Origin of the sequence: Paenibacillus sp. HJGM_3 (assembly GCF_045062745.1) — a bacterium.
GTDB lineage: Bacteria > Bacillota > Bacilli > Paenibacillales > NBRC-103111 > Paenibacillus_AA.
This window is the reverse complement of the sequence record NZ_JBJGED010000015.1, coordinates 1-57,671: the sequence shown is the minus strand read 5'-3', so window position 1 is coordinate 57,671 and position 57,671 is coordinate 1. Positions and strand designations below refer to the sequence as shown.

The following is a 57,671-nucleotide window of genomic DNA, read 5'->3' as shown; positions in this document are numbered from 1 at the left end:
GGTGATACGTCTGGCCGTCGTAGCTCAAGTCGTAGAACGAGCCGCTGACCCCGAGGAAAATGAAAAACACGACGGTTGAGGCCAGCAGACTGATGCCGAAGTAGAGCGCGTGACGCTCCGAAAAGTACACTTTGGTCCCGAACCACAAAATCGCAACGGTCGCGGCCAGCGCCAGAAACAGATTTGCCGCGGTAATCTCAATGTGAACCAAAAACAACAGCGAGGTGACGGCGAAGGTCGCCGCGGTGAATACAAGCAGGAAAATCCCTGTTAGCAAGCTTAATTGCGGTATGCGTTCTCTCATCTCTCTATCTCTCCTAACTCCTCAAAAGGATATGAACCATGACGCGATCCAGCCGAGCACCGTTCCCACGCCCAGTCCTCCGACGATTTCGAATTTCGTATGCCCCTGCTTCTCCCGCAGGAGCGACGCTTCGTCATCGGGATGCCGTCTGGACAGCACGTTGATCCATTGCGCATGCGTGCCAACCGCTCTCCGGACGCCTGTCGCATCGATGACGGTGATCATGAGCAAGGCCACGCCCAGTCCGAACAAAGGGCTGTCCCAACCGACCGTGAACCCGATACCCATCGTGATGGAGGAGACGACCGACGTGTGCGTGCTGGGAAAGCCGCCGTTGCCGATGTGCTCACGCGCCTTTGCGCCATATTTCAGCGCGTTGACGGCGAACTTCAGGCAGCCGGAGACGACCCAGGCCAGGAGGGGTAGGATGGCGAACATGTAGCTGTGAATCTCGTTCATACCGGTATTCCCCTATCCATATCTAAGTTTTATGAACCAATTGTCCGGGGTCCCCGCAAAGTACTAGGAATAATCTGCGAAGCCCTGCGTCACTTTGTGGGGTATTTATGCCCGCGCTACTATCACGACGCCTAGCATAATGACGCCGATGCCCAGCCAATGAACGGCGGACAGCGGTTCCCGGAACAAGTAATAGCCGGCTAGCGCCACGCCGACGTAGCCGAGGCTGACCATCGGGTAGGCGACGCTGATCGGCATTTGCTTCAGGGCGAGCAGCCAGAACAAAGAGCTGCACGCGTAAGCGGTGAGTCCGGCCAGCACCGGCCAGGAACTGAGCGACCGGGCGAAGGACGGGCCTTCCGTCCAGAGCGGCTTCGGCTCCACGAGCCCCCACTTCATCAGCAATTGTCCGACCACCCCCAGAAGGACGGAGGCGAACAGCCATAAGAATTTCATCCAACCACCTCCTATCCGGCTATAGCCACTCGCGGTTTATTCCAGATAAATCAAGATCAGCGCTACCGAAAAAGCGTACAGCATAACCGTAACAAGCAGATGCCGGTCTTCGAACAGCACCTTTTCCGGCTTCCCGCCCTTGTCCTCCATATGAATCAGGTACAAATACCGGAACACGCCGTAAATGACGAACGCCAGCGTCCACATGAGGTGGACGGTATGGCCGGACGTGAACGTGAACAAGGCGTAGCTCATGATCGTCGCCGTCGTCACGATGCTGTTCAATTGATTCAGCAGATCGATCGAGTAAGACTCAAGCACTTTCCGGTGCGAGCCGCTGTCGTGCTGCAGCGCGTACACCTCGTGCCGGCGTTTGCTGATAGCGAGGAAGATCGAGAGTAGCAGCGTACAGATCAAGAACCAAGGCGTCAGCGCAACACCTATGACGAGACCCCCGCCGATGGCGCGCAGGACGAAGCCGGAAGCAACGATAAGCACGTCCACGATGACGACATGCTTCAGTTTGAACGAATACGCTACGTTGAGCACGAAGTAGACGGTCAGCAGCAGCCCGAAGACGGGACTGAGCACGTAAGCCGTCGCCAGGGATCCCGTCAGCAGCACGGCCCCCAGCATGAGCGCGCCCTGAGCGGGGATCGCTCCTGATGCCATCGGACGGTGCCGCTTCTCCGGATGCTGCCGGTCCGCCTCGCGGTCTACGAAGTCGTTCAGAATGTACACGCAGCTCGAGACGAAGCAGAACAGAAGGAAGCCAACGACGGAATGCATCAGCATGTCCATGGTCGCCTTCTGAATGGAGAAAATCAGGGCCGCGAATACGAGCAAATTTTTGGTCCACTGCCGGGGACGAAGCTGGACGACGTACATTTGAAGCGTGTAGGGAAGCGAGCCGGCTTTTTTTCCCTTCGCTCCTACGTTCGTATTCGGCAAATTCATCCTATCAACCATCCTTTGTGTTCATGTCATCAATAGTATAAGGCTAGAGATGCTAGATGTACTTAATAAAGAACACCATGCTTCATTATATGCAAAGTATTGTTCTATATAAAGTTATATTTTGGGGTGAATACGGGATTATTTAAGAGAATAACGTGGGATTTTGTTCTTTTTAAAGAATTTTGTCGAGATTTTGCCGTTTTTCAATTGGGGTGTTCTGAGGTATACTTTAATCTAGTTCTTTAATGAGAACATGTCTGAGTATCGCCGGCCAGGGCGGACCATATCTACCAGCACGAACGGGAATAGAAAGAAGAGATAGGAGAACCCGGAGATAGAGAGAGACAAGGAGGGAATACCATATGAATGACAGCAGTACGGAGTTACTCGTTCTGGCCTACATCTTAATTGTGTTTATCGCCGTCATCTTTCTCGGCCTATTCGGGCTGAGGGCGCATTCGATCTGGTTCGAGCGCCAAACCCGAGCTTATTTGACCAAACATCAAGATTACTTCGACTATGTAAAATCACATTTACATGAAGACATACCGCTTCAAAAACCGGTCGGCACGCTGTCACGAACCGAGCTGAAGGTGATTCAGACCAAGCTGTTCCAGTGGATGGACAAAATTGTCGGCGCGGAGCGCGACAAGCTGGCGCAGCTATGCCGCGATCTCGGCCTCGTAGAGATGAATCTCAAGCGGCTGAGAAGCGAGATTCACTGGATTCGCCTCGATGCGGCGAACAACCTGGGCGTCCTGCAAGCGGGGACCGCGGTTCCGCTCTTGCAGCAGCTGCTGGATGAGGAGCGATACGGCTCCCCGGCGTTCGTAATCGCCCGCGCCATCTCGCAGAGCGCAGAGCGCCTTGAGCAGCTCGACGCGATGGTGCGCAGCCTGGCGAAGCACCGCAAGCAGTCGCACCGGCTCGTGTCGGAAGTGCTGGCGCTATCCCGCCTGGACTATACGCCGCTCCTGCTCGAATACTTGCAGGAGCCGGACGACGAGCTGCAGCGCATTGCCCTGACCGGCTTGCACAACCGCTCGATTCCCGGCGCGCTCCAGCTTCTCACGCCGTTCCTGGCGTCGGAGGATGCGGAGCTGCGTCTATTGTCGGTCCAGACGCTGGTCCGGCAGGGGAGCGGACAGACCTCCGATCGGCTCGCCGAATGGATGGGGCATGAGGACGCGAACATTCGGGCCGAGGTCGCGGAGGCGCTAGGCCGGATCGAGACCGAGCATGCGATCGCGCTGCTGAAGGAAGGACTGTCCGACCCGGACTGGCGCGTGAGGATGAATTGCGCCCGCAGCCTGGTCCGCTTGCAGGACAGCGGCTTCGAAGCATTGTGCGAGACGGCGGCGGGCTCGGAGCAAACGGAAGAGGCTAGTCTCGCGTACGAGGTGATTCAGGAGGAGCTCATGCACGGCTCTCTCTATATGGACGATTTCGAGCAGGCGCTGCAGCACAACCGCAGGCTGCAGATTTACCGGCAATTTTTCGAAGGACGTCCCGGCTGGGCACCGTCGATGAACGGGCTTCTCGCATCGAAGGAGGATTCAGCATGAAATCGCTCCTGCTCAGCTATGCGTTATTCGCCTTGTATTCGGTCATCGCCGTCTACGCCTTTTATTTGATCCTCATGCTGCTCTCCCACAAACGGATCATTCGCATCCTCAAGGGAGCGAGATACGCCAGGTACCATGAACTGTCCGGTTCCGAGCAAGTGCCTCCGGTGTCCATCCTCGTCCCGTCTTATAATGAAGAGCTGACGATTATCGAGAGCGTCCGGTCGCTCCTGAACCTCGGCTATCCGTCCTATGAAGTGATCGTCATCAACGACGGCTCGAAGGATGCGACGCTTCAGGTGCTTATCGACGCCTTCCGGCTCGCGCCGACGACGAACTATTCCGAACAGGCGGGACTGGAGGCGATGCCGATCCGGGGGGTGTATCACAATCCGCGCTATCCTTCGCTCTATGTCGTGGACAAGGAGAACGGCGGGAAAGCAGACGCTTTGAACGTGGGGATCAACGTGTCTCACTATCCGCTCGTCGCCACGATCGACGCGGATTCGCTGCTGGAGAAGGACGCCCTCATCCGGCTCGCTTCCGTCTATATGGAGAATCCGGAGGAGACGATCGCGATCGGCGGCAACGTCCGGGTGGCGAACGGCTGCAAGATCGAGAACGGCTGCGTCACCGAAGTGAGCTTGCCGAACAAGCTGCTGCCGATGTTCCAGAACATCGAGTACTTGAAGTCGTTTCTGGCCGGACGTATCGGCTGGAGCGCGATGAACGGGCTCATCATCGTGTCGGGCGCGTTCGGCTTGTTCCGCAAAGATTATTTGATCAAGGTCGACGGATACCGGGACGGCTTCCCGGGCGAAGACATGAATATCATCATCAAGCTGCACAAGCATATGCTCGACCACGGCTTGCCGTACCGGATCGCTTATTGTCCGGATGCGGTGTGCTGGACGCAGGCGCCTGAATCGCTGCGCATCCTGCAGAGCCAGCGCAAACGGTGGTCGCGCGGCAACATCAAGAACATTTTCAAATACAGCAGCATGATGTTCGTTCCGAAATACCGGGCGGTAGGGTTGTTGTCGATGCCGTACACGCTGATCTTCGAGACGCTGGGCCCTTACTTGCGGCTTACGGGCTACATGGCCCTCCTCGGGTACATCGCGCTCAATATGGCGGACTACAAGATGATGCTGCTCATAATCGGGGTTAGCCTGCTCATCGAGATCGTATTCAGCTGCGGGGCGCTGCTCATCGAGGAGATCGCGTTCCGGCGGTACCCGAAGTTCAAGGATTTGGTCAAAATGATTTTTTACTCCCTCCTCATGACGCTGGGTTATAACCAGATCAACGTATATTGGAAAATACTCGGCCATCTCGATTACATTCGCAATGATGACTCATGGGGCGTCATGGTGCGCACCAGCTGGCAGGACGAGCCTGTAAGTACGGGACGCCAGCCGGTCATGCAGAACCAACCTGCCAACAACTAATCCAGGCCGACTGTACATTCGCTGCAGTCGCCGACGATGAGGTGAGAGACTATGAGCAGTTCTTTGCTGGAAGAAGCCGTTGATACCCATTCACTCTTTGCCCTATTGAATCAAACGCTCGTGCAGTCGAACGAGACCGCCTGCGGCGTCATCCTGGCGAGCAGTCCGCTCGGCCCGGTCGGGCTCAGCCGGCTGCGGGAACGGGTGGCGCGGAGCGAGCCGGAGCTGGCGGTGCACTTCGCGGGCGACCCGAGCCGCGGGACATTCGCGATGCTCTTCCCCGACCTCGTCTTGAGCGACACGCACTACGCCGCTTTGTCGGTCAAGCAGCTGATGCTGGAGGAAGGGATTGCCGTGGGTCAGCTGGTGATCGCCAGTTTCCCGGAGTGCGGCATTCCGAAGGAATCGGACCTGCAGGCGATGCACGCTCTGATGGAGCGGGAGTCGGACGGGGAGTCGTCCATCCTGATCTACAACCCGCCGGAGGTGAAGCGGAAGCCGGCTACCATTCTGATCGTCGACGAAGACGAGACGGGCGGGGAGCTGCTCGACACGCTGCTGCGCCGGAGAGGCTATGAGGTGTTCACCGCGCACAACGGGCTGGACGGGTTGCGGATGTTCCAGACGCTGTCGCCGGACTTGGTGATCACGGAGCTGTCGCTGCCCGTCTACGACGGATACGACCTGATTCGCCGCATCCGGCAGCGGCAAGCGAAGCAGCCGGCCCAGCCGGAGTGCAGCATTATGGTGCTGTCGGAGAAGCGGGTCGAGCGCGACATCAGCGCCTGCTTCGAGCTAGGCGTGTCGGATTATATCAAGAAGCCGTATTCCCCGATGGAAGTCGAAGCCCGCATCCGCCGGCTCTTGTCTTAAAGGAGGTGATGACCGTTGAGTGCGACGAATGCGACAGCCGATTTGGATGGCCTCTGCCTGGAGCTTCAACGTTTTATCGCCAAAGCGCAAACGAATCCGTACGAACGGGCTCAGCCCTTGGAAACGTACATGGGAGAGCTAAGCCGCATCCTGCGCAACCATCTCGAAATCGGAGATTCGGCCATGAGCTATGGCCCGCGCGAATAGCAGCGACATCTGTGCGGCAGTAAGGAGTCGAACGTCACTATGAAGAGAAATATCAAGCTACGCTTAAGCTTAATCCTAATAGCCATCCTGCTGATCGGCTGCATGGGCTGGTATTATTACGGGCCGCTCCAAGCCGAAAGTGCGGAGGTGGAGAGTACCGTGCTGGACAACGGCAGCCATGTCAAGTTTCGGACCCAGGGGGATCGGATCGAACTGTATCAGGGCGGGGAGTGGAAGCCTTTCTTCGCGAACGGAGTGAATGTCGGGGCGACCGTTCCCGGTCATGATCCGGGGGAACTGGTGATCGACAAGCCGACGTTCCTGAAATGGTTCGACGAGATTCATCAGCTGGGCGCCAATGTGATCCGGGTGTATACGATTCACGAGCCGGTCTTCTACGAGGCGCTCGTCGAATTCAATGAGCAGCACCGGGATTCGCCGCTATATTTCATCCAAGGGGTCTGGTCGCCCGAGGAGCAGCTCATCAAAACCCACGATGCCCAAAGCCCGCTCGTGATCAAAGCGTTCAAAAAAGAAATCATCTATGCGGTAGGGGCGGTGTACGGAGACGCGAACATTCCGGGCAAAACCGGAAAGGCGGACGGCCGCTATCGCACGAATGCGGGGCCTTATCTCATGGGGTGGAGCGTAGGGACCGAGTGGGACCCTTCCATCGTAGACGCGTCGGACAAGGCCTATCCTCATATGGAGCCTTATGTAGGGACCCACTTCAAAGCGAAGGCGGGCGCCACGGCGTTCGAGAACATGCTGGCGGAGATGCTGGATACGCTCGCATCGTTCGAGAAAGAGCGCGGCTGGCAGCACCCGATCGCGTTCACGAACTGGGTGTCGACCGATCCGCTCGCCCATCCCGGTGAAATCGACCGAGCCGAGGATCTCGTCAGCGTCGATCCGATGCACATCGAACCGGCCGACTGGCAAGGCGGATACTTCGCCTCGTACCATGCTTATCCTTATTACCCGGAATTCCTGCGCAGCGATCCGTCGCTTCAGAACGTGAAGAACGACCGGGGCGAGATCGACACATACAAGGCGTACTTGCGTCAGCTGAAGGCCCATCATGCGGGAATGCCCATTATGGTGACGGAGTACGGGGTGCCCTCCTCGCTCGGCATCGGGCATCTGTCCAATCTGGGGCGCGATCAGGGCGGCCACACCGAGGAGGAGCAAGGGCGAATCAACGCCGACCTGATGAAGACGATTCACCAGGAGCAGTACGCCGGAGCGATCTTGTTCATGTGGCAGGACGAGTGGTTCAAGCGGACGTGGAACACGCAGGACTTCGAGATCCCGGTCGATCGGCGCAAGTATTGGCTGAATGTGCTGACGAACGAGAAGCTGTTCGGGATTACCGGGATGTATTCGAGCAAGGACGGACCGCTCCTCATCGACGGCCGCCTGGACGACTGGATGCAGCTCGAGGACAAGAAGAAATACGATCCCGGCGTCCCCGGATGGACGAACATGTGGGTAACACATGACGAAGCGTACGTCTATATCGCGGGGGAGTTGGATCACGACTTCAACCCCGAGCAGGAGCTCCTTCAGATCGGGACGAGCACGCTCGAAGGCGGCAACCGGCATGCGGATGCCTTGGGCAACCGCACGCTGAGCGAGGGGCTCGAGACGCTGATCACGCTCGGCCGCGAGCCGGAGAGCGAGGTGCGCATCGCCTCGAATTATGATTTCACCACCCGCCTCTGGGGGGTGATCAACGGGATGGCCCCCGTGAAGGAGGCCGAGATGCAGGACGATTCCGGCGTGTTCTCGCCGTGGAAGCTCATTGTCGACATGGAATTCAGTCCGCCGTGGGCTAAGTACTACCGGCCGTACCGCGACATCCCGGCCGGTCTGCTGCCTCGGGGCACGTCCGACCCGGCGTCCCCGGACTACAACTCGCTCGCCATGTGGCAAGCGAAGGGGAACGTCGTCGAGATGCGCATCCCTTGGATGCTGCTCGGCTTCGCCGACCCGAGTTCGCTGAACGTAGTCAGCTACGGGGTGAAGAACGGCAAGCTGCTCACCGAGAAGGTGAAGGGCATCCGCTTCGTTCCGTGGATCGTGGACCGGAGCACGCAAGAGATTCGGGGCCTCGGAGACGGTAGCAACGTCGTCGACGTCTCGGAGCAGCCGCTCTACAAGTGGAAGGCGTGGAATGAAGTGAAGTATCAGGAACGGCTGAAGAAGAGCTACGCGATTATGCAGCAGGCGTTCCGGGAATTGAAGTAGGGGGTAGTGGCGGGGGATGATAGAGTGGACTGGATTGGCTAGCCAGCGTAGAATCGACTGATCGAACCAAGGTGAGCCTAGATCTCGCCGATTGACTGGCTTGCGAGCCCCCGATTTAGCCAATCGTTGCACCAACTAGCCTCCCATTCGTCCGATCCGACACGCTAATCCGGGATGGGAGAGGGAAAACCTCCCTCTCTTCGATCCGATTATCGATAATCGGGCTTACTAAAGGGAAAACCTCCCTCTTCTTAGACTCAAACCGCTCATTTTGGGCGATTTCGGTCAAGAAAGAGGGAGGTTTTCCCTCTTCGGTACGGTTTTTTAGCAAAATGCTACGAAAGAGAGGGAGGTTTTCCTCCTCACATCAAACGACGCAGCGGCTTCAACCTGTCATTCTATGTTTCAGCCTGCCGACCGCTTCCATGCTCACAGCCCAGTTTATGTTTTCCGGCCCATGATGTCATACCGTAAACCGATCGGCCCAACTCTGCCCCAAAAGTCAATACTACGACGCGGTGCCGATCCCGCCCAAGATTTTAGCCCACGGTCCGGCTCCCGACCAAGATTGGATACTTTGCCCACGGTTCCGATCCCGCCCAAGATTGGATACTTTTCCAACGTGCCGATCCCGCCCAAGATTGGATACTTTGCCCACGGTGCCGATCCCGCCCAAGATTGGATACTTTGCCTATGGTCCCGCTCCCGCCCAAGATTGGATACTTTGCCTATGGTCCCGCTCCCGCCCAAGATTGGATACTTTGCCCACGGTCCCGCTCCCGCCCAAGATTGGATACTTTGCCTACGGTCCCGCTCCTGCCCAAGATTGGATGCTTTGCCCACGGTGCCGATCTCGCTCCAAGATTTGATTCATTGCCTACCGATTGCACCCGTACCCCTCATACTGCACCCACCTCCCGTCCTACTCGACACGATATCCACGTCACGTCCAGTTCCGCACCCCTTCTCAATCTTGCATCCGAACCCGAGCTCAGCCCCATTCGCGCACCGAAGGTCCGAGTTGTCACCCTTTTTGTCATGGCTGTCATGATCTTCGCGAATCGATACTTCTACGCGCCCATTTGTGATAGGCTGGAAGGTGTCACAATCGGCAGCCGCTCCGGCTGCATGAAGGAGCTTTCGCCCTCGATGAGAACGAGCCGCCTCTCGCTATCGCTATGGATCCTCACCTGCGCCGCGGTGCTGGGCATGTTCCTGCCGGCGCTGCTGGTGGAACGCCCGAATTTCGCGGACAAAACCCGGGAGCCGTTCACGGTTTTCGTCAAACATTGGCATGTCGCCTATGGACCGCAGCAACCCGCGGCAGAGGACTGGGTGCCGTTCGATCAGACGGCCAAGGCCGGGCTATCGGGCTATCGCGGATCCGTCTGGCTGCAGCGCCCGATCCCGCCGCTCGAATGGCGGAATCCGTACTTGTTCCTGTCCGGCATGAGCCGGTTCGAAGTGTTCCGGGACGGGGAGCGGCTGTATACATTCAACATGGATGGCAAGCTGCGCCGCTTCGGAGTTTTTCCAACCTTGCACCCCATCGCGATCGATCCCGGGGACGAAGGGAAAACGCTGCTCATTCACGCGGAATGGGAGGGCTATCCGTTTATCGGCAACGACCTGGTGCTCGCCGGAGAGCCCGATCAAATTTTATACGCGCTGCTTCAAGGCGAGATGGGTTATTTGCTCTATTCGACTTTATATATAACCGCGGGGCTCGTCGGGTTGGGGCTGCGGATCCGGCGCAAGGAGCCGCTGTACGGATGGTTTGGGCTGATGGGCTTGTCGATCGGGCTGAACTTGCTGTTCTCGTGCCGGTCGCTGCAATGGTTTGCCGAGATCCAGAGCCTGTATTATTGGAAAGATTTGCTGACGCCGCTCGCCATTTATGGATTTATAGGCTTTTATGGGTCCGCACTGGGCGCCGCTCACGAACGGCTGGTTCGAAGGGCCCGGGCGTCGGTCTTGCTCTATACGCTCGGAGCCGCCTGTACGGCGCTAGCGAGCCCTTATGTATATTGGAAGCTCACGACGCTGGGAGTCGTGATGGTCGTTGCCGCCGGCGGAATCGTCGTAACATATGCGCTCTTCCGGTACCCGCAGCGGGAAGAACGCCGCGAGGAGCGACGATGGCTCGTGCGGGGCTACTGGATCCTTATAGTCAGCTCGACGGCCGGGATGACGGCGCTCCTCTTTCCCATTACCCTCAACCGCCTGATGAATACGCACATGTACGCCTACCGGATCATCGAAGGGCTGCAGCCGAACGGGTTGCTGCTCTTCATGATTTGTATGGCCCTGGCCGTCGTGAACCGCGTGCGGCGCGTGCATCTCGAGTCCGAGCGCAACGCCCGCGAGCTGCTGGCGAAGCACCAAGAGCTGGAGCAGTTTCACCGGGATCTGGAGCGACTGGTCGAGACGCGCACCGGAGAGCTGAAGCAGGCGAACCGGATTTTGTCGGTGACGCTGCGCGAGAAGGCGGAATCGCTGGCGGAGATCTCGGTGCTGGAGGAGCGGAATCGGATCGCGTACGAAATGCACGATGTCGTCGGCCATACGCTGACGGCGGCCATCGTCCAGCTGGAGGCGACGAAGAAGCTCGCGGCCCGGGAGGGCGGAGTCCCCGTCGACAAGCTGGACCTGCTAAACGGGCTCGTCCGCAAGGCGCTGGACGATATCCGCAAAGCCGTAAGGCTGCTGAAGTCGGAGGAGCCGGCGCTCTCGCTGGAAGCGTCCATGCGGGAGCTGATCCAATATACGGAAGATACGATGGAAATTCAAGTGGACACGATGATCGAGGTTCCGTCGGGACTCGGCAAGCTGATGGAACAGGTGCTGTATCATGCTTTGCAGGAGGGTTTGACGAACGGCATTCGCCATGGCCGGTGCAGCCGGTTCCGCTTCACGTTGCGGACAGCCGGGGAGACGCTGCAGTTCCGGCTGGTCAGCGACGGAGAGCCGTACGGCTCCGCCGAGCCCGGCTTCGGGCTTACATCTATGATGGAGCGGGTAGAGCTCTTGGGGGGCGAAGTATCCATCCGGTCCTCCGCGGCCGAGGACGGTACGCCGTACGGCTGCGAATTGGCGATTGAGATCCCGTTGTCAACTTATGATCATGTCGGAATGGCTGCTGGAAAATAGAAGCTCATGAAACTGGAAAAAAGGAATAGGCAGTTTTTCCTATCGTTCTTTCGACATATTGTGCAAATCGGGGAAATTGGATTATATTTTCATAGGAAATATAATCCAACAAGGGTGACACCTCGAGAAAGGAACATCAAAGAAACATCATGAGCAAAAAAGCTGCTTTATTTCTTGCCGGTCTCTTAGTCTTTTTAGTCTTCTCCACTATAACCGCAGCAGGAGGGGAACCGGGAATGACCCAGACTGAGCCGCAGCTCCACAACACCGCTTACCTTAACTCCTACTGGTTCGACGGAACCGAACCGCTGACCGATGACGACATGCGAGCCCGGGTACAGGAACTGAAGCAGTACGGGATCGAATATCAGCTGGCCGATATCGGCATTTTACGCTCTACCAAAGATTCTCTGAACGGAACGCTGCCGGAGGAAGGGTACCGGCATCTGGCGAGATGGATGCGCATCACGCGAGAAACCGACCCGAATCAAAAAATAATCCCAATCGTGAATGACGGTAACCGTTATTCATGGAAGAACGGCCGTCGCGTGTCGAACCCGAACTTCGGGAACAGCCGTTACAACACCAATCTGCGCGCAGTAGCGGACAAGCTCGTGAATAAGGGGCTCCCCGATGCGAACGGAACGCTCTACAAAGCGGATGGCATTCAGCTCGATATCGAAGGGTTTCTGCCGAATGACCGGGTGCTCGCGGCAACGGCTTCGTATGTCCGGACCGTTTTGCCCGCCTCGGCGATTTACTCCATCGCGACGCCGACCGACCCGGCCGTGTGGTCCGACGCGTACATCACCGAGATGGCCGGCATTTTCAATATGCTGAACCCGATGATGTACGACCAGATGGGCTGGGGGTCGCCGGTCGATTCGGCGCAGGCTTATCAGCAGTTATGGAAGGCTACCGTTGTCCGGTATGCGCACGCCATCGCGAACAGCAGCGGCCCCGAGACGAAGCTGAACCCGACGATGCCCGCCTACGAACGTAAAGTCGCGGACGACGGAACGGTTTATCATGACCCGTCGATCGAGAATGTGGCGAATGCCGCGCAAGGGCTGGAGCTGGCCCGCCAGCAGCTTGCGCTAGATCGCGCGACCAATCCTAAGATCAATCCGAATGGGGTGCATGGGTCCGGTATTTTCTGGTGGAGCGCCTTCATCCGGCCGCAGCCCGATCCTAGGACGGGGTACGACGGAACGTCGGACCGACAAGCCTGGATGGAACTTTGGGTCCGGCCTTAACAATTTCTAAATATTAGGTGACCCCCTTATTTCCGATGGGCTACGCGAATCGTATAACAGCCGCTATTGATTTTTCATGAGTTGGAGCAGACAAGCCCCTTTGCCGCTGAAAAAAAGATAACGGAGGTGCCCCTTGCAATGAAAGCAAGAAACCCGGCGTCAACGCCGGAGCTGGATGTCGAATGGATCGATTTGATCGCTACGGCTCAAAGCATGGGGATTCCCTTGGAAGAGGTCCGGCTCTTCATTCAAGAAACCGGGAATTCCGAATCCCAAGACCATGACGATTGCTTCGCGTAGCCCATTGCCGTTTGTCAAGATAGCGCAACACCCCGAAGATTCCTTTCTCCGCCCGCTGGAGAAAGGAATTCTTTTTGGTTTTTCATTGAAAAATACACAATGTTTGATAAAATGCTTGTAGACCTTAAATATACATAACAGCGGTCGTCTAGGGGGAAATAAGTATGATAGGGCAACGGGTCAAACAACTGCGCATCGAGAAAGGATGGTCCTTGAACGAGCTTGCCGAACGGGCCGGTGTAGCCAAGTCGTATCTGAGCAGCATCGAGCGGGATATTCAGTCGAATCCGTCCATTCACTTTCTTGAGAAAATTTCGGCCGTGCTCGACGTCCCGATTCAGACGTTTTTTCAGCCTCAGCCGCGGATGGAGGAGCCGGAGCTCGACCCGGACTGGACGAAGCTCGTGCGCGAAGCGATGGAATCCGGCGTGACGAAGGAGCAATTCCTCGAGTTTCTGGAGTTTAACAAGTGGCGTACGAAGCAAGTCAAGAATAAGGATTCGTAAACGACAATCGCGAGCCGATGATGTGCGGCCGCCTTGTCGTTTTTTTAGCCGAAAAGGAAGAGAGACGCAAGGAGACAAGCCGTCCGTTTCGTGCTTAAATGGAGGTAGGAGAGGAGGGACGAGGATGAACAACGGCAGAGAGCGGCATGTTCCTCGATGGGCGATTATGGCTGTCGTAACCGCTATGACGGTGGCGGCTGCAGGCTGCGGCATAACCGGATCGAACAAGAGCAGGCAGCAGGCGGAGCAAGAAGCGAAGACGTCAGCGGGCATCATGGACGTCAGCTTCGTGAATTACGTCTGGGACGACACGCCGCCCGCGGAAGGGCTGGGCCTGAAGATGATCCAGGATCGGTTCAAAATCATTGTGAAGCCGCAATTCGTCCCGCAAGCGGATTATATCAGCAAGTTATCGGTGATGATGGCGTCCGGCAGCATCCCGGATGTAGTAGGCGTGAAGGATCTCGATTCCAACTTTTTCAACTGGGCGAAGCAGGGCGCGTTCCTGCCCTTGAACGAGTATTACAATAAATATCCGACCTTGAAGCAAGTCCCGGCGTACATCCGCGACCAATTCCAGGTGAACGGCAATTATTACGCCATCCCGCGCTATTACCCGACGCAATATTTGTTCGTCATCGTGCTGCGCAAGGATTGGCTCGATCGGTTGAACCTGCCCGTCCCGCGCAGCTATGATGAGCTGAAGAAAGTCGCAATCGCTTTCACAAAGCAGGATCCCGACGGCAACGGCAAGGCGGACACATATGGGCTTGCGCTGTCCCAGAGCTTGTCCCCCGATTATAGCGCGGGCACCTATTGGGATCCGAACGCGTGGTACCACCGCGATGCACAGGGACGGCTCATCCCCGGCCTTATCGGGCCGGGACGCAAGCAAGTGATCCAGATGCTCGCGGACTTGTATAAGGAAGGAGCGGTTACGAAGGAGTTTGCCGTTCTGAACTGGATACAGGGAAATAAAGAATTTTACTCAGGTCGTGCAGGCATCTTCATCGGGACGCCGAGAGGCATGTCCGAGGTGTATATGGACGGGCTGCTGAAGACGAATCCGGAGGCGAAGTTCGTCTCGATCGAGCCGTTCGCGGCGCCTGACGGGTCGCAAGGCTTCACTACACAGGCGGGCTTCCTCGGCTTCACGGCGCTGTCCTCCAAGCTCGCGAGCGAGCCGGACAAAGTAGCGCGTATTATGGACGCCATCGACTTCGGCCGCACGTTCATTCCGCCTGCCGACCGGAAGCCGGACAACCCCGATTACGATTGGCGCAACGGCAAGCTGGGTGTCGGGTACACATTCAGTGAAGGGGCGGCGGTGCAATCGAAGGTCGAGGAGGGCAAAATTCCGTCACTCTACCTGTTCGACAACTTCATGTGGGCCCCGGGCGATGAAGCGAACCAGTATTCGGCGTATTATAAAATTCCGGCGCTTAAGCAGCTGACCGGCGAGATGGAGAAGATGTTCGTCAAGTACAAGGACAAAACTTACATCAACCCCCGGAACGGCATAGACTCGCCAACGGACTCGGTTCGGGGGACGGAGCTGACGAAGATGCTGATCGTGGAGCAGACGAAAATGATCACCGGGCAGCGGCCCGTCTCGGATTGGGACCAGATGGTGAAGGAGTGGCTGGATCGCGGAGGCGAGGCGATCGTTCGGGAAGTGAATCAGGGGATCGAGGAGAAAAAGAAGTAGTGCACAGAGAACGACCCGACCGGCCGCGCCGGTTGGGTCGTTTTCATGTTCTTGAGGTCAATTGCAGCCACAAAATCACATAGTTTTTCCGAAACGACCATACCATTCCGAAGGGCGTAGGTCTATGATGGGGGTATCACGAAGTCCATGGAGCTTGGCTAAGAAGAACGTTTGGTTCGCAAACGGTTAGGAGGTCGTTATGAAATTTGCCTTGACTCAAGTCCCGATCACGCCCGATTATCCCGTCTTCCTGGCCGGCTACGGAGGCCGAAGCGCCAAACGCGAAGGCGTCGTCGACGACATTTATGCGAAAGCGGCCCTGCTGCAGGCGACAGAAGGAGACACGCTGCTCCTTCTGACGATAGACGCTCTGGGCGGGGACCGCAGCTTCATGGCCGGCATTCGTGCTGCCCTGAAGGACGCCTTCGGGCTGAAGCCCGAGCAAGTGCTCGTGAATTTCTCGCACACACACTACTCGGTCTACATGACCGGCGAGCAGCCGACCGGGCGGCGGGGCGGGTACAGCCTCGGGCAAGACCGCTGGCCGGAGCAGGACAGCGATGTCGACTACACGGAAGACATCCGGTTCTTTCGTGTTGTGAGGGAGAAGATCGTTCAGCTCGTCCGGTCTTGCTACGACCGGCTCGAAGAGGGCTCGCTCCGCATCGGACAGGGCGTGACCCAGGTCGGCATCAACCGCCGGCTCCGCACACCGGAAGGCACCTCAATGCGGCCGAATCCGGACGGACCGGTCGACCGGGACTTGTTCGTGCTGCAGCTGACCGACCGGTCCGGCTCGCTCCGGGGCATCCTGTTCAGCTGTGCCAGCCACCCGACGAGCTTGGCGGCGAACCGCATCTCGGCCGAATTCGTCGGCGCGGCCTGCACCGAGCTGCAAGCGCGGTACCCCGGGAGCCTCGCGCTGTTCCTGCAGGGCTGCGCGGGCGACATCAAGCCGACCGCAACAATGGACGCGGACGGCGCCAAATTCAAGACGCTGCCCGTAGAAGCGATGCGGGAAGCCGGGGCGAAGCTGGCCGATGAAGTGGCGGCCGTGCTGGACGCCAAACGGCCGATGGCGGAAGCGGGCCCCCGCTGGCAGGCCGCGCGGGCGGACGTAAGGCTGTTCACCGAGCCATGGGGGGCGGCGGAGCTCGAGGCGCTTATCGCGGACGAGGGGTTGACCGAGTATAGGCGGAGAGCGGCGAGACGCACGTTGAAAGCGCTTCAGGAGGGACGCGTCAAAGCGTTCGTTCCTCAGGAGATCCAGGTGTGGAGCTTCGGACCGGCTGCGGCGGTCGTAGCGCTCGAAGGGGAAGTGCCGGCGGAATACGCGCTGCAGGTCAAAGCGCTGTTCGGCTCCACGCCCGTCATCGCTTTGGGATACAGCAACGGCGTCTCGACATACATCCCGACGCGCCAGATCTTGAAGGACGGCGGCTACGAGGCCGAGGCGTTCATCCTGCACGGCATTCGCGGTCCGCTCGTACCGGAGAACGAAGCGCTAATCGTAGGCACGGTCGCCCTGCTCAAGAACGAGCTCGGGATATAACCAAAAAATAACCCGAGTCTGATGAAGGAGTGGAGTTTCGCGTATGACAATCGAAGATGAGGCGACAAAGCTAGAGGGACTCGATTACCGGACCGGTCAGCCGATTGAGGTCACCCTGGAGGAAGGCCGCATCGCTAGCGTGATGGCGAAGCCGCCCGCCCGCTCGGACGGGGAGCCGGCGCTGTCTTACATCGCGCCGGGGCTCGTCGATTTGCAAGTGAACGGCTTCATGGGGCACGACATCAACTCGTTCCCGCTGGCCGCGGAGACGGTGCAGATGGTCGTCCGCAAGCTATGGCGGGAAGGCGTCACGACGTTCCTGCCGACCGTGACGACGAATTCCGACGAGCGGATCGAGGAGGCGATGTCCGTCATCGCGCAAGCCTGCGAGAGCGATGCGGACTGTGCCGCCGGGGTGGCGGGCATCCACCTCGAGGGGCCGTTCATCTCGCCCGAGGACGGCCCGCGCGGGGCGCACCTCGCGCAGTATGTGCGACCGCCGGACTGGGAGCGGTTCTGCCGCTGGCAGGAGGCGGCGCGAGGCCGCATCCGCATCGTGACGCTCTCCCCGGAATGGCCGGGGAGCGCCGGCTTCATCCGCCGCTGCGTGGAGAGCGGCGTCATCGTCTCCATCGGCCACACGGCCGCCGCCCCGGAGCAGATCCGGGAGGCGGTGGAGGCGGGGGCGTCGATGTCGACGCATTGGGGCAACGGCGCGCACCTCCTGCTGCCGCGTCACCCGAACTACCTATGGGAGCAGCTCGCGCAAGACGAGCTGTACATCGGGCTGATCGCCGACGGCTTCCACCTGCCGGAGGCGGTGCTCAAGACGGCGATCCGCGTGAAGGGCGAGCGGGCGATGCTCGTGAGCGACGCCGTGCACTTGGGCGGGCTGCCCGCGGGCACATACATGTCGCACAAGCGCGTGCAGGTCGTGAAAACCGAGGAAGGCCGGCTCCACCTCGCCGACAATCCGAAGCTGCTGGCCGGCTCCGTCCAGGCGCTGCCTTGGGGCGTCGCCCATCTCGTCGCGAGCGGCATCTGCCCGCTGCCGCAAGCATGGGAGATGGCGTCGCTCGGCCCGGCCCGGCGGTTGAGCTTGGCCGTGCAGCAAGGGCTCGAGGCGGGGGCGCCCGCCGATCTCGTCCTGTTCGACTTCGACGAGAACCGGCGCATTCAAGTACGGAGCTGCTGGAAGGGCGGCAAGGAGAAGTTCGCGTAAAGTCCGTTCATTCTTTTCATAGATAATAATTTGACTCATTCAAGGAGCGTGGAGAAAAGTGGAAAAGAAGCTGGCGATTCATGGAGGCACCCCGGTTCGCAAAGAGTTAGTGCCCGGGATGCTCCGGGGAGCATTGGTCGTAGGAGCGGAGGAAGAAGCGCGGGTCTCGCAAGTGATGCGGGCCGCGTCGATGAACCGGTACTACGGGCCGGACAATCAGGCGGCGGTCAGCACGTTCGAGGACCGGATGGCGGAGGCGTTCCGCATCCCGTTCGTGCTCGGCTTGACATCGGGGACAGCGGCGCTCGTCGTCGCCCTGAAGGCGCTCGGCATCGGCTACGGCGACAAAGTCATCGTGCCCGCCAATACGTTCACGGCGACGCCGGGAGCGGTCATCTGCTGCAACGCCGTACCGGTCTATGTCGACATGGACGAGACGCTGAATCTCGACCCGGCTGACCTGGAGCGGGTGATGGACGATGAAGTGAAGGCGATCATCGTGGTGCACATCAACGGCCAATCGTGCGACATGGACCGCATTATGCCGTTCGCGCGCAAGTACAACTTGCCGGTCATCGAGGATGTGGCTCAATCGTTCGGCGCTTCATACAAAGGGCAGTTCTGCGGCACGTTCGGGGAGATCGGGGCGTTCAGCTTCCAGATGCAGAAAATCGTCACGTCCGGCGAAGGCGGCGCCATCGCGACCCGGGACTTCCGCTTGTTCGAGCGGGCGGTCCGCTATCACGATCAAGGCAGCTTCCGCGACAAAGGCCGGTACGTCACCGAAGGCAGCGGACTGTCCGTGGGCGAGGCGTTCGTCGGCCAAAATTTCCGGATGACCGAGATGGCCGGAGCGGTCATGCTGGAGCAGTGGGAGAAGCGGGACGCGATCATCTCCCATATGCGGAAGTACCACCGCCGCATCAAGTCGGCGCTGGCGGCGGAGCTGCCGGGCATCAAGTTCCGCGGGACCGTCGACGAGCAAGGGGATCTGGGCTGCATTCTGGCGTTCCTTCACGACGATGCCGCCAACGCGAAGCAATTCGTCGACGCGATGATGGCGGAGAACGTGTTCACATACTTCATGTACGGCGCGAAGCCGATCTACATGACTCCGTTCCTGCTGAACAAGCAGACGGCCGAGAAGAACAATTTCCCGTTCGACTACCCGTTCAAGAATCCGGTCGAATATGCTCCGGGCATGTGTCCGAACGCGGAGAGGATTTTGCCTAGAATGACGCTCATGCCGATCAGTCCGCTGATGACGGATACGGAAGCCGACGAGGTGATCGAAGCGGTCATCAAGGTGTACCGAGGGCTCGGTCTGCTGGAGAAAGCGACGGCACGAGCGTAAGCAGCATCCAGCATCCAAGCATCCAAGCATCCGGCATCCAGAAGCATATTAGCATCGAAGCATCCATGTACCCATCATCTTAGAAGCCAGAAATGGAGAGATTAGCGATGAGCGAGCTCAAAATCGGATTAGTAGGACTCGACACGTCCCATGCGAAAGTGTTTACCCGGATCATAAACGACCCGAGCTACGAGCACCACATGCCGCGGGCCGGCCGCGTCGTCCTCGGCTACCCCGGCGGATCCCCCGACTTCCCCGCGAGCATCAACCGCGTGGAGGGCTATACCCGCGAGCTGAGCGAGTCGTACGGGGTCCGCATCGCGGAGACGCCCGAGCAGGTCGCCGAGGAGGCCGACCTGATCCTGCTCACGGCCGTGGACGGACGCGTACACCGCAGCTTGTTCGAGCGGATCGTCGGCTATCGCAAGCCGGTGTTCGTCGACAAGCCGTTCGCACTGACGAGTGAAGATGCTCGGGCGATCGTGCGGCTGGGCGAACAACATGGCGTGCCGATCATGACCTCGTCGGTGCGGAGGTTCGCGCCCGAATTGACGGCCGCCGTGGAAGACCGCTCGAACGGGGCGGTCATCGGAGCCGAGTGCTTCGGCCCGATCGAGTTCCTGCCGTCCAACCCGGGATGGTTTTGGTACGGCATTCACACGGTTGAGGTGCTGTACGCCATCATGGGGCCGGGTTGCGTGTCGGTCACGACGACGGCCGCAGGAGCGCCCGAGTCGGAGCATGAGCTGGTCACCGGCGTGTGGGCGGACGGCCGGATCGGCATCGCCCGCGGCAACCGCATCCCGAACGTCAGCCACGGGGCGTTCGTGCACCGGGAGAAGGGTACGGCTTATGTGAACACCGCTTCGGACGGTGCGCAGAAGTATACGCTCTTGCTCGCCGAGGTGATCGAGATGGTCCGCACGGGCCGCCCGGCGGTCGAGCCGAGCGTGTCGGTGGAGCTCATCCGGTTCCTCGAAGCGGCGAACGAGAGCCGTTTGACCGGCAAGACCGTTGCTCTGTAAACCTAACGAAAAGGATGGAACTGCCGCATGACCACGGAGGCCCATGATTCATCCGCCCGCAAAGCTGCCGTCCGCCTCGTCCCGCTGGAGGAGGCGCACGGCGAAGCGCTATGCGCGCTGTGGAACCGGGAGCTCGGCACGGCGTTCCCGCTGTCGCTCCGGCTGCTGCGCCAGAACAGCTTCGGCGCCTTCCCTTGCCTGCCCGCCGCCTCCTGGGTGGCGGAGGACGCCGCGACGAACGCCCCGGTCGGCTTCGTCATCGGCAAGCTGGCGGCGCCCGGCACCGGGCACGTCAGCCTGCTGCTCGTAGCCGGCGCGCACCGCCGGCAAGGCATCGGCCGCGCGCTGCTCGCGCGGTGCGAGCAAGGGCTGCGCAGCGCGGGGGCGCGTGCGCTCGAGGCGGGCCGGGAGCCGGGGCATTACATGCCCGGCGTCCCGGGCGACGCGTACGCGCTCAAGCACCTGCTGGAGCGCTGCGGGTACGGGCTCGGCGAGACGGCGTACGACCTCGCCGCCGATTTCGCCGCGGCGCCGCCGACAGCACGGCCCGACCATGCCGGGCTCACATGCAGCACGCTCGAGCCGGCGACGGAGGCGGACGCCTTCGTAGCCTTCCTGCGCCGGCATTTCGCCGGCCGCTGGGCGGACTCGGCGGAGGCGTGCCTGCACGCCGGGAGCGACGGCCGGGAGTTCGTGCTGCTCCGGCTGCGGGGCGAGCTGATCGGCTTTTGCCGCGTGAACGACGAACATTCCCCGCGGCTCGCCGCGAACGTCTACTGGAACGGCGTCTTCCCGCCCGGCACGTCCGGCGGCATCGGGCCGCTCGGCATTGCGGAGGCTCACCGCGGGCAAGGATACGGCCTGGCGGCGGTTCAGGCGGGGGTTCATGTACTTAGAGCGAGAGGTTACCGGACCATCGTCATCGATTGGACCACACATCTAGATTTTTACGCCAAGCTGGGCTTTCGGCCGTGGAGGAGCTACGACGCCTACCGGAAGCCCTGACGGGCGGACCAGAACAGGAGTGCAAGGCAAGTGACTTTGTGGTTGTTTACGTTCGGCATTATTCTGTTATCGGCCCTGGTGCAGTCCAGCACCGGATTCGGCTTCGCCATCGTCGCCATTCCGCTCCTGCTGCTGCTGCACGACGGCCACTACGCGGTGACGCTCAGCATCGTGCTCTCGCTGTTCTCCGGACTCACCACGCTGCCGCGGGTGTACAAGGAGGCGGATTTGGGCGTACTCGGCAAGCTGATCCGGGGCAGTCTGCTCGGGCTGCCATTGGGTGGGCTTGTATTTTTGCTCGTTGACGTGGGCCTGCTGAAGCTGCTCGTCAGCATGGCGATTCTGCTGTTCACCATCCCCCTGCTCTTTAAGATCCGGCTGCCGCTCGGACAAGGCGGCGCGATCGGCATCATTTCGGGCCTCCTGACGTCGAGCGTAGGGATGCCGGGGCCGCCGCTCGTCCTGTTTCTTAACTCCCGGCAGATGGAGAAGGGCGCGTTCCGGGGGACGTCGATCGCTTACTTTTGCACCGTATACCCGATTACGCTGGCGATCCATCTGATCACCGGACGGGTGCCGCTCAGCCTGCTGCTGATGGCGCTCGCCATGATTCCCGCCATCCTGATCGGACAGGCGATGGGCTCGTGGATCCATAACCGGATTTCCCCGGCCTGGTTTCGAAGACTGACATTTGTGCTGTTAATCGGGACGGCTTTGAACGCGCTGAAAGACGCTTTTTGAACCATGGTTCAAGAAAAGGTGAACGGTAGTTCATGAAAACGCTTAATCATAGTCGAGAAAAGCCATAGAAGTGCAAATAAAGCCATATACGCTATGCAACGATTTTCGGTACAGTAGAAGCATCACGAAGAGAAGGAAGGGGATCTCACTTGAACCGCAAGAAAGGAATAGTCGTTGCAGTAGCTACTACCGTCAGTATGGCCGCTATCTTGACCGCCTGCGGAGGAGGCGACGAGAAACAGAATGCCGCTCCCAGCGCAACGCCATCGAAAGATCCGGCGAAGTTCACGATATTGAACAACGACGGAGGCGAAGCTTACGCCAAGCAAGCCACGAAGGACGATCCGATCTACAAGGAAATGTCCCGGTTGTTCAGCGAATCGGTTGGCGCGCCGACCGAGATCAACTATGAGTTCATTCCGGCAACCGGTTACTCCGAGGCCTTGGTTACCCGCTTCGCGTCCAAGGACGTGCCGGAAGTCATTGCGACCTCTTCCATCACGGACAAAGGCCACCCGACGGCTGTCGAGAACGGCATCTTCCTGGATCTGACCGCTCTGATCGACAAGTACGGGCCGAACCTCAAGAAGAAAATTCCGGACTATGTCTGGAACAATCCGAAGGTCAGCAAGGACGGCAAAATTTACGGGATTCCGAAATTGCTCGAACCGATCGAGACGCGCGGGTTCATCGTCCGCAAGGACTGGCTCGACAAGCTGGGCATGAAACAGCCGGAGACGCTGGACGAGTACTTGGCGTTCTTCGAAGCGGTCAAGACGAAGGACCCTAACGGCAATGGTCAAAATGATGAATACGGTTTCGTAGCGCGTTCCGACTTCGGCAACAGCCAAGTGTTCTTCGCGGCGTTCGACTTGTACACTGGAACGGTGCAAGGCCCGGGTGCCACGGCGTGGCAGTTCGTGAACAACCAGTTCATCCCGGACATCATCAACCCGCGCATGAAGGATGCGATCGCGTTCTACAAGCTGATGTATGACAAAGGCTACATGAACAAGGACTGGGTGACGGCCAAAGCGACCGACATGACCGCGCTCATCCAGAATGACCGCGTAGCGTTCTGGAACGTAGACATCCGTCAGCTGGGCCAATACGCTCCTAGCACGTTCGCGAGCAAGAAAGGCATCATCGACGTGCTGCCGGGCTTCAAGAACGCGAAGGGCGAGTACAGCATGGGCTTCAAAGGGCTGCCGATCGCGAAGGTGCACGCCGTCATCTCGGGTACGAAAAATCCGGAGCGCTTCGTCCAATTCATGGACTGGACATATTCGGACGATCAGAAGAAGAAGGACTTCTTCGCCTTCGGCATCCAGGGCCGCAACTTCACGGGTGAAGGCGCGAACGCGGTCTGGGACGGCAACTCCGATATGAACAAGAAGGAGAAGACGTTCATCCAGACGATGATCAACCCGGCCGGCGACTCCCGGATGGACGATCGTGTGGTGCAAAAGGGCGGAGTCATCGATCCGGCCGTACTGAAGAAAGCGATCGAATACACGAAGTCGATGAAGGTCGACCCGGGCATCAACATGCCGGTACCGTCCACAATGGCCACTACGCCTGAGCTTGGCGCAGGGACGGGCACGCTGTTCATGGACGCTTTCACGCGGATGGTGACGGGCAAGGAAGACATTAACACCGGTTGGGACAAATATGTGGCCGACTGGAAGAAGCGCGGCGGCGAGCAAGCGATCAAGGAAGCCACCGACTGGTATAACAAGAACAACAAGAAGTAGCATAATCTCCCCTCAAAGTGACGCGGGGCCTCTGAAGATCATCCAGAGCTTAGTCCCTTTGCGGGGGCCCCGGGAATGAATAGTTCTGGTCTTTCTAGAAAAAAAGGGGAGCTCGCACGCTCCCTTTTTCTTGTTAATTCGATTAACAATTTGTTGCAAAGGTGGTATTTATGGTAAAACGATGGATTTCGAATCCCCGGATTGCCCTGCTCATTATCGCGCTGCCCGGCCTGCTGCATTTCCTTACATTTAAGTACATTCCGCTCCTGGGCAACGTGATCGTATTCCAGAACTACGACATGTTCAAGGGGATTTGGGGCAGCAAGTGGGTTGGCTTCGATCACTTCGTTACCCTTTTTACGTATTATGATTTTCTTCGAATTTTGAAAAATACGCTGATCTTGAGCTTTTACCGGCTCATCTTCGGCTTCCCGGCGCCGCTCATCCTGGCGATTCTGCTGAATGAAATTCGCCATATGTTTTTTAAGCGGTCCATACAGACGTTCCTGTACTTCCCGCATTTCCTGTCCTGGGTTATCGTAGGCGGCATCTTCATCCGCTTGATCGATGTGAACGGCATTATCAACGACTTGATCTCCATGCTGGGGTTGGAGCGCATCTCGTTCCTGACGGAGTCGAGGTACTTCCGGAGCATTATCGTCTGGGCGGCGATCTGGAAGGAAGTCGGCTGGGGCATGATCATCTACTTGGCCGCGATCGCCGGCATCAACCCGAACTTGTATGAAGCGGCTGTCGTCGACGGGGCGAACCGCTGGAAACAAATGTGGCATATAACGATGCCGGCGCTGCTGCCTGCCATCGTAGTGCTGATGCTGCTCCATATCAGCAACCTGCTGGACACCGGCGTGGAAGAAGTGCTCATGTTCCTGAACCCGCTCGTGCGCGATGTCGGCGAAGTGCTCGATACTTACGTCTACCGGGTCGGTCTCTTGGAAGCCCGCTTCAGCTACACTACGGCGATCGGTTTCTTCAAGTCGGTTGTGGGCTTGCTGCTAGTGATGGGCGTCAACACGCTTGCCAGAAAAACTACCGGGGAAAGCATTTACTAGGGAGGAGGTACGCCAATGCCGGTTTATCGCTCGGAACGATTGTTTCAATTTCTGAACGCCCTGTTCTTCGTCGTCGTCGGATTCTTGATGCTGGCGCCGATGCTCCATGTGCTCGCCGTCTCTCTCAGCAGCACGGAGTTCGTGGATGCGGGTCAAGTGTATTTATGGCCGAAAGGGTTGACGTTCTTCATCTATGAGCATATTTTCGGGCAAAAGACATTGTGGAGGGCGCTTGGGGTCAGCGTGTACATCACGGTGCTGGGGACGCTGATCTATCTGGCGTTCACGTCGACGCTCGCGTATGCGCTGTCCCGGCCTTACATGCCGAAGCGCGCCTTGATCATGAAGGGGATCGTGATCACCTTTATTTTCAGCGTGCCGCTCATCCCGCACTTCCTGATCGTGCATTACTTGGGGATGACGAACACGTTGTGGGCGCTTATGATTCCGGGCGCGATCGGGGCGTTCGGGGTCATTCTGATGAAGACGTTTTTCCAGGGGATCTCCTCGGAAATTTTCGATGCCGGGTATATCGACGGCTGCAGCGAGTTCGGGATTTTCTTGCGGATCGCCGCGCCGCTGTCGCTGCCGTCGTTCGCCACGATGGGCTTGTTCCACGCGGTCGGCCAATGGAACGCTTATTTCGGAGCCTTGATCTTCATTCGCTCCAAGGAGTTGTTCCCGATCCAGATCGTCCTTCGGGGCATGATTGTCAATGAGAACTCGCCGGACTTCAAGCTGCTGACCGATATGCACATTACGCCGGAGACGCTGAAGTCGGGGATCGTGATTTTCGCCACACTGCCAATTATCATTGTGTATCCGTTCCTGCAAAAATATTTCGTGAAGGGTGCGCAATTGGGGTCGCTCAAGGAATAGCTTTAGTGACGGCCGATCCTATATTTCTTTCCAATCCTGTAGTGCGGCTCCAGCCGCGGTTGAAATCGTGTTCCTTCCTTCTCCTTAGTGCTACATCTGAGGGAACACGATTTCAAAGGCGGCACGTGGTACTTTCCGCTCGCCCTACAGGATTTCCATTTCATTTAGGAACGGCCAAAAACTAAAACCACTCTTTCGCTGGGAAAGGGGTAGAAAAAGATGGAAGCGGTTCAGGGAAGCAAAAGAGTTAAAGAGCCCTTATATCCCGTTTACTTGGTGCATGAGGCGGGGGCTGGGAGGCCGATCGAGCGGTCGGGGACGTTTTTGGTGGCGGACGTGCAGTTTCGGGGAAAAAAGGCGAAGCTGGAGCCGTCGAATCACTCGATCCATTTTGAGGCGTATACGCGGGAGGACCGGTTGTTCGTCAAGGTGGAGTACGAGGCGATCGTAAGCAAGGGCGGGGATCATGGCACGGTTCTGCTGTTCTTCGACCGGGGCAGCACGCGCCGGAAGCGGCACAACATGTTCGTGCTGCATCTGAAGCCCGACGGGACGTTGCTGTATGAGGAGCAAAACTATGAGCAAGAGTTCCTCCCGCTGCCGGAAGGGCTGATCTATGAGGCTTCGCAGCGGGACGGGATGCAGCAGGCGACGTTCTCGATTCCGCTCGAGTTTTTGCGGATCCGTTCGCTGGACGATCGGGTTATTGGGTTCAATGTGACACGGATTCTGAAAGATCCGAAGGACGACCCGAACAACAACCTGAGCGGGGACTTCATCTCCTGGTCCGGCATCAAGGGCGATCGGCCGTCCGGCGGGATCGGCAACGGCGACCTGCTATTGACGCGGGACTTAAGTGACGAGGAGATCGCCGACTGGACGAAGCGGGTGCAAGCCTATAGCAGTACGCACTATGCCCAATGGGAACGGCGGTATATTCCGGACCGCATCCATGAGCTCATGGCGGAGAAGAAGCGGGGATTCACCGGCCGGCTGAGCCGGGAGGATGTGCAGCGCGCGCGCCGCAATGCCGAGACGACCGTTTGGGGCGCCCGGATGAAGGCGGAGATCGTCGGCATCGCCGACTACTGGGCGGCGAAGAGCGACGAGGAGCTGTTCGATTTCGTGCCGGTCGGCAACCCCCGGGCTCTGTCGGTCGGACAGTTCTTCGGCAATCCGCTGCACGGCGGCAAACGGACGGCGTTCGAAGTATGCCTGGAGCGGCCGTATGAATTTTACAGCATCCATACGAAATCTTGGTGGCATGTCGGCATGACGCTGACGCACCCCGAGACGGGCGAGCCGGTCGTGCTGGAGGACGACGGCGGGGGCTTCGTCGCCCCGGACGGCTTCCCGGTCCCCGGCGCGCGCTACATGTTCATCGCCTCGTACCGGCTGTTCCTCATCTCCATGCTGCTCGGTACCCCGTACTGCAGCGTGATGGAGGACGTCTCGGTCTGTCCGGAGACGACAGGCAGCCGGTATGCCGGGGCGATCCCGAATCTGGCATTCGCCTATCACCTTACGGGCGATCCGGCCTATGCGCGCAAAGCGCTCATCCTGCTCGGCCGATTAGGCGAGCTGATTCCGTACATGAACGGCAACTACGGCTCGGGCTACTACGATACGGTGCAGATCGCCGAGCCGACGACGACCGAGTGCCACTGGTTGTCCAATTATTTCGATTCGTTCGATCTGCTGTACGACTCGATCGGTGAGTTGGGCGATGCGGTGGCGGCTGTGTTCGCATCGAAGCCGGATGCGGAAGGCCGCCCGCGACGCGCGTCGTTCGATCTGAAGGCCGCCGTGCACGATATGATTCCATTCGTGCTGTACAGCTGCGAGATCGAACGGACGCGCAACGCGGATTGGTCGCTGCGCTACATCTACCTCGAGCTCCTGATCGCGAGCTTCATGCAGAGCGGCCGGCTTATGCACGAAGTGCTGAATGTGGGCGACTACTGTTTGAAGGCGAAGGTGCGGAACAACTTTTTCCGCGACGGGCGCTACATCTACGACTCGCTCGGCTACATCGTCCAGATCTGCGATCAAGTTACGATGATGGCCAACAACAACTACGGGTTCCGCGACGGCACCTACTTCCCGGACGGCATCGACATGTTCGAGAACGCCGAGTTCGGGATCAGCCAGGTCATCCGGTTGTACTCTAGGCTGTACTGCGGCAACCTGACGCCGATGTTCGGCGATACGCTGGCGGATAACCGGGAGCCGCTGTCCGCGGACCGGACCCGGGGCAAGTTCAAATACAGCCCGGCGTTCGAGATCAGCTTCGCGCGCATGCCATCGCTGCGGGATGTGCTGGGACCGGTGCTCGCGGAGTACGACGCCGAGGAGCTGGCCGCTTACCGCGTGAACAGCATGTGGCTGACGAACGTGAAGCATTCGCTTCTGCTGCTCGCTTCCGCCTCGAACTGGGAGGACTATCAGCCCTACAAGGCGGGAAGCCGAGGCATCCAGCCTTCCTTCCTCGTCGAGGACTCGGAGACGAGCGTGCTCCGGGCCGGGACAAACGCCCATAACTGCAAGCATGTCGTCATGTACGGGCAGCCGTCGGCCGGACACAAGCATGGGGATAAGCTCGGCTTGTGGATCGCAGGCTACGGCTACCATCTGTTCTCCCCTATCGGCAGCTATCCGTTCACATGGCTGAGTCCGAAGTTCGACGCCTGGGAGATTCATTCCGCCGCGTGCACCGTCGTCGTCGTCGACGGCCGCAATCAGGCGCCGTCCTACAGCCGCCAGCGATGCCACTATGAGGGCCGTCTGCTGCAAGTGACGGGCATGGAGAACACGATCGCCTACCCGGGCACGCATTACGAGCGATGGGCTTGGCTCGTGAAGGCGCCTGACGGGGCGGATGCCTATGTGGTCGACTTGAATTATGTGGAGAACGGGTCGACGTTCGATTACCACACGATGGGCATGGACATCTCGTTCGACGATGTCGTGTTCGAGGGGACCGCGGCGGAGGCGGACGGGGCTTGGCAGCCGCTGAGCGGGACGCTGGCCGGACCCGGCGTCGAGCTGTACAGCGAGCCGGGCCACGGATGGATGCAGGCGCTGCGGCAGCTAACGACGGACCAGCCGGTCGGCTGGACGTACCGGTACGCGGGCGCGGCGCTCAAGGTACATACGGCGCCGGAGCCGGGCGAGCGGCGCGAGATCGTGTGCGCGCTCGGAGAGCGCGGCGGCGAGGAGATGCGCCGGTCGCGCTGGGAGCCGATGGTCATCTGGCGCGACCGGGCGAGCGTGGAGAGCGGCTCGGGTGATACGAGTGCGGAGAGCGCCGCGGCGGAGGCGAGCGCGGCCGGCACGACCGTGACCGACGCGACGGCGGCGAACCGCGCAGGCGCGACCGGAGCGGCTTCGGCCGCCTCCGGCACGGAGCTGGTCGCCGGGCTGGCGGCGCTGCAAGTGCCGGACCGCGGCGACACGGCCGCCGCGCCAACCGGTGCCGACACGCACCGTGCGGTGTTCGCCGCCGTGCTGGAGCCGTACGAGCACCGCGCGTTCCTGAGCTCGGTGCGCCGGCTCACGCTGCTGTCGGCGTCGCCCGAGGCGCCGGCCGCAGGGACGGCATCCCGACCGTACAAGCCGGTCGGCATGGAGATCGTGCACGCGGACGGCGTGCATCGCGATATCGTCATCGCCGGCTATGCCGTCGGCGTCATGTATCGATTCGCCGATGCAGACGGCGTCATCTACGAGACCGATGCGCGCGCGCTCTTGCTGCGCTATCGGGAGGGGAGTCTGATCGAAGTCGAAGCGATCGGCTACACGCTCATCAGCGACGGCATGCACCGCTTCGAAGCGGCCGCCCCGGCTTATACCGGGCAGGTCGTCGCGGTGGACTTGGACGAACGCCGCATCGAGGTCGAACTCGAGGATGACGGTCAGCCGCTATCGGCCGAGGAACTGGCCGGCCACGTAGCGCTGATCGACTCGCCGGATTACGACAAGCCGTCCACGTATTACGTACATGAGCCGCAGCTGGAGGGTCGCCGGCTCACGTTCCAATCCGGGATGTCGCTCATCCGGCTCGACGCCGACTGGAAGCAGCCGTTCAAGCGAATGGGGCTTGGCCGGAAGTCGAGAGTGACGCACGGCGGCCGCGAGGTGCTGGCCGACGTCAAGACCGGAGACACATTCCGGCTCTGGAACCGAATTACAACTTCCTTATAGGAGGACTGAACACAATGAAGGTATCGTGCCATTTGATCACATGGGGCGACGATTTCGTCCACGGGATGGAAGAAGCGGCTACATTGGGGTATAAGGCGTGCGAGACGTTCACGCGGCTCGCGCTGCAATACGAGAACCGGATCGAGGAGTTCAAGGAGATTTTCGCCCGCAACGGGTTCGTGCTGTCCGCGCTGTACGGAGGCGGCCGGTTCACCGAGAAGGCGAACCGCCAGGAGCTGCTGGACTATAATACCCAGGTGGCGAGGTTCGTCGCCGCCTGCGGCAGCGATCGTATAGTCTTCGGCCCTCGCGGACCGCGCACGGAGGGCGGGACGACGCTTGAGGAGCTGAAGATCGCGGCGGAGACGATGAACGAAGCCGGCAAGCGCTGCCTCGAGCTGGGCGTGAAGGCGTGCGTCCACCCTCATCTGCGTACGGAAATTCAGGACGAGAACGAGGTCGACGCGATTATGGAGCTGACCGATCCGCGTTACGTGTTCTTCTGCCCGGACACCGCCCATCTGTATCGTGCCGGCATGGACCCGGCGGTTATAATGCGCCGTTACAAGGACCGGATCGCCTACCTGCACCTGAAGGACGTGTTCCCGGAGCAGCCCGACTTGTCCCAATTCCCGATCTTGTCGGGGGACGAGCAAATGCCGATCTTCTGTGAGCTGGGGCTCGGTCCGGTAAACTTCCAGGAGGTCGTCCAAGTGCTGAAGGACATTCAGTATGACGGCTGGCTGACCGTGGAGATCGACCGCTCGCTTAGCACGCCGCTTAACAGCCTGAGAATTTGCCGGGACTTTATTCAAGATCAGCTGGGTCTGTCCCTGGCGCTGAAGTAGGAGGACCGTCATGAAGGTGTATCAAGTGGGCATTATTGGCTGCGGCAACATTAGTGGCAATTATCTGAAGAACATTCCCCGGTTCGACAACGTGAAGGTCGCGGCCGTAGCGGATCTCGAGCTCGAGCGCGCACAGGCGAAGGCGTCGCAGTTCGGGGTGCCGACGGCTTGCACCGTGGACGAGCTGCTCGCCGATCCGGACATCGACATCGTCGTCAACCTGACGATTCCGAAGGCACACGCGGCGGTCAGCCTGGCCGCGCTCCGCGCGGGCAAGCACGTGCACCTCGAGAAACCGCTCGCGGTGACGCTGGAGGAGGCGCGCGAGGTGCTCGAGCTGTCGGCCGCTACCGGCCTGCGGGTCGGCTGCGCGCCGGACACGTTCATGGGCGGCGGGATCCAGACGTGCCTCGCGCTGATCGAGTCCGGCGCGATCGGACGGCCTGTCGCCGCCACCGGCTTCATGATGGGCGCCGGCCCGGAGCGCTGGCACCCGGACCCGGCCTTCTACTTCCAAGAAGGCGGCGGTCCGCTGTTCGATATGGGGCCGTACTACTTGACGGCGTTCGTGCAGCTGCTTGGCCCGATCCGCCGCATTACCGGCTCGGCCTCGATCAGCTTCGCCGAACGCACGGTGACGAGCGCGCCGAAGTTCGGCTCCGTCATTCCGGTCGAGACGCCGACGCACATCTCGAGCGTGCTCGACTTCGAGAGCGGCGCCGTGGCGACGCTGATCACGAGCTTCGACATCAAGGGCGGCACCGACTTGCCGCGCATCGAGATCTACGGCAGCGAAGGTACGCTGCGCGTACCGGACCCGAACACGTACGGCGGGCCGGTGCTGCTGCGCAAGGCGGGCTCCACCGAATGGAACGAGGTGCCGCTGACGCACAGCTGGTCGGACAACAGCCGCGGCATCGCGGTGTCCGACCTGGCGCGGGCGGTCGAAGCCGGCACTCCGCACCGGGCGAACGGCCAGCTCGCCTATCACGTGCTGGAGGCGATGCACGGCACACTTCAGGCGTCGCGCGACGGCCGCCACTACGAGATGTCGAGCCGCTGCGAACGTCCGGCCCCATTGCCTGTCGCGTCCGAGATCGTGTGACCAACTTCATGCTCATCGATTCGGACACGGTGTGACCGGCCAGCCGTCCATCGCATCCGAAACCGTTCGACCGAACCGCCCATCCAGCCGGATGGGCGGTTTCTCTGTATGCAACGGGATTTCCCAGATATCATCATAGTCGATATGGGGATCCGGCTCGGTGGTTGAGTATAAGCCGAAATATCGGGTTACTTGCCGGGATCCGAGGCGGTAGGCAGGTTTAAGCCGAAAAAATCGGGTTACTGATTGGGATCCGAGGCGGTCGACGGGTTTAAGCCGAAAAATCGGGTTACTGGCCGGGATCCGAGGAGGTAGGCGGGTTTAAGCCGAAAAAATCGGGTTACTGGTTGGGATCCGAGGCGGTCGACGGTAGGGAATTCCTCCCTTTCTATTCGGCGATACTGCCCGAAAGTTCGATAGGAGGGGGAAAACATCCCCCCTTTTTCCTTGAAAATTGCCTAACTCCAGCTCAATGGTCGGAATGAGAGGGAGCTTTTCCCCTACATCCGGGCAAAACGGCAAAAAACCGTTGAAAGAGGGGGAGGTTTTCCCTTTCCCGCCGTCCGGTTATAATGGGGACATGCGCTCGTGAGCTTATAAACTCGCACTAGGAGGGAACTGATCATGTCTACGATAGTATGCCTGCAAGCGTTGACTGAGTCCGAGGCGGCCCGTATTCAGGCGGTGGCGCCGCAATGGACCGTGGTGCACGGGAAGGAGCCCGAGAAGTGGCTGCCCCACTTGCCGAACGCGGAGATCGTCCTGGGCTGGCGCCGGACGGCCGAGGAAGCGTGCCTGCAGCCGGGCACTCCGCTCCGCTGGGTGCAGACGTGGGGGGCCGGAGTGGACTATGTCGACTTTCAGAAGCTCGCCCAGTATAAAGTGATGCTCACGAACGCCAGCGGGGTGCACGCCTACCCGATCTCCGAGACGATTCTCGGCATGATGCTCGGCTTCGCCCGCAAGCTGCATCTGACCGTGCGCAACCAGCAACGGGCGAAGTGGGAGAGCGTTGGGCTGCTGGGCGAAATTCACGGGCAGACCGTCGGCATCATCGGTGTCGGCGCGATCGGGGAAGAGACGGCCCGGCTGTGCCAGGCGTTCGGCATGCACGTGCTCGGCGTCCGCCGGTCGGGCGAGCCCTCGCCGTACGTGAACGAGATGTTCGGGGAAGCGGGGCTGACGCACGTCCTGTCGCGTAGCGACTTCGTGATCAACACGCTCCCCCTCACGCCCGCAACGCGGCATATCTTCGGCCGCGAGCAGTTCGAGGCGATGCGCCCGACCGCCCACTACATCAATATCGGCCGCGGTGGCACGACGGACACGGAGGCGCTCGTCGAAGCGCTCCTGACCGGCATCATCGCCGGGGCGGGGCTCGATGTATACGAGAAGGAGCCGCTGCCGGAGTCGAGCCCGCTCTGGGAGCTCGAGAATGTCATCCTGACGCCGCATAACGCGGGCTCCACCGTCCATTACCAGGAGCGGGCGATGGACATTTTCCTGCGCAATCTGCAGGACTACGTGGCCGGCCGCGAGCCTTCCGTGAACAGGGTGGACCTGGATCTGCAATACTGATCGAAGGAAGGGGGCGTCCGCTTTCCTTTCCCCCGGCGATCGACTACAATAAGCAATAAGCAAGCAGCGAAACGGACTAGCGGTATCTTAGAGGTGACACGTGAAGAGAATAGCTTTTTTCGATTCGGGCCTGGGCGGCATCACGGTATTGAAGGAAGCGATGACGCAGCTGCCGCACGAACAATTCCTATATTACGCCGACACCAAGCATGTGCCCTACGGGTCCAAGCCAAAGGAGGACGTGAAGCGGTTCATTCTGGATGCGGCAGCCGACATCATGCGGCACGACATCAAGGCGCTCGTCGTGGCGTGCAACACGGCAACGAGCATTGCGATCGCCGAGCTGAGGGTCCGGTACGCGATCCCGATCGTCGGCATGGAGCCGGCGGTCAAGCCCGCCGTAGAGATGAACCGGCCGCTCGGCCGCAGGGTGCTGGTGCTCGCGACAGCCCTCACGCTGCGCGAATCCAAGTACCACGAGCTCGTGAACCGCGTGGACGATCTGAGCATCGTGGACTCGCTGCCGCTGCCGGAGCTCGTGCCGTATTGCGAAGCGCTTCAGTTCGACGAGGCGGTGCTCGCGGATTACTTCCGGCGGCAGTTCGAGCCTTATGACTTGAACGAGTACGGGACGCTCGTACTGGGATGCACGCACTATCCGTTCTACCGGCAGCTGCTGGCGAAGCTCGTCCCGCCCCACATCTCGATCATCGACGGCAGCCGGGGGACGGTCCGAAGATTGCGCGAATTGTTGAGCGCCCACTCCCTACTCAACGATACCGGTTCAGGAGATGCCGGCGTGCAATGGATGTGTTCCGGCCGCGATGGGGAATACATAAGGAAGATGCAGCAGGCGCTCGAGCTATACGCCTCGGGGCGCCTATTCGAGGAGTGAAGCTATAGATGGAACAACGGTTCGTAAAAGAGTCCCGGTGCTACCGGACGTCCCGCGTCTTCCCGACCGATGTGAACAACCACAATACGCTGTTCGGCGGCAAGCTGATGGCGAATATCGACGATATCGCCTCGATCGCCGCGTCGAAGCATTGCCGGAAGTTCGTCGTAACCGCCTCGACGGACTCGGTCGACTTCCTGCGGCCGATCAAGACGACGGATTCCGTCACCCTGGAAGCGTTCGTGACCTATACGGGGCGCAGCTCGATGGAGGTGTTCGTCAAGGTCATGACGGAGGACTTGCGCAGCGGCGAGCGCCAGATCGCGGCGACGTCGTTCCTGACGTTCGTGGCGCTGGACGACAACCATCGCCCGCTCGAGGTGCCGCGCGTCATCCCGGAGACCGAGGAAGAGAAGCGGCTCCACGAGACGGCGATCAAGCGGGCGGAGATGCGGAAGCTGCGGCGCGAGGAGAGCAAGAAGTTCGCCGACTATTTGACGGACACGTTCCCGTGGGAGTAGTCCCCGCGGCTCTCTGCACACGCATCACAAAAAGGGCTGTCCCTGGAAGGTCGTTATTTCACGACCTAACCAGGGGCAGCCCATACCATTCTCATGGACTCAAACCTTTTGAATCTTAGCCGGGTTGTTGATCTTGTACGCCACTGGATGCTTCGTCAGCTTCTTCGCGACGATCTTGCACTCGAACGTCAATGTATCGCCCACCTGCAGCTCCAGCTTCTTGAGCGTGTTGCTGTGGCTGGACCACGCTTCCCCGACTTCCATCGGCGGCTCCAGGATGGAGACCGCTTCGTAGATGACGATTTCGTCGTCCTCTTCAGTGAAATGGTTCGGCACGGTAGCGAGCGCTTGGACCGTCGCGGTCATCTTGACCTTCTCTTCGGGCAGCTGCAGCTTGATGGTCCGCTTGGGCTTCGCTATGGGAGCTTCCGCACTCCTAGGCTTGTCCGACAAAGCCGGAGCCGCTGCCCTTCCATCAGGTGCCGCCGCTTCGTCCGATTCGGACGCACGAGCAGCCTTCACGGCTGCGGCCCGTGCCTTCCCGCCGCCGGCCGCGTCGGCCTGCGCGCTTTCGGTCGAGGCTTCATCACCGTCCGCTCCGTCGTCCGAGGCGCTGCCGAGCCGACCGGTGAAGGTGGACGCCTGCATCTCCTTCAGGTAGGCCGGATGGATACAGTGCCGCTCGCTCGTCTCGAACTCGATTACGGCCGTCATTTCATCGACATACCCAATGACCGTGCACGACAAGTTCAAGCCGTGTCCTTTATAAGTATACGATTTCGTCCTGGTCGCCTTCTCGGATAACAAGCCCCAGGCCTTGCACTGCTCGAGCTGGTCGTCCTCCGAATCGAACGCTGCATACGCGTCGGGTTCTATGAGGAATGCATACGCCATTCGCATCTCCGCCTTTCATACATCGCTACCCTCGAGTATAGCAGTATCGGACACCGATGCAAACCTTTTGCGATAGCCTGAGCATGAAATCAGCTCGTATGTTCGAGAAAAGTAAGCGCTCGTTTCAAATATTCCTTTTTATTCACTTTATAGATCAGTTCATGGCGACCGTTCGGAAGCAGCCACAGGCCGGATTCCCGCTCCGGGCTCTGATTGGCGAAGATCGTCTGGACGATGTCGTACGGGGCTTTCGCGTCCATCATCCCATGGATGAACAAAATCGGCATCGGGTAGTCGGTGTGCTTCACGGTTTCGTACGGAATTTGCTTCATGCTCGTGCCGTTCAAGAGCGGGATAAACCAGCGGATAAGCGGCAAGGACAATCGGGGCAGGTCGACCACCTGCCGAATGTTCTGAAACATGGTGTCCGGTTCCAAGAGGAACGTGCTGTCCAGCACCATCGCCGTAATGTCCCGGCTGTTCAGAGCGGTTTGAAGCGCGGTCCCCGCTCCCATGGAGAAGCCCCAAACATAAGTTTGCGCACTTCCCTTTTCTTTGGCGAAATCCAGGGCCCCCTGAAGCTCCAGCGACTCGCGAACGCCCCCGGTCGGCAGTACCTCGGGCCGGACATAGGAATAATCGAACAGCAGCACGTTGTATTGGCGCTTATTCAATTCTTTGGCCAGGCTGTAAAACGGCACCCAGAGCTCTTCCCGATTGCCCCCGTACCCATGGGAGAACACTACGGTTTTCTTCGAGCCGGCGGCGGGAATATACCAGCCGTCCAAGACGCTCGCGCCATCGCTGCTGGCGAAGCGAACGTCCTCGTAGGGGAGTCCTGCCGCCTGAAGCGGATTGGAGGTGAGGGGAGGGATGACCGGTCTTGCGATCGTCCAGGCGATATAACCGTGGAACGTGAGTACGGCTCCGATGAGGAGGACCGTCAGAAGCGTAGCCGCGAAGATCAACCACGATTTCAGCCGATTGAGATTGTTGGCAGCGCTTTCAATTACCGGGGAATGAATCATTGCAGTAGTATTTTCCATTGGGACTCTCCTTGTACGTGCTGCGGAATGAAGTGTGGGAAAGGGGCTCTAACTATAAGAATACCGGGGGACAAGGAGAACGGTCAATATGCAAGCGCAGGGAAAACGCGGAAAAGCCGCCGGCACCCCCAGTTCAGGGCGAGCACGGCGGCCGAAACCGGGTCAGAACAAATCGTCGAACATGTCGAACACTGTTTTCTTCTTCTTATGCTTCGGATATCCGTAGTGGCCATGCTTCTTATTATCGTCGTCGTCATCGTACCGCTGCGGGTATGAAGGGGCATCGGGGCGCGTATACGTCTCGCGTTCGCGCTCGTACTCCTGCCGGAATTCGCGGACACCGGACATCAGCTTGTCCAGCTCGCCGCGATCCAGCCAAACGCCCTTGCAATCCGGGCAAATGTCGATCATAATTCCGCTTTTCTCTACTTCGCGCATTCTTACGCCTTCACAAACGGGGCAATTCATCGCAATCCCTCCTAGTCATTCGGGTACCTAGTGGTTGTTTCAGGCTTGACCCTCCTTAGTAGTACGGGTAAGACGCCGTTTGGTTCCTTGGAACGTGGCGGAATGCCCTAGACAATAGATGTGAACGCCATTTTAGACAAAATCGACGACTGTGCAGGTCCGAACCGGGACAAGCGGATCGACAGCTTGGCCATCTCCCGCGGACTCATCGTCGTGCCGGACTCGAACCAATATTGCAGCAGGCCCAAATTCGCGGAGATGACATAGTGGGCGAGATAAGCCGGAGGGATGTCCATCTCGTCCGGAATGGGCTGGTAACGGGCCAGCTTCTCATAGAAATTGTCCAGCATAAACTGCTTCATCTGCGCCGGGAAGGCGGGATCGCCCTTCGACCCCAGCAGGGTGCGGAAAAACCGGGCGTGCTCGGCCAGAAACTCGAATAACGCGATCGTATGCTCCGGCGGTGCCTCGACCGATTGTATATGAAGAAAGTCATTCGGCTCGAACTGTTCGGAGATCCCCTTCATGACCCCAAACAACTCTTCCTTATACTGATTCAACAAATCGTGCAGATCGAGATAGTGGGAATAAAACGTCCCGCGGTTCAGCCCGGCTCGCTCCGTCACTTGGCGTACCGTCAAGCTGTCGAACCCTAAGTCTTCGATCACGTCTAACACGGCATCGCGCAGCAGCTGCTTCGTACGTACGGTTCTGCGGTCGGTCGTCGTCAGTGCCATCCATGTCCACCGCCTTTCCAAAATTAGTATAATCGACAATCGGAAGACGACGCAAATCAAGGAATAGATACGCCGGATTGGTAAAGAATTTGTATAATTCGTTTCTAAATCAACATGCGTGTCGAAATGTGTTGATTAGTAAACAGGAATTTGCAAAGTGACGGTTGATTTCTAGCATTGGGCCGATATAATAATCGACATGGATCGAGACTAGGTCCAAGAGAGGATGTAAAATCAGATGTCTAATGAAGCAACAACAACCGGGCAGCCGTTCTCCATACGGTCTTTGATCGGACCGCTTGCCGCGGTCATTATCGGGATGATCATGGTCATCCTGGACAGTACGGTCGTCAACGTGGCGCTGCCGAATTTGATGGAGAGCTTCCAAACGGATGTGAACAAGATCCAGTGGACCGTAACAGGCTATACGCTCGCACTGTCGGCGGTCATTCCGCTGGCGGGCTGGATGACGGACCGTTTCGGGGCCAAGCGGATCTTTCTCCTTACGGTCGCATTCTTCACGATCGGCTCCGTCCTTTGCAGCTTTGCCGGATCGGCCGAGCAGTTGATCATATATCGCGTCATCCAAGGCTTGGGCGGCGGGATGGTCGCGCCGATCGGGATGGCGATGGTATTCCGCCTGGCGCCTCCGGAGAAGATGGGCGCCGTCATGGGAACGCTCGGGGTGCCGATGCTCTTGGCTCCGGCGCTCGGACCGGTATTGTCCGGGTATTTCGTCGAGTATCTTACTTGGCACTGGATTTTCCTCATCAACCTGCCGATCGGTGTGATCGCGCTGTTGGTCGGAATGAAGTTTTTGCCTAACTTGGAGCGCAAAGAGGTGCCGCAGCTTGACTACTTGGGCATTATTCTGGCTCCGATCGCGTTCGCCACACTGGCCTACGCGGTGAGCGAGGGAGGGAAAAGCTGGACTTCCACGCAGACGATCACGAGCTTGATCATCGGGTTCGTCGCGCTCATCTTGTTCATCATCGTGGAACTGAGGCAGAGACAGCCGCTGCTCGAGCTTCGCGTCTTTGGATCCTCCGATTTTCGCCGAGGCATCGTGATCACATGGCTGATGCAAATCGCGCTCTTCGGGGTGTTCGTACTCATCCCGGTCTTCCTGCAGCAGGTGAAAGGCTACGGCCCGCTCCAAACCGGGCTGATCTCGCTGCCGCAAGCGCTCGCCTCCGGCCTTATGATGCCGATCGGCGGACGGCTGTTCGACAAGGTGGGCGCGCGTCCGCTCGCTCTCGTCGGGCTCAGCGTCGTCACGGGGGCGCTCGTCATGCTGGCCCAGATCGAGATGACGACAGGCACCGGTTATATCATCGGCGCGCTGGTGCTCATGGGCGCCGGAATGGGTCTCTGCATGATGGCGATCAACACGCACGTGCTCCAGTCGGCGCCTCGCCAGCTCGTGAGCCGCGTTACGCCGCTGACGACCGCGGCTCAGCAAGTCATGGTGTCGTTCGCGGTTGCCGGGATGACCGGGTTCCTCACCTCGAGAGTGCGGGAACATATGGGGGCTGTCCCCAATCCGCTTGAGGCGGCCGTTTCCTCCTATGGGGACACGTTTTACCTGGCGGCGGCGATCGCAGCTCTGGGCGTATTCTTCGCTCTCTTCCTGCGCAGACCGAGGCAGCAGCCGCAGCAAGACCCGGCCGGCGGAGATGCGCAGCCGAATGCCGCTATGATGGCCGGGCATTAATCGGCAACAAAAAAAGAGCTATTCCTTTGGTCAACTGACCCTCGGAATAGCTCTTCTTGTTACACCCGCAAAAGCGCTTGGCATTTCGGCTGATCGAGCAGGTTGCCTACATAAAACGCGCCGAAATCGCCGTACCTTGCACTCACTTCGTCGAACCGCATCTCATACACGAGCTTCTTGAACGTCAACGCATCGTCCGCGAACAGGGTAACGCCCCACTCCCAGTCGTCGAAGCCGACCGAACCGGTGATGATCTGCTTCACGCGCCCCGCATAACTGCGTCCGATCATCCCGTGGCTGCGCATCATCGCCCGGCGGTCTTCCATGCTCAGCATGTACCAGTTGTCGCCCCCGGAACGGCGCTTGTTCATCGGATAGAAGCAGATGTGGTTCGTCTTGGGCAGCGTCGGCTTCAGCCGAGCCACTACTTCCGGATCTTGCATCGGGTCGACGCCGGGCTTGGACATGTAGTTGCTCAGCTCGACGACGGAGACGTACGAGTAAGCCGGAATCGTGTACCGGGCGAATGCCGATTTGTTGAACGCCGTCTCGATCGCGGACAGCTCCTCCAGCGTCTCCCGCAGGTGCATGAAGACGAAGTCCGCCTTCTGGCCTACCACTTGATAGAACGCGGTGCTGCCTTGCTTGTTCTCTTCGACCGCCCGCCACTCGTGCAGAAGAGTGTAGAGCTCGTCCTCGGCCTGCGCGCGGGCTTCGGGGGACAGCGCCTTCCAGGCGGTCCAATCGATTGTGCGGAAATCGTGCAAGGCATACCAGCCTTCTAATGTAACCACTGCGTCGCTCATCGTAAAAGCTCCTTTTTATTCATTTTCCGGGGTCCCCGCAAAGGACCTGAGTACTCTTCGAAGCAATGGTTGCACTTTGTGGGGTTAAGGGTTGTATTACCCGTATTGTAGCGAAACGGCAGGGAAAGGGCAAACACTGTCACAGAGCTGTCACGAACCGGCCGCAAATCCGTGTGGAATGGGCTCCGAACCGGCTGATCGGGTTGACTTTGCTTGGCTCGCTTTTATAAACTAAAAGGTATGAATCTTCATGTGGCAGGAGGAGCGCTCAAATGATCCAGCTGGTCATTGCGGCCTTGCTTATTTTTGTGCTGGCGTTCGGTATCGGGTTTATTTTCAATATGCTGCTCAAAACGACCTTGTTCCCGGTCTATCTGTACATCGTCGTCGTCGTTGGGATGCTCGTCTACTGGGCTTGGGCGTCCGGCTCGCTCTGGGACAACCTCAGCAGCTACACCATTGTCGATTATGCCCCGTTCGTGGTCGGGTTGCTAGGCGCCTACTTGAGCGGCCGTGCGATTAAGGCGCTGCGCGTTCGAGGCTTCAAGATGTTTTAAGGTTTTCCCGCAGGGCCAGGCCGTTCCCATGATGGGGCGGCCTTCGTTCGTTATAAAAGGTCCACGTCACTTTGTGGGGTGACTAAGCGGCCTGTCCACACGATCTCCCGCTGTTCCGCATATTGTACAACCATAGGGTTGGGTATGGCGGAGGGGGAATGGTCGATGATCGAGCGTAGGAACGGTTGGATGCTGATCGCGGCGCTGGGGTGCGTGGCGCTTACGGCTGCCGTTCTGGGGACAGGACTGCTCTGGCCGGATTGGGAGGGAGCCCGGGCAGAGGCCGGAGTCCCGCTCCGCGAGGTGATGGCCGTCTATGGTTCCTGGCTGGTCGGGCTAGCCGCGGTGCCGGCCGCTCTGTTGGCAGCTGGAGTCCGGCTGTTTGCCGTGCAGCGGGCTCATCGGGCGATTCCTCTTCTCGCCGTCTTGGCCCTGACCTTCGGCAGCCTCGTCCTGATCGCCAGCAGCGGGGGACGGATCGAGCTGCACGGCTCTCTTTACATTGTCATGGCCGTCGTCAGCTTTTATGAGAGGCCATCGCTCCTCTGGCTCATGACCGGCTTGTTCGCCTTGCAGCTTGGTCTCGGATCTGCATTATGGCCGGAGCTGGTGTACGGGGAAGCTCAGTATCCGTTAATAATGGTCATCGTCCAAACGATGTTGCTTGTATTAACCGCCTCCGCGATCTCATGGCTGCTCGCGACCAACCGCCGACATCGGCAGGAAGAGGCCGACGAGCAGGCGAGGCTTCGGGAAGACAACGCGCGGGACGTCCGCTTCAAGCTGTCGTCGGCCCTGTACGAGCTGCTCGCGGCATCCGAGAGCTTGCTGCAGGCTAGCTCGATGACGATCGGGACGAACCGGGACCTCGCGGTCCGACTGGGTTCGGTAGTGGACGATTCGGCTTCCCACGTGGAGAAGACGCAGGCGGTGAAGTCGCATCTCGAGCAAGTGTCGGCGGACATCACCCGATTGGCGGACGCGTGCATAACGGTGCTGGAGGGCACGATCGCCGCCACTCGGAACGCCGACGCAGGGAAGGTCGCGATTGCGCAGCTGAGCCGGCAGTTAGAGGCGCTGGCGGAGGCGATGCAGCGGTCGGAGTCGGTTACCGGGGAGCTCATTCGCTCCTCGGCGGAGACCGCGGCGCTCGTGAAGCTGACCCGCGACCTCGCCGACCAGGCGCACCTGCTCGCTCTGAACGCTTCGATCGAAGCGGCAAGGGCCGGCGAGCAAGGCCGAGGCTCCGGCGCGGTCGCCGTGGAGATGCACCGGCTCGCGAAGAAGTCGGCGAATTTCGCCGAACAGATCGCCCGCCGGGTCGCGTCGATGGGCCGGGAAGCGCAGCAGGCGTCGTCGGCCGTCGGTGCGGCTCGCGAAGAGCTGGAGCGCGGGATGCAGCTCGTGCTGGCGACAGGGCGCACATTCCAAGCGATCCTCGACTCTACGAAGTCGATTGCCGCGCAGATCGAAGATATTTCGGCGTCCGCCGAGCGAGTGACGGCCGGCTCGCAGCAGTCGGCCGCGGCGGCGCAGGAGATCGCCGTGACCGCCCGCCGCTTCTCGGCATGGTGCCGGCAAGCGGACTCGGCGATCGCCGAGCAGTCGGCGGCGCTGACGCAAATCGCCGACATTTCAGCCGATCTGCACCGTCTCTCCGACCGGCTGCGCGACATTATCAAACAGCTGGAAGCCTAATAGATTCCTTTTCTCCGGGCGTCGGGTTTTGTGATAGAATGAAGATAGCTGACGACCTTTGTCGAGAAAGGACCCATTCAATTTTACGGGGTTAATGGATATGAGAATCGCCAATATGCACCACTTTACGGAGCACCATCGCTTCTATGTATACCGGGATTTCGCCCTCGGCGTCATGGAGCATAAGATGCTCGCGTCGATCTATCAGCCGATGGTCGGGGCGTATGCGATCGGCATCTATCAGACGCTCTCCGCACAGCTTCCCGCTGACCGGACCGGATACTCCGAGCTCGAGCAGCAGAGGAAGCTGTTCCTCGCGTTGGACCTGGAGCCCGGTGAGCGCGGGCGGAAGCTGTTCGTCGAGATGACGTCTCGGCTCGAGGCGGTCGGCTTGCTTCAGACGACTCGCAAGTATCTCCCGTCCCTCGAAGACTACCTTTACGAATATCAATTGCTGGCGCCGCTTGTGCCGGACGAATTTTTCAAGAACCAGCACTTGGTTATGCTGCTGCGGGACAAGGTGGGCAAGTATGCGGTGCTGCAAATCCGGGAATCGTTCCTCAGTCCCGAACCGGAGGAGCTGTCCGAGGCGGAGGCCGTGTCGGAGAACATCTCCGTGCCGTTCTACGATTTGTTCCAACTGAACACGCAGGTGATCGACTTCGAGCTGGAGCAGGCGCTCTATGAGACCGCCCCGGCGCGGGAGCGGACCGCGGGGCTCGATGTGACGAGCAAGGCGTTCCACTATACCGACCTGATCACCCGCTTCCCTCGCGAATCGGCGAACCGGGCGTTCGTCGAGGCGCTCCGGTACGAGCCGCAGCAGATGATCGCGATCAATATGACCGCGCGCAAGTACGCCCTGACGCTGCTCGAGACGTGCCGACTGCTCGACGAGGACGGCATGTTCGCGGAGGACGGCGAGCTGCAGGTGGAGATGCTGCAGTACAAGGCGAACTTGTACTACCGTCAGGGGCGCAAGCGCGATGAGGAGCGCGAGCGGCACATCACGAAGGCTGTGTCGCAGACGGGCGGAGCTGGAGCGGGAGCCGGCGGACCGAGTTCAACCAAGGCCGCGGCGAAGGCTGTGAGCCCTAACTTGGCGGATACCTCGGCCGGGTCGTCGTCCGATGACGCGGAGTGGGAAGGGAACGAGGAGAAGACGGTCGAGATGAGCTATTATCTCGAGCTTCCCGCGCTGTTCGCGGGCCAGTGCGATATCCACCAATATAACGCGCTGCTGCGCAACGAGCCGTATACGGTTATGTTGCGACGGTTTTTCCCGAAGGGCACGGTGCCGAAGACCGTGTCGGACATTTTCGAGAAGATCGACATCAATTACAAGCTGCCGGACGAAGTGATCAACGTTATGATCCATCATCTGCATGTGTACAAGGAATCCTCGTGGACCAAAGGGTACATAGACTCGGTCGCCTCCAATATGCTGGCCAAGGGTGTGGGCACCTACGAACAGGCGGTCGATTACATCCGGGAGCAGACGCTCAAGCGGGCGAGCTATGCCGAAGGGCGGAGATCCGCCGGATCGGGGGCGTCCTTGGCAGGGGCAGGCGCAGGCGGTTCACGCGGGGGGCGCGTCTCCTCGGGCGGCCGGTCGAACAAGCCGAAAATTTCGATCATCACCGATGTGCCCGCCGGCGCTCCGCTAACGAGCGAGCAGCTGGAGGCGATGCGCCAGAAGGCCCGCAAGCTGGACGGCAAGCTGAAGTAAGGAGAGGAGAGGGACAGTGGAATCATTATCGCGGTTGTTGTCGGGTCTGCCGGACATGACCTTCATGCAGAAGGCGGAGAAGACGATCCAGGAGCTGCTCTCCGATCCGCTTATCGCCAAGCTGCGGGCGAAGCATCCCGAGCTGGACGAGCCTACGCTAAAAATTCATATGAATCGGTTGTACCAATACGTGACCGAGTACCGCAACTGCTCGAATTGCCCGGGGCTAGACAAGTGCCCGAACGACTTCCAAGGGCATTACACCCGGCTCGCCGTGGAGGAGAACGCCGGGCACACGTACATCCACGATTACAAAGTGGCCTGCAAAAAGCAGCTCTCCGAGAGCACGCGGCAGGCGATCCGGAGCCGCATCCGCAGCTTTTACATTGACGATAAGGCGCTGGAGGACGGATATTCGAGCGAGGATATCTTGCTCATGGACCTGGAGCGGGCGCAGGCCGTAAGCCAGCTGCAGGATTACATCGACCGGACGAAGGAGGACGGGCTGCAGCGCGAAGGGCTGTACCTCGTAGGGAAGTTCGGGACGGGCAAGACGTTCCTCATGTGCTACATGCTGCATCAGCTGGCCCAGCAAGGCTTGACCGGGGTGATCGTGTACATGCCGGATTTCGTAGAGGACCTGAAGGCGATGATCGCCGAGCCGCAGCGGCTCAAGGAGACGGTCGAGCTGATGAAGGAGACCGATCTGCTCGTGTTCGACGACATCGGGGCGGAGAACTTGAACCCTTGGGCGCGAGACCATGTGATGGGCGCGATCCTCAACTACCGGATGAACCGGAAGCCGACGTTCTTCACGTCCAACTATGAGCTGGACGCGCTCGAGCAGCACTTCAGCTTCACGAGCCGCGACGGCGAGGAGGAGTTCAAGGGGCAGCGTATTATGGACCGGATTCGTCCGTTCGTGAGCGTCATCACGGTGGGTGGCTACAACAAGCGGGGAGCGGGAAAAACGCTGTAGACGTTTTTCGCGCTGTGTCGGCCCGTTCTGCGGTTGCGTTCAGGTTGCGTTCAGGCTTCGCTTCCCTTACAATGAAGGTGCCACAGGGTAGCCAAGCCCTACGAGTGCGTCACTTAATTATGAGGGATCCAAAGGAGATGTTCGGGATGGACGTAAAAATTACGCGCAACGCCGCTAAAGTCTTGCTGCAGGAGCTGGAGAAGGAAGAGAATAAGGACCTGAAGCTTCGCGTGCTGGTCACCCACAAGCATGGCGATCATGCCCACTATGGCCTCGATCTGGACCAGCCGGGGGAAGGCGACGAAGTCGTGTCCACCGACAAAGGCATCGACGTGATCGTCGCGAAGGACGAGCCGCTGCTCGACGGTGTGAAGATCGATTACTTGTACGGCAAGGAAGAGGGCTTCATGATCTTCAATCCTAGCCAAGGCAACCACGGGGACCATTAATCGGTCTTACATATGTTACGACATGGAGGAGCCATCCGAGCGGGTGGCTTCGTTTTTTGGGTTCTATCGGGGGAGCTGGGCCACCAGCCAACACAAAAAGAGCCACCCGAGGGTGGCCCTGTCTGTTCTGTTCGTCGAGAGTCGGCTCTTATATGTACAGCTTAATAATCGTAGCCGCAAGCGCCATTAAAAAGAAAAATCCGAAGGTCACACCCAGCCCGATGCCTACATCCAGGAAATCGTTGCTAGGTTCTTCGTTGACGTGAAGTCTGGGGTCATTCATACAAGTATGCCTCCTACACCCTTTTCCTTATGCGTTCAGTATACCCAAGGTGCGCCTGCCTTGTAAAGCTCAAGAAAGTGACAATTGTGCAACAATTGCAGAACTTTCTCGATACCGATCGCTAACTTTTCCTAGTATGCACCTTCATACATCCCCTCATGCACCCTGAATTATACAGCCGCCCGGGCTCATGATCAACCTCGAGTTGAGGCACACTTTACATGTTGACCAAAATTGATTAATATTACAGCATACCCGTACTTACATTTTATAAGTCGGACTTGGCATTTACCCAAAGCGCTTAAGGAGGACATCCAATATGGCAATCGTCAGCGTATCTGACCAATCGTTCAAATCCGAAGTTGAAGGCGGCGGAACCGTCCTTGTAGATTTTTGGGCCCCTTGGTGCGGCCCTTGCAAAATGATCGCTCCGGTACTGGAAGAGCTCGACCAGGAAATCGGCAGCCAGCTCAAAATCGCGAAAGTAAACGTCGATGACAACCCGGAATCGGCCGCTCGCTTCGGCGTAATGAGCATTCCTACCTTGATCGTGTTCAAGGATGGGCAGCCGGTTGACAAAGTGGTGGGCTTCAAGCCGAAGGACGCGCTGAAGAGCGTGGTAGGCCGCCATATGTAAGCTTGGTCCTCATGGGGGCTGGGAGCAAAGAGAAGGCTCTTTTTCGGCTAGCTGAAAAAGAGCCTTTTATTTCTTGGTGGAGGGGAACGTAAGTGAAGGACGACCGCAAGGCGGTGCAGACCGCAATCCGCAACAAGCTGGCGCTCCTGCCGGCGCAGCCGGGCTGTTATCTCATGAAGAACAAGGACGGCGTCATCATCTACGTCGGCAAGGCGAAAGTGCTGAAGAACCGCGTGCGGTCCTACTTCATGGGCAGCCACGACGCCAAGACGCAGCGGCTGGTCGCGGACATATGCGATTTCGAATATATCGTGACGTCGAGCAACGTGGAAGCGCTCATTCTGGAGCTGAACTTGATCAAGCAGCATCAGCCCCGCTATAACGTGCTCCTGAAGGACGACAAGACGTTTCCGTATATCAAAATTACGAATGAGACGCATCCGAGATTAGAGGTTACTAGGAAGGTGTTGAAGGATAAAGGCAAATATTTCGGCCCTTATCCGAACGCGTTCGCGGCGCAAGAGACGAAAAAGCTGCTCGACCGAATGTTCCCGCTGCGCAAGTGCAAGACACTGCCGGAACGGGTATGCCTGTATTATCACCTGGGGCAATGTCTCGCACCGTGCGAGTTCGATGTGTCCCAAGCGGAGAACGATAAGCTCGTCCAGCAGATTACGAAATTCCTGAACGGCGGGCATGAGCAGATTAAGGATGAGTTGACCGAAAAAATGCAGACCGCGGCCGAGGAGCTGAACTTCGAACGGGCGAAAGAGCTGCGCGACCTCATTCACAGCATCGACGCCCTGATGGAGAAGCAGAAAATCACGATGGCCGACCGGACCGACCGGGACGTATTCGGCTACGCGGTGGACAAGGGCTGGATGTGCGTGCAGATTTTGTACATCCGTCAGGGTAAGCTGATCGAACGGAAGACGTCGACGTTCCCGTACTATAGCGACGCGTACGACGACTTCATCTCGTTCGTCACGCAATATTACGGCGACAACCCGGCGTTGCCGCGGGAGATTTTCCTGCCGGTCGAGACGATCGAAGCCCCGGCGGCTGACAAGGGCATGCCGGCTGGAGAAGCTGCCGCCGCGAAGGAAGCGTCGGTGTCGGCGGCGGCCTTGGTGGCGGCTATCTCCGCCGAGTCGGCGGAGAGCGACCTACAGGCCGACGCCGACCACACGGCCGACGCAGCGGATGTAGCCGACGTCGGTGGCGTCGATACTGCTGCCGCCGTCGCGGCCGGGGAGGCATCCGCCGAAGCGCCGTCCGCCGCCACCGTAGCCAGCCGCGACGCGCGCGAGGCGCTCGAGAGCTGGCTGAAGGTGAAGGTGGTGCAGCCGCAGCGCGGGCTGAAGAAGCAGCTCGTCGGGATGGCGATGGAGAACGCCCGGGTCGGGCTGGAGGAGAAGTTCCGTCTCATCGAACGGGATGAAGGCCGGACGGTCAAAGCGGTCGAGAACCTCGGCCAATGGCTCGGTACCGAAGCGATCCGACGCATCGAGGCGTTCGACAACTCGAACATCCAGGGCACCGATCCGGTGTCCGCCATGGTTGTCTTCGTCGACGGCAAGCCGGACCGCAAGGAATACCGCAAGTTCAAGGTGAAAACCGTCCGAGGACCGGACGACTACGAGACGATGCGGGAAGTGATCCGCCGCCGCTACGAGCGGGTGCTGAAGGAGAGCTTGCCGCTGCCCGACCTCGTCGTCGTCGACGGCGGCAGAGGGCAAATCTCGGCCGCCTTGGACGTGCTAGAGAACGAACTGGGCCTCTATATCCCGGTGTGCGGCCTCGTGAAGGACGAGAAGCACAAGACGGCGCAGCTCATGATGGGGGATCCGGCGGAAGTCATACCGCTCCCGCGCGACAGCCAGGAATTTTATTTGCTGCAGCGTATCCAGGACGAGGTGCACCGCTTCGCGATCACCTTCCACCGGGAGACGCGGGCCAAATCCATGGTCGCCTCCCGGCTCGATTCGATCCCGGGTATAGGCGAGAAGCGGCGCAAGGCGCTGCTCAAGCATTTCGGATCGATCAAAAAAATCGGAGAAGCGACCATCGAAGAGCTCCGGTCGCTCGGAATCGGCGAGAAGCTGGCCGTCGACATCAAGAAGGCGTTGCAGGGGGAAGAGTCGACCCCGACGACTTGAGCCGGGCGCCGCGACGACGGTGCCACCACCAGATCGCGCCGGCTACCAGCGCCGGCGAGGCCAGGTAGACGATGCCGGCGAGCGCCAGCCCGGCATCCGAACCGCCGATGAGCGGCAGCGCCATCAGCGTGCTGTCAATGACGGCGTGGGCGAAGAGCGCCGTCAGGAAGCCGTACTTCAGCATGGCATAGCCGAACAGGAGCCCAAGCAGCGTAACCTCGATCAGCCGCGTATACACCGGATAGATCGGATACAGCGTGTGGTTGAACGCCCAGATCAGGCTCGGCGCGAGCACGGCGATGAACTTATGCCGAATCAGACGATGGAAGAAGGCGACGCCGAATAATCGGTAGATCGCCTCTTCGGATATCGCCGCAGCCCAGGCCATGAGCGGGAACAAGCCCGGGTGCAGCAAGTTGTAGTACGAGCTGCTCGGGTCGTTCACCGACCACATGCCGAACCCCGCCTGCGCGATCCACAGCATGACGCCCTGCAGGCCGAGCATGAACAAGGCGAGCCCGTAGCCGCGTCCCATCGAGCGCAGCGTCTCCCGGCCGAACTCGGTTTCCCCCCAGCGAGGCCAGGCGGCGCCATCGTACACCCGCCACATGGTCGTCCCTGCGGTGAGAGACAAGTACGTAACCAAGCCCAAGGCAGCCGCGAACAGGGTCGAGATGATCGATAGCGCGATCGCTGTCGCATGACCGCTGAACGGATCCGGGCTTTCGGAGAAGCCGAGCGCTTGCATCGCCGGCAGCTGGTTCCAGTTGTTCAGGGCGTACAGCCCCACGAACACCAGGGCGAGCAGAACCCCTCGGCGGAACGCCGTCACCTTGCGCAGCCGGATCGCATAATAGATCGCGCCTAACGCCATGATAGCGGTCAGGATCAAATTCCAGCGCGACATGCCGCCGGAGGCCGATTCCTGTCGGTCCAGCCAAGCCTTGTAGGCGTCAGGCGCTTGAAAGCCCGCATGGTAGGCGGTTACCTCTAGTCCGCGCACTTCCACCTCGCGCTCCAGTACGGCGTCTCCTATGCGCTCTCCCGGGATTGTGAACACATAGCGGTAAGGATGCTTCGAATCCGGCCCTCGCACGGTGTATGATTGCGGCAGTAACGCATTTTGCCTCAAATAAGTTTCCGCGATCCGTTGTCCCTCTTCCTTGGCCGGGGCCGAACCGACCGCTTGCCTGCGCCAACCGGCCACGGCGCCCTTTTCCATCTCGATGTCCACCAAGTAACGAGCGCCGGAGCTATTCTCCATCTCCACCTGCCAATATTCAACCGGATACAGCGTCCGGTAGCGTTCGGCATAAGCCGGTGCGAGCTTTTCTTTGGTTAAATAGCCGCTCAGCACGGTATCAACCTGGAACGAGACCGGGCCGACGATACGGAAAGGGGAAGTTCCGCCGGTCTGCTGCTTCACCCACGCTTCTGCGGCCGCGGCAGCCGCCTGCTTCGTCAGAGCGCGGTCGGTTTCGACCGAGAGCTTGGTGCCGTCTCGTCCGTTAGCGACAGGCAGCCAATTGGTGGCGACGAACAGAGCGAGGCCGATCACAGCCAAAGCGATCCAGCGATAACGGTTTACGAATATGCGCATACAAGAGCTCCTTTTTAAGACCGCTTCCGAAAAATTTTGAAACTTGGATAAACTTGGTCGGGGATTCGTAATTAAAAGTTAGCACACCTCGCCGGGAAAACCAACTTTCCCTCCTCACCTCTATTATTATGGCTAAAACGAAAGAAACCGCTCAATAGTTCAGGCTAGTCGATGAAAAGAATGCTCTGGCCTCGCCAATTCCTGAGTGTTAACGCTTTCCGAGCGCTATTTCGGCCCAAAAAGACTTTGTACTACGCTGGGAAGAGGACTATAATACGAATCAATTGAACAAAAAAGCCGAATTTCCAAGGGAAAACGGGGGAACCATTTAAGTAGGGGTGAATTTTGCCAGCGATGCTCGGCATCGTCAGCGAATAGGGTGGCCTGCCACCCGAATCCGTCAGCTAACCTCGTAGGCTATGACAGGGAACCAGACCGCAAGGGCATTGGGCTTCCGATGCCTTTTTTCTGCTGCCTTCCTCCCGTTTTTCCCAGGATACAATTGAGGTGACCCCAGCTTGAGTGTAACGAAAAAGTTTCTCCAACTTACGCCTCCGCAAATTTTGGCGCTTGGTTTTGCGGGGATCATCCTGTTAGGCGGGGTCTTGCTGTCCCTTCCGATATCTTCTTCCAGCGGACTAGGCCTGGACTTTATCGATGCCCTCTTCACTTCTACATCGGCGACATGCGTGACGGGACTCGTCGTCGTGGATACGGGCACTTATTTCAGCGTATTCGGTCAAGTTGTCATTATGATCCTAATCCAGGTCGGTGGACTCGGCTTCATGACGATGGCGACGCTGATCGCGCTCGTGCTCCGCAAAAGAATCTCCCTGAAGGAAAGGCTTATCCTGCAGGAAGCGATGAACCAAGGGAGCATGGAGGGCATCGTACGTCTCATTCGCAAGGTGCTGGTGTATTCCCTCACGATCGAATTGACGGCTGCGCTTCTGTATGCGATCCGCTGGTCGTTCGATATGAGTGTCGGCAAGGCGGTGTACTTCGGGATCTTCCACGCAGTCGCCATGTTCAACAACGCCGGATTCGATATTTTCGGCGGGTTCCGCAGCTTGACGATGTATGTGGATGATCCGATCGTGAATCTGGTGACGATGCTGCTCATTATTTTGGGCGGGCTCGGGTTTATCGTCATCTCGGATGCGATTGAGTACCCCAAAACTCGCAAACTATCGCTGCACTCGAAGGTCGTGCTGTCCGCCACATCGTTCCTGATCGTGATCGGCGCGATTGTCGTGTATGTGTTCGAATATACGAATCCGGCTACGCTGGGTCCGCTGGATTGGACGGGCAAAATTTGGGGCGCCTTCTTCCAATCGGTTACCCCGCGTACGGCTGGAGCCAATACGATCGATATTGTCGGGATGAGGCAGGCGACGCAATTTTTCACGATCATCCTTATGTTCATCGGTGCATCGCCGGGTTCGACGGGGGGCGGGATCAAGACGACGACCTTCACTACCTTGATCGGGGCCGTGATCGCCATGATCCGCGGGAAGGAAGACATCGTGTTGTTCCATTACCGGCTCGCGAAGGACCGCATCTACAAGGCCATCACGTTGACCATTGTTGCGTTGTCCCTGCTCGTGTTCGTGTCGATGGTGCTGTCTACCACGGAGGATCACAACTTCCTGATGATATTGTTCGAGGTAACTTCCGCCTTCGGTACGGTTGGGCTCACCATGGGACTTACGCCCGACTTGACGGTGTTCGGCAAAATACTGATCATGCTTACGATGTTCGCGGGTCGACTCGGGCCCTTGACGCTCGCTTATGCGCTTGGACCTAAGGCGGAGAAAGAGCTGTACCGGCACCCGGAAGGCAAAATTATTATCGGTTAGGGGAAATGAGTAACAATGAAATTAAAACAATTCGCAGTCATCGGGCTCGGCCGCTTCGGCTCCAGTGTGGGGGCGGAATTGATCCAGCAAGGCTTCGAGGTCATGGGGATCGACAAAAACGAAGAGGTCGTAGACGAAATGTCGGATAAGCTGACGCATGTCGTGGCCGCCGACTGTACGGACGAGGAGACGCTGAAGGCGCTTGGCATCCGCAACTTCGACTGCGTTATCGTGGCGATCGGCGACGATATCCAGTCCAGCATCCTGACGACGATCCTGCTGAAGGACTTGGGGGTGCAGACGGTCGTGGCCAAGGCGCTGTCCGACCTGCACGGCAAAGTGTTGGAGCGGATCGGTGTGGACCGCGTCATTTTCCCGGAGCGGGAGATGGGTATCCGCGTCGCGCACCAGCTGACCTCGCCGAACCTGCTCGATTATATCGAATTGTCGAAGGATTATACGATTGCCGAGCTGTCCGTGCCGAAGTGCTTGAACGGCCGGTCGCTAAAGGACTTGGATCCTCGCGCCAGACACGGCTGTAGCGTAGTGGCAATCAACAAGAAGGGCGGCGTCATCATCGCCCCGAACGCGTCGGACGTGCTGAACGAGAAGGACGTTATGGTCATCATCGGCACGAACAAACAGATCGAACAGTTCGAGAACGAACTGGAGACGGCCAAAAAGTAGCGGAATTTTGCGATCAAGGGGTTGAGCTTGCATGGAGCAGGATACAGGAATCGTGATCGAGCATGTGCTGCTGCTCCTCGTGCTGATCTTCGGCCTGGGCATGGTGTCGGGGAAACTCGCTTCGGCGCTGCGCATCCCGGATGTCGCCATGTTCCTGGTGGCGGGGATCGTCGTGGGACAAGGCTTTCATCTAGTGAATGAACCGTCCACCTCGTTCACCAATCAATTCATCCTCACCTTGGGCTCGGTCCTCATCCTGTTCGATGGGGGGCGCAATATCCGCTTGTCGGGGCTGCGCAAGGTGTGGGTCACCCTATCGCTGCTAAGCGTGCCCGGCGTGTTGATCACGGCCGGGCTCGTCGGCTTGACGGCGCATTATGCCCTGGACTTGCCTATACCGTATGCGCTGCTGCTCGGCGCGATCATCAGCTCGACCGATCCGGCTACGATCATTCCGGTCTTCCGGCAAGTTCGCATCCGGGAGAAAATCCGCGAGACGGTGGAGAGCGAGTCGGCGTTCAACGATGCGACCGGCTCGATCTTGACGTTCTCGATCATCGCCTACATCCTGGGTACCGAAGAAGTGTCATTCGCCGGCGCCAGCCTCGATTTTGTCATCTCGGCGGCCGGAGGTATCGTGCTCGGCGTGGCGTTGGCGTTGATCGCCGTATACTTGGTTGCCCATTCCCGGATCGGCACGCTGCGGGAGTATACGACGATCGCGATGCTGACAGTCGCCATAGCCGCGTACTTGCTCGGCGAGATGCTAGGCGTCAGCGGATTCATGGCCACCTTCACTGCCGGGCTCATCTGGGGCAACAGCTCGCAATTCGGCCTTCGGATGGAGGACAAGCATCACGAGATGGCACACTTCACCGACAACGTGACGGCGCTGATGCGGATGCTGATTTTCATTCTGCTAGGCAGTCAGGTCGACTTCGCCCATGTGTACGAGTATTTGTGGCCGAGCCTGGGTGTCATGGTCGTGTTCATGTTCGTCGCGCGTCCGCTGACGGTGTTCCTCTGCGCGCTTCCGGACAGGCGAGCCGAATGGACTTGGCGGGAGCTGCTGTTCATGTGCTGGGTGCGGGAGACCGGGGTAATCCCGGCGGCATTGTCGGGCATGGTCGCCGGGCTCGGCATCGCACATACGGACGCGATCGCGTCGGTGACGTTCCTGGCGATCCTGCTCACGATTCTCGTCCAGGCGAGCACGACCGCATACGTGGGTCGCAAGCTGGGGCTGGAGGAGAAGGCGGGAGCGCGAGGTTGAGCGGTTGTGTCGCGTTAGAAGGATGCTCGTACCAAGTTAACAATATCCCCTTGTAGGGAGGGCCATGGAGAGGTAGGATGGGAGTATCTTAGCATTCGGGAGGTCCGGCCCATGTCTATTATTCGCATGCCAACAGGGTATTACCGTCAGCACGATGCCGATTTCACGCAGGAGGTGCCGGCCGAAGGCTTCGGAGGCTGGGAGAAGGCGGAGCTCGACTTCGACACCGCGCGTTCCGCTATCGTCGTGATGCACGCGGCTGATTGCGGCACGCGGGAGCAGGCGCCCGGGCGATATCGCTCGGTAGAATACTTGACACGCTCCAATACCATCGCCGAGACCGTGTTCCCTGCTCTGCTGCGGGGCGTGCGGGAGGCGGGGTTGCGCGTAATTCACCTGCCGTTTCCGGGCGGCTACTACCAGGAGCTGCCGGGCTACAAGGAGACGGTGGCGATCACGGAGCGGCGCCGGCAGTCGATCGTACCGGCGTCTCCGCAGCCGCAGTCTCGGCTAGCGAATCCCGAGGAATCGGTGCGCGCCCGCCTGCAGCGGTTCCGGCGCGACCACGTATTCCCGGGCCGGCACAACGCGGAAGCGAACGCCTTTGCACCGCCGTTCCGGTTCTACGCGCAGGCCGAGCCGCTCCCGCACGAGCCGGTCGCCGAGAACGAGGCGCAGCTCTTCGCCTTATGCGAGCATTATGGCATCGAGCACCTCGTCTACGCAGGCTTCGCCATCGACGGCTGTCTGCTCACTTCCTCGGGCGGGATGCTCGATATGGCGCGTCGCGGCTTGATGTGCTCCGCGATCCGGGAGGCGGTGACCGCAATCGAGACCAAGGAGAGCGCCCGGAACGAGACGGCCAAGGAAATCGCGTTGTGGCGGGTCTCGATCGCTTTCGGCTTCGTCTACGGGTTGGACGACTTTCTGCTAGCGCTTCGTTCGGATCGGACATAGAGTTGATTTTTTGACAAGTTATCGTCTCGCCGGAGTGGTTTACCAAACGATGGCTTCACGTTATAGTGAAGACGGGAGGTGTTGGCAGGTGAAGGTGTACATACTGACCGACATGGAAGGGATCAGCCTGGTCTACCATTGGAACCAGGTCAAGCAAGGGCATCCGTTCTACGAACGGTACCGGTCGATTCAGGCCCGAGAAGTAAACGCTGCCATTGAGGGAGCGCTTGAGGCTGGGGCTACCGAGATCGTTGTGAATGATGGGCACGGGTCCGAGGACTACAATTTGCTGTGGGAGGAGCTGCATCCGAGCATCTACCTGGAACGGCCGGCTTCCAGCCGCAGCATCCTTCCTTCGCTCGACAGCTCGTTTCACTCGATGCTGTTCGTGGGGTATCATGCCATGGAAGGCACGCCGGCTGCGGTCATGCCGCACACACAGAGCTCGGAGAACTGGCAAGCGTACCGGGTGAACGGCCAGGTATACGGCGAGATCGGGCAAATGTCGCTGATCGCGGGCGGCGAGTCGGTGCCGGTCGCGTACATCAGCGGCGATCGGGCCGCGGTCGAGGAGGCGCGCGGCCTGTTGGGCGACGATCTGCCCGGCACGATCGTCAAGTGGGGGTTCCCGGGCGGCCGCGCCCGGAGCTTGCATCCGGATGAGGCGGTTCACCGCATCCGGGAAGACGTCGCGAAGGCGCTGCGCCAGGAGCGGCGGCAGCCGCTGGTCCGCGAAGCGCCGTACGAGGTGCAGGTGACGTTCAAGTCGACGGCCAAGGCAACCGAGTTCGCCGGGCGTACCGGTGTGGAGCGCGTCGACCCGTTCACGATCAGCAAGACCGTGCAGGATGTACGGCATATTTTGGATTTATAAGGAATGGTTTTTTCTGCAATCCCCGGGCCTCGTATAGCCCCGGGGATTGTTCGCGTTGAGCCGGTTATGAGCAGCAACGAGCGGGATGAGGCGGACGGAGGAGCTGTAGAGTAGAAAAGTTACCTTCGAGATCGGGAAAACGCAGCCGGGGGAGCTGTAAAGTAGAAAAGTTACCTTAGAGAACGGAAAGGCAGGGACTGTGCATACAATTACCGCCATCGACTAAGCTGCCCAAAAACTAACCAATCTTTCCTACCTTCCTCCCTCAGTAAACGTGGCAGCAGAGGACTAGGGATGGGTGTAAAAACGGGAAGCGCGACACCCGAGTGGGCAGGAGGATGGCCGGGAAAGCAAGACGTGGTACCCGAAGAGGGCAGGGGTCGGCATCCGCAATCCATCCCCTGCCCGGCACGAGCGCAAACGGCGCCACCCACCGCTTCCGCTTAACACCCTATTTCTGCCTCACGCACCAAAATTCCGCCCACCACCAAGTAACCATTCTTTCTACCCTTCCTCCCCCAGGAAACGTGGCACACCCGAAGAGGGCAGGGGGATGGAGCGGAGAAACGAAGTGTCCGCCTTTGAAATCGTGTCGCCACCTCAGCAACTATTCAATCCAAGCGTCACGATTTCAACAGCGGTCGGAGCCCATCGCCCTGCCCGGCACGAGCGCAAACGTCCCGCCACCGCCAGCCTTTCCCCTGCTGCAACTGCCACCCGCCAGCCCATCGCCGTGCCCTCACAATATGCTGCCGCCACGATTCCCCCTACCCCCCATAATAGCGCCGAGCCTTCTCGATCCACAGCAGCGTGGACGCGTTCAAGGACGACGGCTCCCCGAAAATGAGCGACGTCGTCCGAACCGTCTCGCGCAGCTCGTTCACTTCCCGCAGCAGCAGGCCGCTGTTCTCGAGCAGCGTCTCGCGCAGGTAGGACTTCGGCAGCAGCGTAGCGGCGTTGCACGTCGAGACGAGGCGGATGATCGCTTCGAACGAGTCGATCTCCATCAGCACGTCCGGAGAGACGGAGTAGCGCAGGAACAGCTCGTCCATCATGATCCGGTACCAGGTC

Annotated in this window: 50 protein-coding genes and 1 riboswitch (1 of these 51 running past the window's edge); of the genes, 38 read left to right on the top strand and 12 right to left on the bottom strand. The window is 59.3% G+C overall.

Annotated features, from left to right (window positions below; all coding sequences use genetic code 11):
* The 4 genes from ACI5FR_RS17410 to ACI5FR_RS17395 all read right to left on the bottom strand — a co-directional run.
* Positions 1-304 carry the beginning of a hypothetical protein gene (locus ACI5FR_RS17410; protein WP_405456529.1) on the bottom strand. It extends 1,355 nt beyond the left edge of the window, so the window shows 304 of its 1,659 coding nt (coding positions 1-304); it begins with the start codon at positions 302-304; the stop codon falls past the left edge of the window.
* Positions 305-325: 21 nt separating this feature from the next.
* A complete protein-coding gene (locus ACI5FR_RS17405) occupies positions 326-754 on the bottom strand; it encodes a divergent PAP2 family protein (protein WP_405456715.1) in 429 nt (142 codons plus the stop codon).
* A 114-nt stretch (positions 755-868) separates the two neighbouring features.
* Complete coding sequence (locus ACI5FR_RS17400) at positions 869-1,219, bottom strand: SMR family transporter (protein ID WP_405456528.1); 351 nt, start codon at positions 1,217-1,219, stop codon at positions 869-871.
* Positions 1,220-1,255: 36 nt separating this feature from the next.
* A complete protein-coding gene (locus tag ACI5FR_RS17395; protein WP_405456713.1) occupies positions 1,256-2,107 on the bottom strand; it encodes a decaprenyl-phosphate phosphoribosyltransferase in 852 nt (283 codons plus the stop codon).
* A gap of 431 nt (positions 2,108-2,538) precedes the next feature.
* Here ACI5FR_RS17395 and ACI5FR_RS17390 point away from each other — a divergent pair, with 431 nt between their 5' ends.
* From ACI5FR_RS17390 to ACI5FR_RS17270, 25 genes are all read left to right on the top strand, one after another.
* Positions 2,539-3,741, top strand: coding sequence for a HEAT repeat domain-containing protein (locus ACI5FR_RS17390; protein WP_405456527.1), 1,203 nt, complete (start codon positions 2,539-2,541; stop codon positions 3,739-3,741).
* A complete protein-coding gene (locus ACI5FR_RS17385) occupies positions 3,738-5,192 on the top strand; it encodes a glycosyltransferase family 2 protein (RefSeq protein WP_405456525.1) in 1,455 nt (484 codons plus the stop codon). Before ACI5FR_RS17390 ends, ACI5FR_RS17385 begins: the two co-directional genes overlap by 4 nt.
* Before the next feature lie 51 nt (positions 5,193-5,243).
* Positions 5,244-6,065 (top strand): response regulator transcription factor, encoded by an 822-nt coding sequence (locus tag ACI5FR_RS17380; RefSeq protein WP_405456524.1) that lies wholly within the window; start codon positions 5,244-5,246, stop codon positions 6,063-6,065.
* A 15-nt stretch (positions 6,066-6,080) separates the two neighbouring features.
* Positions 6,081-6,272 (top strand): hypothetical protein, encoded by a 192-nt coding sequence (locus ACI5FR_RS17375; protein ID WP_405456522.1) that lies wholly within the window; start codon positions 6,081-6,083, stop codon positions 6,270-6,272.
* 39 nt (positions 6,273-6,311) lie between these two features.
* Complete coding sequence (locus ACI5FR_RS17370) at positions 6,312-8,522, top strand: hypothetical protein (protein ID WP_405456521.1); 2,211 nt, start codon at positions 6,312-6,314, stop codon at positions 8,520-8,522.
* 1,149 nt (positions 8,523-9,671) lie between these two features.
* Positions 9,672-11,672 carry a sensor histidine kinase gene (locus ACI5FR_RS17365; RefSeq protein ID WP_405456519.1) on the top strand — a complete coding sequence of 667 codons (2,001 nt, stop codon included), beginning with the start codon at positions 9,672-9,674 and terminating at the stop codon, positions 11,670-11,672.
* 236 nt (positions 11,673-11,908) lie between these two features.
* A complete protein-coding gene (locus ACI5FR_RS17360) occupies positions 11,909-12,928 on the top strand; it encodes a hypothetical protein (protein ID WP_405456516.1) in 1,020 nt (339 codons plus the stop codon).
* 138 nt (positions 12,929-13,066) lie between these two features.
* Positions 13,067-13,228, top strand: coding sequence for a hypothetical protein (locus tag ACI5FR_RS17355; protein WP_405456515.1), 162 nt, complete (start codon positions 13,067-13,069; stop codon positions 13,226-13,228).
* Between the two features lie 164 nt (positions 13,229-13,392).
* On the top strand, positions 13,393-13,734 hold the full coding sequence (locus ACI5FR_RS17350; protein ID WP_405456513.1) for a helix-turn-helix domain-containing protein: 342 nt from the start codon (positions 13,393-13,395) through the stop codon (positions 13,732-13,734).
* Between the two features lie 124 nt (positions 13,735-13,858).
* The gene (locus tag ACI5FR_RS17345; RefSeq protein ID WP_405456512.1) at positions 13,859-15,442 is read left to right on the top strand and encodes an extracellular solute-binding protein; all 1,584 of its coding nucleotides are present in this window, start codon (positions 13,859-13,861) and stop codon (positions 15,440-15,442) included.
* 199 nt (positions 15,443-15,641) lie between these two features.
* Positions 15,642-16,994, top strand: coding sequence for a hypothetical protein (locus tag ACI5FR_RS17340; protein ID WP_405456511.1), 1,353 nt, complete (start codon positions 15,642-15,644; stop codon positions 16,992-16,994).
* A 43-nt stretch (positions 16,995-17,037) separates the two neighbouring features.
* Positions 17,038-18,216, top strand: coding sequence for an N-acetylglucosamine-6-phosphate deacetylase (locus ACI5FR_RS17335; RefSeq protein WP_405456509.1), 1,179 nt, complete (start codon positions 17,038-17,040; stop codon positions 18,214-18,216).
* 58 nt (positions 18,217-18,274) lie between these two features.
* Positions 18,275-19,570, top strand: coding sequence for a DegT/DnrJ/EryC1/StrS family aminotransferase (locus ACI5FR_RS17330; protein ID WP_405456507.1), 1,296 nt, complete (start codon positions 18,275-18,277; stop codon positions 19,568-19,570).
* 107 nt (positions 19,571-19,677) lie between these two features.
* Positions 19,678-20,595 (top strand): Gfo/Idh/MocA family protein, encoded by a 918-nt coding sequence (locus ACI5FR_RS17325; RefSeq protein ID WP_405456505.1) that lies wholly within the window; start codon positions 19,678-19,680, stop codon positions 20,593-20,595.
* 27 nt (positions 20,596-20,622) lie between these two features.
* The gene (locus ACI5FR_RS17320; RefSeq protein WP_405456503.1) at positions 20,623-21,600 is read left to right on the top strand and encodes a GNAT family N-acetyltransferase; all 978 of its coding nucleotides are present in this window, start codon (positions 20,623-20,625) and stop codon (positions 21,598-21,600) included.
* A 30-nt stretch (positions 21,601-21,630) separates the two neighbouring features.
* A complete protein-coding gene (locus ACI5FR_RS17315) occupies positions 21,631-22,341 on the top strand; it encodes a sulfite exporter TauE/SafE family protein (RefSeq protein WP_405456501.1) in 711 nt (236 codons plus the stop codon).
* A 149-nt stretch (positions 22,342-22,490) separates the two neighbouring features.
* The gene (locus tag ACI5FR_RS17310; RefSeq protein ID WP_405456500.1) at positions 22,491-24,095 is read left to right on the top strand and encodes an extracellular solute-binding protein; all 1,605 of its coding nucleotides are present in this window, start codon (positions 22,491-22,493) and stop codon (positions 24,093-24,095) included.
* Between the two features lie 170 nt (positions 24,096-24,265).
* Positions 24,266-25,165 carry an ABC transporter permease gene (locus tag ACI5FR_RS17305; protein WP_405456498.1) on the top strand — a complete coding sequence of 300 codons (900 nt, stop codon included), beginning with the start codon at positions 24,266-24,268 and terminating at the stop codon, positions 25,163-25,165.
* A gap of 15 nt (positions 25,166-25,180) precedes the next feature.
* A complete protein-coding gene (locus ACI5FR_RS17300) occupies positions 25,181-26,044 on the top strand; it encodes a carbohydrate ABC transporter permease (RefSeq protein WP_405456496.1) in 864 nt (287 codons plus the stop codon).
* 219 nt (positions 26,045-26,263) lie between these two features.
* Positions 26,264-30,247 carry a hypothetical protein gene (locus tag ACI5FR_RS17295; RefSeq protein WP_405456495.1) on the top strand — a complete coding sequence of 1,328 codons (3,984 nt, stop codon included), beginning with the start codon at positions 26,264-26,266 and terminating at the stop codon, positions 30,245-30,247.
* A 14-nt stretch (positions 30,248-30,261) separates the two neighbouring features.
* Positions 30,262-31,095, top strand: coding sequence for a sugar phosphate isomerase/epimerase family protein (locus tag ACI5FR_RS17290; protein ID WP_405456493.1), 834 nt, complete (start codon positions 30,262-30,264; stop codon positions 31,093-31,095).
* 10 nt (positions 31,096-31,105) lie between these two features.
* Positions 31,106-32,200 carry a Gfo/Idh/MocA family protein gene (locus tag ACI5FR_RS17285; RefSeq protein ID WP_405456491.1) on the top strand — a complete coding sequence of 365 codons (1,095 nt, stop codon included), beginning with the start codon at positions 31,106-31,108 and terminating at the stop codon, positions 32,198-32,200.
* Between the two features lie 624 nt (positions 32,201-32,824).
* On the top strand, positions 32,825-33,778 hold the full coding sequence (locus tag ACI5FR_RS17280; RefSeq protein WP_405456488.1) for a D-2-hydroxyacid dehydrogenase: 954 nt from the start codon (positions 32,825-32,827) through the stop codon (positions 33,776-33,778).
* Between the two features lie 100 nt (positions 33,779-33,878).
* The gene (gene murI / locus ACI5FR_RS17275) at positions 33,879-34,673 is read left to right on the top strand and encodes a glutamate racemase (RefSeq protein ID WP_405456486.1); all 795 of its coding nucleotides are present in this window, start codon (positions 33,879-33,881) and stop codon (positions 34,671-34,673) included.
* Between the two features lie 8 nt (positions 34,674-34,681).
* Positions 34,682-35,194 carry an acyl-CoA thioesterase gene (locus tag ACI5FR_RS17270; RefSeq protein ID WP_405456484.1) on the top strand — a complete coding sequence of 171 codons (513 nt, stop codon included), beginning with the start codon at positions 34,682-34,684 and terminating at the stop codon, positions 35,192-35,194.
* Positions 35,195-35,293: 99 nt separating this feature from the next.
* Here the strand turns inward: ACI5FR_RS17270 and ACI5FR_RS17265 are convergent, their stop codons facing one another.
* From ACI5FR_RS17265 to ACI5FR_RS17250, 4 genes are all read right to left on the bottom strand, one after another.
* Positions 35,294-36,088: a hypothetical protein gene (locus ACI5FR_RS17265; RefSeq protein WP_405456483.1), complete on the bottom strand. Its 795-nt coding sequence runs from the start codon at positions 36,086-36,088 to the stop codon at positions 35,294-35,296.
* Between the two features lie 89 nt (positions 36,089-36,177).
* Complete coding sequence (locus tag ACI5FR_RS17260) at positions 36,178-37,134, bottom strand: alpha/beta hydrolase (protein ID WP_405456481.1); 957 nt, start codon at positions 37,132-37,134, stop codon at positions 36,178-36,180.
* Positions 37,135-37,296: 162 nt separating this feature from the next.
* The gene (locus tag ACI5FR_RS17255; RefSeq protein WP_405456478.1) at positions 37,297-37,602 is read right to left on the bottom strand and encodes a TFIIB-type zinc ribbon-containing protein; all 306 of its coding nucleotides are present in this window, start codon (positions 37,600-37,602) and stop codon (positions 37,297-37,299) included.
* Positions 37,603-37,709: 107 nt separating this feature from the next.
* On the bottom strand, positions 37,710-38,339 hold the full coding sequence (locus ACI5FR_RS17250; protein ID WP_405456476.1) for a TetR/AcrR family transcriptional regulator: 630 nt from the start codon (positions 38,337-38,339) through the stop codon (positions 37,710-37,712).
* A 238-nt stretch (positions 38,340-38,577) separates the two neighbouring features.
* Between ACI5FR_RS17250 and ACI5FR_RS17245 the strand changes: the two genes are divergently transcribed.
* Positions 38,578-40,053 (top strand): DHA2 family efflux MFS transporter permease subunit, encoded by a 1,476-nt coding sequence (locus tag ACI5FR_RS17245; RefSeq protein ID WP_405456473.1) that lies wholly within the window; start codon positions 38,578-38,580, stop codon positions 40,051-40,053.
* A gap of 59 nt (positions 40,054-40,112) precedes the next feature.
* Here ACI5FR_RS17245 and hemQ read toward each other — a convergent pair whose 3' ends face one another.
* Positions 40,113-40,859, bottom strand: coding sequence for a hydrogen peroxide-dependent heme synthase (gene hemQ, locus ACI5FR_RS17240; protein ID WP_405456472.1), 747 nt, complete (start codon positions 40,857-40,859; stop codon positions 40,113-40,115).
* Positions 40,860-41,131: 272 nt separating this feature from the next.
* Between hemQ and ACI5FR_RS17235 the strand changes: the two genes are divergently transcribed.
* The 5 genes from ACI5FR_RS17235 (at position 41,132) to ACI5FR_RS17215 (ending at position 46,271) form a co-directional block, all read left to right on the top strand.
* Complete coding sequence (locus ACI5FR_RS17235) at positions 41,132-41,416, top strand: YuiB family protein (RefSeq protein ID WP_405456471.1); 285 nt, start codon at positions 41,132-41,134, stop codon at positions 41,414-41,416.
* Between the two features lie 165 nt (positions 41,417-41,581).
* Entirely contained in the window at positions 41,582-43,114 is a 1,533-nt protein-coding gene (locus ACI5FR_RS17230) for a methyl-accepting chemotaxis protein (RefSeq protein ID WP_405456469.1), read from the top strand.
* Positions 43,115-43,214: 100 nt separating this feature from the next.
* A complete protein-coding gene (locus ACI5FR_RS17225; protein WP_405456466.1) occupies positions 43,215-44,843 on the top strand; it encodes a DnaD domain protein in 1,629 nt (542 codons plus the stop codon).
* A 16-nt stretch (positions 44,844-44,859) separates the two neighbouring features.
* Complete coding sequence (gene dnaI, locus ACI5FR_RS17220; RefSeq protein ID WP_405456464.1) at positions 44,860-45,822, top strand: primosomal protein DnaI; 963 nt, start codon at positions 44,860-44,862, stop codon at positions 45,820-45,822.
* 146 nt (positions 45,823-45,968) lie between these two features.
* The gene (locus ACI5FR_RS17215) at positions 45,969-46,271 is read left to right on the top strand and encodes a HesB/IscA family protein (RefSeq protein ID WP_405456462.1); all 303 of its coding nucleotides are present in this window, start codon (positions 45,969-45,971) and stop codon (positions 46,269-46,271) included.
* A 148-nt stretch (positions 46,272-46,419) separates the two neighbouring features.
* Here the strand turns inward: ACI5FR_RS17215 and ACI5FR_RS17210 are convergent, their stop codons facing one another.
* Positions 46,420-46,554 carry a YqzM family protein gene (locus ACI5FR_RS17210; protein WP_405456460.1) on the bottom strand — a complete coding sequence of 45 codons (135 nt, stop codon included), beginning with the start codon at positions 46,552-46,554 and terminating at the stop codon, positions 46,420-46,422.
* Between the two features lie 286 nt (positions 46,555-46,840).
* Between ACI5FR_RS17210 and trxA the strand changes: the two genes are divergently transcribed.
* Together trxA and uvrC are read left to right on the top strand one after the other, a co-directional pair.
* Positions 46,841-47,191: a thioredoxin gene (gene trxA, locus ACI5FR_RS17205; protein WP_405456711.1), complete on the top strand. Its 351-nt coding sequence runs from the start codon at positions 46,841-46,843 to the stop codon at positions 47,189-47,191.
* Between the two features lie 92 nt (positions 47,192-47,283).
* Entirely contained in the window at positions 47,284-49,350 is a 2,067-nt protein-coding gene (uvrC, locus tag ACI5FR_RS17200) for an excinuclease ABC subunit UvrC (RefSeq protein ID WP_405456457.1), read from the top strand.
* Here the strand turns inward: uvrC and ACI5FR_RS17195 are convergent.
* On the bottom strand, positions 49,307-50,950 hold the full coding sequence (locus ACI5FR_RS17195) for a CPBP family intramembrane glutamic endopeptidase (RefSeq protein WP_405456455.1): 1,644 nt from the start codon (positions 50,948-50,950) through the stop codon (positions 49,307-49,309). The two genes, uvrC and ACI5FR_RS17195, sit on opposite strands and share 44 nt — an antisense overlap.
* 285 nt (positions 50,951-51,235) lie before the next feature.
* A riboswitch (cyclic di-AMP (ydaO/yuaA leader) is annotated at positions 51,236-51,383 on the top strand.
* Positions 51,384-51,468: 85 nt separating this feature from the next.
* On the opposite strand from ACI5FR_RS17195, the gene ACI5FR_RS17190 reads away from it, so the two are divergent.
* From ACI5FR_RS17190 to ACI5FR_RS17170, 5 genes are all read left to right on the top strand, one after another.
* Positions 51,469-52,809: a TrkH family potassium uptake protein gene (locus ACI5FR_RS17190; RefSeq protein WP_405456454.1), complete on the top strand. Its 1,341-nt coding sequence runs from the start codon at positions 51,469-51,471 to the stop codon at positions 52,807-52,809.
* A 15-nt stretch (positions 52,810-52,824) separates the two neighbouring features.
* On the top strand, positions 52,825-53,496 hold the full coding sequence (locus ACI5FR_RS17185) for a potassium channel family protein (protein WP_405456452.1): 672 nt from the start codon (positions 52,825-52,827) through the stop codon (positions 53,494-53,496).
* Positions 53,497-53,527: 31 nt separating this feature from the next.
* Complete coding sequence (locus ACI5FR_RS17180; protein WP_405456449.1) at positions 53,528-54,769, top strand: cation:proton antiporter; 1,242 nt, start codon at positions 53,528-53,530, stop codon at positions 54,767-54,769.
* Positions 54,770-54,880: 111 nt separating this feature from the next.
* Entirely contained in the window at positions 54,881-55,726 is an 846-nt protein-coding gene (locus ACI5FR_RS17175) for a hypothetical protein (RefSeq protein WP_405456447.1), read from the top strand.
* Between the two features lie 88 nt (positions 55,727-55,814).
* Positions 55,815-56,600, top strand: a complete 786-nt coding sequence (locus ACI5FR_RS17170) for a M55 family metallopeptidase (RefSeq protein ID WP_405456445.1) — start codon at positions 55,815-55,817, stop codon at positions 56,598-56,600.
* A 767-nt stretch (positions 56,601-57,367) separates the two neighbouring features.
* Here ACI5FR_RS17170 and ACI5FR_RS17165 read toward each other — a convergent pair.
* The coding region (locus tag ACI5FR_RS17165) for a LysR substrate-binding domain-containing protein (RefSeq protein WP_405456442.1) at positions 57,368-57,671 on the bottom strand (304 nt) is incomplete at its 5' end.

Excerpts from the sequence above, each read along its gene's own strand:
- ACI5FR_RS17400 (WP_405456528.1), bottom strand. The coding sequence starts at position 1,219 with ATGAAATTCTTATGGCTGTTCGCCTCCGTCCTTCTGGGGGTGGTCGGA.
- ACI5FR_RS17395 (WP_405456713.1), bottom strand. The coding sequence starts at position 2,107 with ATGTACGTCGTCCAGCTTCGTCCCCGGCAGTGGACCAAAAATTTGCTC.
- ACI5FR_RS17390 (WP_405456527.1), top strand. The coding sequence starts at position 2,539 with ATGAATGACAGCAGTACGGAGTTACTCGTTCTGGCCTACATCTTAATT.
- ACI5FR_RS17385 (WP_405456525.1), top strand. The coding sequence starts at position 3,738 with ATGAAATCGCTCCTGCTCAGCTATGCGTTATTCGCCTTGTATTCGGTC.
- ACI5FR_RS17380 (WP_405456524.1), top strand. The coding sequence starts at position 5,244 with ATGAGCAGTTCTTTGCTGGAAGAAGCCGTTGATACCCATTCACTCTTT.
- ACI5FR_RS17370 (WP_405456521.1), top strand. The coding sequence starts at position 6,312 with ATGAAGAGAAATATCAAGCTACGCTTAAGCTTAATCCTAATAGCCATC.
- ACI5FR_RS17365 (WP_405456519.1), top strand. The coding sequence starts at position 9,672 with ATGAGAACGAGCCGCCTCTCGCTATCGCTATGGATCCTCACCTGCGCC.
- ACI5FR_RS17360 (WP_405456516.1), top strand. The coding sequence starts at position 11,909 with ATGACCCAGACTGAGCCGCAGCTCCACAACACCGCTTACCTTAACTCC.
- ACI5FR_RS17355 (WP_405456515.1), top strand. The coding sequence starts at position 13,067 with ATGAAAGCAAGAAACCCGGCGTCAACGCCGGAGCTGGATGTCGAATGG.
- ACI5FR_RS17350 (WP_405456513.1), top strand. The coding sequence starts at position 13,393 with ATGATAGGGCAACGGGTCAAACAACTGCGCATCGAGAAAGGATGGTCC.
- ACI5FR_RS17345 (WP_405456512.1), top strand. The coding sequence starts at position 13,859 with ATGAACAACGGCAGAGAGCGGCATGTTCCTCGATGGGCGATTATGGCT.
- ACI5FR_RS17340 (WP_405456511.1), top strand. The coding sequence starts at position 15,642 with ATGAAATTTGCCTTGACTCAAGTCCCGATCACGCCCGATTATCCCGTC.
- ACI5FR_RS17335 (WP_405456509.1), top strand. The coding sequence starts at position 17,038 with ATGACAATCGAAGATGAGGCGACAAAGCTAGAGGGACTCGATTACCGG.
- ACI5FR_RS17325 (WP_405456505.1), top strand. The coding sequence starts at position 19,678 with ATGAGCGAGCTCAAAATCGGATTAGTAGGACTCGACACGTCCCATGCG.
- ACI5FR_RS17320 (WP_405456503.1), top strand. The coding sequence starts at position 20,623 with ATGACCACGGAGGCCCATGATTCATCCGCCCGCAAAGCTGCCGTCCGC.
- ACI5FR_RS17305 (WP_405456498.1), top strand. The coding sequence starts at position 24,266 with ATGGTAAAACGATGGATTTCGAATCCCCGGATTGCCCTGCTCATTATC.
- ACI5FR_RS17300 (WP_405456496.1), top strand. The coding sequence starts at position 25,181 with ATGCCGGTTTATCGCTCGGAACGATTGTTTCAATTTCTGAACGCCCTG.
- ACI5FR_RS17295 (WP_405456495.1), top strand. The coding sequence starts at position 26,264 with ATGGAAGCGGTTCAGGGAAGCAAAAGAGTTAAAGAGCCCTTATATCCC.
- ACI5FR_RS17290 (WP_405456493.1), top strand. The coding sequence starts at position 30,262 with ATGAAGGTATCGTGCCATTTGATCACATGGGGCGACGATTTCGTCCAC.
- ACI5FR_RS17285 (WP_405456491.1), top strand. The coding sequence starts at position 31,106 with ATGAAGGTGTATCAAGTGGGCATTATTGGCTGCGGCAACATTAGTGGC.
- ACI5FR_RS17280 (WP_405456488.1), top strand. The coding sequence starts at position 32,825 with ATGTCTACGATAGTATGCCTGCAAGCGTTGACTGAGTCCGAGGCGGCC.
- ACI5FR_RS17270 (WP_405456484.1), top strand. The coding sequence starts at position 34,682 with ATGGAACAACGGTTCGTAAAAGAGTCCCGGTGCTACCGGACGTCCCGC.
- ACI5FR_RS17265 (WP_405456483.1), bottom strand. The coding sequence starts at position 36,088 with ATGGCGTATGCATTCCTCATAGAACCCGACGCGTATGCAGCGTTCGAT.
- ACI5FR_RS17260 (WP_405456481.1), bottom strand. The coding sequence starts at position 37,134 with ATGGAAAATACTACTGCAATGATTCATTCCCCGGTAATTGAAAGCGCT.
- ACI5FR_RS17255 (WP_405456478.1), bottom strand. The coding sequence starts at position 37,602 with ATGAATTGCCCCGTTTGTGAAGGCGTAAGAATGCGCGAAGTAGAGAAA.
- ACI5FR_RS17250 (WP_405456476.1), bottom strand. The coding sequence starts at position 38,339 with ATGGCACTGACGACGACCGACCGCAGAACCGTACGTACGAAGCAGCTG.
- ACI5FR_RS17245 (WP_405456473.1), top strand. The coding sequence starts at position 38,578 with ATGTCTAATGAAGCAACAACAACCGGGCAGCCGTTCTCCATACGGTCT.
- hemQ (WP_405456472.1), bottom strand. The coding sequence starts at position 40,859 with ATGAGCGACGCAGTGGTTACATTAGAAGGCTGGTATGCCTTGCACGAT.
- ACI5FR_RS17235 (WP_405456471.1), top strand. The coding sequence starts at position 41,132 with ATGATCCAGCTGGTCATTGCGGCCTTGCTTATTTTTGTGCTGGCGTTC.
- ACI5FR_RS17230 (WP_405456469.1), top strand. The coding sequence starts at position 41,582 with ATGATCGAGCGTAGGAACGGTTGGATGCTGATCGCGGCGCTGGGGTGC.
- ACI5FR_RS17225 (WP_405456466.1), top strand. The coding sequence starts at position 43,215 with ATGAGAATCGCCAATATGCACCACTTTACGGAGCACCATCGCTTCTAT.
- ACI5FR_RS17215 (WP_405456462.1), top strand. The coding sequence starts at position 45,969 with ATGGACGTAAAAATTACGCGCAACGCCGCTAAAGTCTTGCTGCAGGAG.
- ACI5FR_RS17210 (WP_405456460.1), bottom strand. The coding sequence starts at position 46,554 with ATGAATGACCCCAGACTTCACGTCAACGAAGAACCTAGCAACGATTTC.
- ACI5FR_RS17195 (WP_405456455.1), bottom strand. The coding sequence starts at position 50,950 with ATGCGCATATTCGTAAACCGTTATCGCTGGATCGCTTTGGCTGTGATC.
- ACI5FR_RS17185 (WP_405456452.1), top strand. The coding sequence starts at position 52,825 with ATGAAATTAAAACAATTCGCAGTCATCGGGCTCGGCCGCTTCGGCTCC.
- ACI5FR_RS17180 (WP_405456449.1), top strand. The coding sequence starts at position 53,528 with ATGGAGCAGGATACAGGAATCGTGATCGAGCATGTGCTGCTGCTCCTC.
- ACI5FR_RS17175 (WP_405456447.1), top strand. The coding sequence starts at position 54,881 with ATGTCTATTATTCGCATGCCAACAGGGTATTACCGTCAGCACGATGCC.